Genomic DNA, 48,494 nt, shown 5'->3' with positions numbered 1-48,494 from the left:
CTGCCTCCCGACGGTGGCGTGCCGCCCCCGGGTCTGGGCCCGTGGCCGGGGCGGGCGCCGGCGGCGGGGCGGCGCCGGGCGTCGGGGCGCACGGGCCGGGCGGGGCCGGGCACGCGGCGGCGCGGCGGTTGCCTTTCTCCAGAAGTGTCTGACACTTCCGTCACCTGCCGGGGGTCGGGGAGGGCGGTGTGGGCGGGGTGGAGGGCGCGGTCGCGGAGCCGGCCGCCGACGGGGAGGCCGGGGACGGCTGCGCCGGTGAGAGCGGGGAGAGCGGGGCCGGGGCGCCCGGGGACGACGGCGCCGCGGGGTCGGGATAGGGGCTGAGCACCTCGGGCGGGCGCGGCGCGGCGGTGTTCACCGCGGGCTGCTCCGGGGCGGCCGAGGGAACGCCCTTGACGGTGCCGTCGGGGTTGAGGAACGCGGGGTCGCCGCCGGGGACCATGCCGAGTTCCCGGGCGCGGCGCTGGAGGGCGTCCGGGGCCGCGTAGGCGTCCACGTCCCGCTGGAGGGCCTGCTCCTCGTCGGTCAGGTTCTTGGTCTGGCGTTGAAGGTCGTCGAGCCTGAACGCGCCCTCGCTGAGCGCGGAGTTCAGCACGAGGAGCCCGATGAGCCCGCCGCCGAGCAGCAGGACGACGAGCAGCACGAAAGGCGTGCGGGCGGCGGCGCCACCGCCGGAGGGGATGAGGCGGGCGAGCCGGGCGGCCCGCCCCTTGAGTTCGGGTTTCCCGCTCACGCGGCCTCCCGCCGTGCGGTGGCGGCCGTATGCCCCCGTGTGCGGGGCCGACGGGCGCGGGGCGGCCGGTCCGGGGCCGCGGACCGCCGGGACCGGCGCGGGGCGGGGCACCGGGGCGGGCGCTTCCCGCCCGTCGGCGCATCCGGGCGTCCCGCGGCTGCTCTGTTCACTCGCCCACCCCTTTCGTCAGGCCCGCTCGGCTTCCGTCAGGCTCACTCGGCGTCCTCACGGATGCGCTCGGCACCCCGCAGACGCGCCGGGGCCGCGCGGCGGTTCTCGGCGACCTCCTCCTCGCTGGGAAGTTCGGCACCGCGCGTGAGGAGCTTGAGCCGGGGCTGGTGGTGTTCGGGGACGATCGGGAGGCCGGGGGGCGCGGTGGTCGCGGCGCCTGCCGCGAACACCTGCTTGACGAGGCGGTCTTCGAGCGAGTGGTAGGACAGCACGGCGATCCGGCCGCCGACGGCGAGGGCCTTAACGGCCGCGGGGATCGCCCTCTCCAGGACGGCGAGTTCGCCGTTGACCTCGATGCGCAGCGCCTGGAAGGTGCGCTTGGCGGGGTTGCCGCCGGTCCGCTTGACGGCCTGCGGCAGCGCGTCCCGGATCAGCTCCACTAGCCGTGCGCTGGTGGTGAACGGCTCCTTCTCGCGCTCGCGCACGATCGCGGCCACGATCCGCTTGGCCTGCTTCTCCTCGCCGTACGCCCGCAGGATCCGTACGAGTTCGCCCGCCGGGTAGGTGTTGAGGACCTCGGCGGCGCTGACTCCCGCCGTCTGGTCCATGCGCATGTCGAGGGGGGCGTCCTGCGCGTACGCGAAACCGCGCTCCGCCTCGTCGAGTTGCATGGAGGAGACGCCGAGGTCGAAGAGCACGCCCTGGACGCGTGGGATGCCCAGCCGGCCGAGCACGGCGGGGAGTTCGTCGTAGACGGCGTGCACCAGGGTGGCGCGTTCCCCGAAGGGGGCGAGCCGTTCACCGGACAGGCGCAGCGCCTCCTTGTCGCGGTCGAGTGCCACGAGCCGGGCCTCGGGGAAGCGCGTCAGCAGCGCCTCGCTGTGCCCGCCGAGCCCGAGGGTGCAGTCGACGACGACGGCTCCCGGCTCGGCGAGGGCCGGGGCCAGCATGTCCAGACACTGCCGGAGCATGACGGGCACGTGTCGACTCTTGCTCAAGGGGGCCTCTCAGATCCGGCGCGCCGGTCCGCACGGACGGCCGGCCGCCCTCCTCCAGACGGCGCTGGGGACGCCCCCCGTGAAGAAGTGGCCTGCCGGCGCCGGAAGCGTCAGCCGACCGGGAGCGGGAGAAGGCCAAGCCATACGTACGCGCCGCGCACGCGGGGAGAAGCCGGCGCGCGGCCGGCGTCTCCTGGGTGAACAGTCCGTGGGGAGAGCGTCTCGCCTCCCACTTCGCGTCACTTTAGTCCACCGTGTCTTGCGGTCAATCAACCGGCCTGCGCGTCGCCCGTCCGGGCCGCCACGACGGGCGAGGCGCCGGTGTTCACCCGTCCGGCGGGCGGCGTCACCTTCTGTGTGGAATACGTCACAACAAGCTGCGCTGTCGTTCTTTGTCCACTCTCACAGCAGGCCTGGATCAGCTGTGACCAGTAACGTCATGGGTATGACGACTTCCGCATCCGTACCCACCGGTCCCGAAGGCGCCATAGCCGGCACCGTCACCGATCGCCTCGTGGAGGCCAACCAGCGCTATGCCGCCGCGTTCACGGATCCCGGGATGGACGCCCATCCCGTGCTCCAGGTCGCGGTCGTGGCCTGCATGGACGCCCGTCTCGACCTGCATGCCGCGCTGGGCCTCGAACTGGGTGACTGTCACACCATCCGCAACGCGGGCGGCGTCGTCACCGACGACGTGATCCGCTCCCTCACCATCAGCCAGCGGGCGCTCGGCACCCGCAGCGTCGTGCTGATCCACCACACCGGCTGCGGTCTCGAGTCCCTGACCGAGGAGTTCCGGCACGAGCTGGAGATGGAGGTCGGCCAGCGGCCCGCCTGGGCGGTGGAGGCCTTCCGCGACGTCGACCAGGATGTCCGTCAGTCGATGCAGCGGGTGCGCACCTCGCCGTTCCTGCTCCACACCGACGACGTACGGGGCTTCGTCTTCGACGTCAAAACGGGTCTGCTGCGGGAGGTGGACCCGGCGTAGCGGCGCGTTCCGGCTGCCACTGCCGCCCCGTCACCACGTCGGCGCAAACATCTATTCGGGCGAAATCCCCGGCTCCGGTGGGCCGAAAAGGCCGTAAGGCCGACATATCGAGGCCACTTATCCACAGCCGAGTGACACGAACCGGTAACGGCAACAAGAATGCGGGATGAGACGTCGCGCGGAACTTTTCCCGCGCGGTGTCCGTGTTCGGGGTGGGCCGGTCCGCATCGCAGAGCGTCGGCCCGGAGAAAGTACGGGCCGAGGAGGGCCGGGTGACGACCTATGACGATCGAGCGAGCCTTACTGATCTGACCGCCACTGTGGAGCGCGTCCGCAGTTCGGTGGAAGGAGTGATCGAGGGCAAGCCCGAGGTCGTACGGCTTTCACTGACCGTGCTGCTCGCCGAGGGGCATCTTCTGATCGAGGATGTCCCCGGCGTCGGCAAGACGATGCTCGCGAAGGCACTGGCGCGCTCCATCGACTGTTCGGTGCGGCGCATCCAGTTCACCCCCGACCTGCTGCCCTCGGACATCACGGGCGTGTCCATCTGGGACCAGCAGCGTCGGGACTTCGAGTTCAAGCCGGGCGCGATCTTCGCCCAGATCGTGATCGGCGACGAGATCAACCGCGCCTCCCCGAAGACCCAGTCGGCGCTGCTGGAGTCGATGGAGGAGCGCCAGGTCACCACCGACGGCCAGACCTACGAGCTGCCCAGTCCGTTCATGGTGGTCGCCACGCAGAACCCGGTGGAGATGGAGGGCACCTATCCACTGCCCGAGGCCCAGCGGGACCGCTTCATGGCCCGTGTCTCCATCGGCTACCCGAGCGCGGAGGCCGAGCTGCAGATGCTCGACATCCACGGCGGCGTCAACCCGCTGGACGACCTCCAGCCGGTGGCGCACGCGCACGACATCGTGAAGCTGATCGAGGCCGTCCGGGGCGTCCATGTGGCGGAGTCGGTCCGGCGCTACGCGGTGGACCTGGTCGCCGCCACGCGTATCCACCCCGACCTCAGACTCGGCGCCTCGCCGCGCGCCACCCTGCATCTGCTGCGCGCGGCGAAGGCGTCCGCCGCCCTGTCCGGCCGGGAGTACGCCCTGCCGGACGACGTACAGGCCCTCGCCGTGGCGGTCCTGGCCCACCGTCTGCTGCCCACCGCACAGGCCCAGCTCAACCGCCGCACGGCGGAGCAGGTCGTCCAGGAGATCCTGCAGAGCACCCCGGTGCCCGCGGCACCGGGGCAGTCCGGTCTCTCCCTGGGACGGGGCTACGGCCAGCAGCCGCCCCGGAGGCTGTGATGACCCAAGGGGGGACGGCACCCGGCGGCCGGCCCGACCAGGGGGGACCGCTCACCGCGCTCGCCGGGCTGACCACGCGCGGGCGCTCCTTCCTCGCCGCCGGGATCGCGGCCGCGATCTGCGCCTACGTCCTCGGACAGGGCGCTCTGCTCCGGGTCGGACTGCTGCTGGCGGCGCTGCCCCTGGTCTGCGCGGCGGTGCTCTACCGCACGCGCTACCGGGTCGCGGGCAATCGCCGGCTGTCCCCCGGGCGCGTTCCGGCCGGCTCCGAGGCCCGTGTCCATCTGCGGATGGACAACGTCTCACGGCTGCCCACCGGGCTGCTGATGCTCCAGGACCGGGTGCCCTACGTCCTCGGGCCGCGCCCTCGCTTCGTCCTGGACCGGGTGGAGCCGGGGGGCCGACGCGAGGTGTCCTACCGTGTCCGCTCGGATCTGCGCGGACGTTATCCGCTGGGCCCCCTCCAGCTGCGCCTGACCGATCCCTTCGGCCTGTGCGAGCTGACCCGTTCCTTCTCGACCTACGACACCCTGACGGTCATCCCGCGCGTGGAGCCGCTGCCGCCCGTGCGGCTGACCGGCGAGGCGATGGGCTACGGCGACGGGCGGAACCGTTCACTGGCGCTGGCCGGCGAGGACGACGTGATCCCGCGCGGCTACCGCCACGGCGACGACCTGCGCCGGGTGCACTGGCGCTCCACCGCGCGCTACGGCGAGCTGATGGTGCGCCGGGAGGAACAGCCGCGGCGGGCCAGATGCACGGTGCTGCTCGACACCCGGGGCATCGCCTTCCACGGCGCCGGACCGGACTCGGCCTTCGAGTGGGCGGTCTCGGGCGCCGCGTCCACGCTGGTGCACCTGCTCGAACGGGGCTTCTCCGTCAGACTGTTGACGGACACGGGTGACTCGGTGCCCGGCGAGGGAGCGGGCGGGTTCGCGGGCGCGAGCCAGGAGTCCGCCGACGCGGCCGGGCTGATGATGGACACGCTCGCCGTGATCGACCATTCGGACGGCACCGGCCTGTCCCCCGCGTACGACATGCTGCGCGGCGGGAACGAGGGACTGCTGATCGCCTTCTTCGGCGACCTGGACGAGGAGCAGGCCACGGTGGCCGCCAAGATGAGCAGACGCAGCGACGGCGCGCTCGCCTTCCTGCTGGACAGCGACACCTGGGGCCGCGAGCAGAACGATGTGCCGGGCCCCCAGGACCGCACGGGGGAACGGCTGCGGATGCTGCGCGAGGCGGGCTGGACGGCGCTGACAGTGCCCCGTGGCGTGTCCGTCGCGGAGCTGTGGCGCGAGGCGGACCGGCAGCGTACGGGCGTGGGCGTCGTGAGCGGTGCGGAGGGACGGCCATGAGCGGGCGGGCCCGGCTGGCATTGTGTGCCGCGGCGGCGACGCTGGCGGCGTCGTGCGCGCTGCTGCCCCTGGTGTCCCCGATGACCTGGATCTTCCAGGCGGCGTTGCTGGTGGCGGTACAGACCGGGGTGGGGGCGCTGGCCCGGCGGGTGCCGCTGGCTCGCTCGCTGACCATCGCCTGTCAGCTGGTCGTCGGTCTGCTGCTGCTCACCCTGATGTTCGCGCACCGTCAGGCCGTCGCCGGGTGCCTCCCCGGACCCGAGGCCGTCCGCCACTTCGGGGAGCTGCTGCGGTCGGGCGCGGAGGACGTGGGGCAGTATGCGATCCCCGCGCCGCTGACTCCCGGCATCCGGCTGATGGTCGTCGGCGGGGTGCTGCTCATCGGGCTCCTGGTGGACGTGCTCGCGGTAACGTTCCGCGCGGCGGCCCCGGCCGGACTGCCGCTGCTCGCGCTGTACTCGGTGGCCGCCGGGCTCTCCGACGGCGCCACCGACTGGCTGTGGTTCCTCGTCGCCGCGAGCGGCTATCTGATGCTGCTGCTGGCCGAGGGCCGTGACCGGCTCTCCCAGTGGGGGCGGGTTTTCGCCGGCGCCGCGCGCGGCCGGGAACGGGACTCGGGGGGCGCGGTCGCCCCGGTCCGCACCGGACGGCGCATCGGCGCGGTGGCGCTGGGGGTCGCCCTGGTGGTGCCGCTGGCCCTGCCCTCGCTCAGGGGCGGTCTGCTGGACAGCACCGGCACCGGCGTCGGCGCGGGCTTCGGCAACGGCGACACGATCTCCGCGGTCAACCCTCTGGTCTCGCTGCGCGACAGCCTGAACGTGGACCAGGACCGCCAGGTCATCGCCTATCGCACCAACACGGACGACACCCAGGACATGTATCTGCGGATCGTCGCCCTCGACGACTTCGACGGCACGACCTGGCGGCCTGCCCAGCGGCGCATCACCGCCGTGCCGGACTCGCTCCCCACACCAGCCGGCCTCGCGGGCAGTGTGCGGCGGACCGAGATCGAGACACGGATCTCGGCGGCGGACTGGTACGCACAGAACTGGCTGCCGATGCCCTACCCCGCGACCAGCGTGAAGATCAGGGGCAGCTGGCGCTACGAGCCGGTGGGCCGCACGCTCGTCGGCGACCACGGACAGAACACACGCGGCATCCAGTACGACGTCAAGAGTCTGATCGTGCAGCCGACCGCGGAGCAGCTGGCCACGGCCCCGGAGCCGTCGGAGCCGCTGAAGCGCGAGTTCACGAAGGTGCCGGCATCGCTGCCGGCGGTCGTGGCGCAGACGGCCCGCAGGGTGACCGCGGGGTCGTCCAACCACTATGAGCAGGCGGTCAAGCTCCAGGACTACTTCGCGGTCGACGGCGGGTTCACCTACAGCACCGCGGTGCAGGTCGGCACCGGGTCGAAGGCCATCGCGCGGTTCCTGAGGGACAAACAGGGCTTCTGCGTGCACTTCTCGTTCGCGATGGCGGCGATGGCCCGGACCCTGGGGATTCCGGCCCGGGTCGCGGTGGGCTTCACGCCGGGCTCCCCGCTGGCGGACGGTTCCATGTCGGTGGGGCTGCGGGACGCGCACGCGTGGCCCGAGCTGTACTTCGAGGGCGTCGGCTGGACGCGTTTCGAGCCGACCCCCAACCGGGGCACGACCCCCTCGTACACCCAGTCGGACGCGCCCAGCGGGCACAACCCGCTGCCGCCACAGGCGTCGCTGTCGTCGACGGCGGCGCCGTCCACCGGTCCGTCGGCGAGCGAGCGCTGCTCGGCGACCATGCGCAAGCTGGAGGCGTGCCCGAGCCAGTCCTCGGGGGCCCTGGCGGTCACCGGCGACAGCGGGCCGCCGTGGTACCAGGTCGTGGCATGGACGCTGCTGGGGCTGGCCCTGGTCGCGGTGCCGCTGACGCCGATGCTGTGGCGGCTGCGGAGCCGCTCGGTGCGGCTGGCCTCCGCCCGGCACGCACCGACGGCCCTGCGGGCGGCCCGGTCCCGGGGCCGCGATCCCGGGACCGGCGAGCAGTACGCCGGTGACATCGAGGTGACCGTGCTGGCGGGCGAGGCGCCCCCGGGCCGGGCGGTCGAGGTGGCCGTGGGCCACACCCTGGCCGTATGGCGCGAGCTCACGGACACGGCGTGGGACTACGGCATCGTGCCGGACGAGGCCCTGACCCCGCGGGGGGCCGCCGAGCGGATCGTGGGGCTCGGCCGCCTGGACGGGCCCGCCGCCGCTGCGGTGCACCGTGTGGCCGGTGCCGTGGAGCAGGTGCTCTTCGCTCCGGAGCCGCGCCCCGAGGCCGGGCTCGTCGACGATGTGCGCAAGGTGCGGACGGCACTGCGGTCCCAGGTCAGCCTGCGGACCCGGGTACGTGCGGTCGTGGCGCCGCGTTCCGCCCTGCGTGTCGTCTGGGCCGTCGGCGACCGCCGGGCGGACCTCAAGGCCCGCTGGGCCGCTCGCTGGTCCACCCTGCTCCGCCGCCCGTCCGGCCAGCAGAGCGGCTGAGGCGGGAGCGGGGCCCCCAGGGGTTCCCCGGGGCGGGACGTCCCGCTTCGGGGGACCCCTGGGGAAAACGCCGGCGAACCCCGGGGAAGCGGCTGAGGCGGTGCACGGTCCGAGGCCCGGCGTCCGTCCGCCTCCATGAAGGCCGCCTCCCGCGGTCACGGAGCGCCCTGGTCGGGACGGCGGAGCCGCGACGGCGGGGTGCGGTGACGTGCCTGTTCCGGCATGCGGAAGGGGGCGGCCACCTCGTCGGTGGTCGCCCCCTTCCGGAAGTCCTCGGCCCGCCCGGAGGGCTAGTGGCCCTGTTCGTCCCGCCGTCGCTGCCAGCGCTGTTCGATGCGGTCCATCATGGAGCGTCGCTGCCTGACCTGCCTGCGGGCGCCCGGCGCCCCCTGCTCGCCCGGCTTGGGAACCTTGCGCCAGCCGGTCACGACGAGCACCGCACAGCCCAGCATGACGAGGAAGCCCACCACGCTGATCCAGATCTGCTTCGCGACCATTCCGGCCATGAGGAGCGCGATACCCACCAGGAAGCCCGCTGCCGCCTGATAGACCCGTCGCCGGGTGTATGTACGCAGCCCGCTTCCCTCAAGCGCTGTCGCGAACTTGGGATCTTCGGCGTACAGCGCTCGCTCCATCTGCTCGAGCATTCGCTGCTCGTGCTCCGAGAGCGGCACGGAGTCCTCCTCATCGTGCAGTCGCCGGGGCGACCGGGGGTCCCCTTCAGGATAGGCAGGGAATCGCCCCCTTGAAACCCGCCCCTCTACGCCAATTGGCCAACCGGAACCCGCCATGGCCGTCCTGGCTCACTGAGGCTTCCATTCCCCAGCGGCCGACCCGTCATGCCGGGTGGTCTCCCTCGATCATACGGCGCGCACGGCCCGATCGGAGGTCCTGTGGCGTACTCCATCCGCCGTCTCGACGCTGATCAACGGCGCGTCCCGGCAGCGGACTCAGACCTCGGACGCACCCCGGGTCTCGCCGAGGACGTGGAGCTGCGTGGCCACGGAGTGGAAGGCGGGGACCTCGGCCGCCGCGGCCTCCAGCTTGAGCAGTGCGTCGAGAGCCCCCGGCTCGGTGTCCACCAGCACTCCGGGCACCAGGTCCCCGAAGACCCGGACGCCGTGCACGGCGGCGACGCGGAGGCCCGCGTCCTGGACGAGCGCGGTGAGCTGGTCCGCGGTGAAGCGGTGGGGCACGGGGTCGCTCTCGCCCCAACGGCCGTCCGGATCCTGGAGCGCCTGCCTGGCCTCCTTGAAGTGACCGGCGAGGGCCCGGGCCAGGACGGCACCGCCGAGCCCCGCGGCAAGCAGGCTGAGGACGCCCTCGGGGCGTAGCGCGGCGACCACGTTGCGTACACCCTCGGCAGGGTCGTCCACGTACTCCAGGACGCCGTGGCACAGCACCGCGTCGTAGCCCCCCGGCTCCACCACGTCGAAGAGGCCGTGGGCGTCGCCCTGGACGCCCCGCACCCGGTCGGCGACCCCGGCCTCGGCGGCCCGGCGTTCCAGCGCGAACAGGGCGTTCGGGCTGGGGTCGACGACGGTGACCCGGTGGCCGAGACGGGCGACGGGCACCGCGAAGTTGCCGCTGCCGCCACCGGTGTCGAGGACGTCCAGCACGTCCCGCCCCGTGGCCTTGACGCGGCGGTCGAGGGCGTCCTTGAGGACCTCCCAGACCACGGCGGTACGGAGAGAAGCGCGGGGGCGCATCGGGTCCGACACGGCAGTTGACTCCTCGGCGCGGCACCGCCTGCTTGTACGGCGGAGCGATCGGACGGCCTTCCGGACCCGGTACCAGGGCGAAAGGCTTCAGCGCCCCCACCCTATTGCCTCCGGCACCCTGCCCGGAGCCCCGACCCACACCACCGCACACCGGCCCCGCGGGCTCAGCCCGCGTCCGGCATCTCTCTGTCCTTCGTCCCCCGCACCCCTATTCCCCTGACCCCCCGGTCCCCCGTCCCCCGCTCGCCGACGCCTCGCGCCCCGCTGCCCCGCTCAGCGGTGTCCCGCTCGCCGACCCCACGTGGTTGTGGCAGAACCGGCTGGAGCACCAACATCCGCTCGACCAGGCGCAGGAACATCGCCACGTCCCGCATCAGATCGTCGGCGTCGCGGGGGCGGGCCGCGCCCGGGATGCCGGCCTCGGCGCGGGCACGGCGGGCGGCGCCCGAGGCGAACAGCGCGCTCCACTCGGTCAGTTCGGGCGCGATCTCGGGGAGCACCTCCCAGGCGCTTCTGATCCTGGCGCGGCGCCGGGCGGTGGGCTCCGGCCGACCGCGCGCGGCGAGCACGGCGGCCGCCGTGCGCAGGGCCGCCAGATGGGCCGTCGCATAGCGCTCGTTGGGGGTCTCCAGTCGGGCCGCCTCGTCGAGTCCGGCGCGGGCCTGGGCGAGCAGGTCCAGTGCGGCGGGCGGGGCCGTGACCCGGCGCAGCACGGGGTGCACGTCGCCCGCCGGGCCGGTCAGTGAGGGTGCAGGGCCGGTGGCGCGGCGCCGGGGTGCGGCACCTGCGGGATAGCTGGCCATGACGAACCTCCTGTCGTCTGCGTGACGGCACTGTGGCCGTATGTGCCCATCGTGGGGTACGGCACTGACAATCCGGCCTGACCTGCGGTTTTGCTTCGTCCGTAGGTTCGGGGTAGATTTTGAACTGACCAGTCAGTTCAAAAACGGTCCCACGACTGGGCGACTCGCCCAGGGGAACGAGGGGGGACATGGACATGCAGGAGGAAGCGGCCGGTGCCGGCCTGGAGGCCACGGGCCTCGGCCTGAAGGGGCCGCGCGGCGAGGTGTTCCGGGGTGTCCATGTGACGGCCCGGCCCGGCTCGCTCATCGCCGTCGAAGGGCCGTCGGGCTCGGGCCGGACTTGTCTGCTGTTGACGCTCACCGGGCGGATGAGGCCCAGCGAGGGGCGTGCCACGATCGGCGGGCACCGGCTGCCCAAGGAGATGTCCGCGGTGCGTCGGATCAGCGCGGTGGCGAACGTGTCCGGCGTCACCGACCTGGAGCCCGCGCTGACCGTGGGCGAGCACCTGCGCGAACGAGCCCTGTTGGAGAGCCGGTTCGGGGACTCCCTGCGCGCGCTGCTGCGGCCGCGCGACGAGCGCACCGCGTCGGTGAGGCGGCGCGTCGACACCGCTCTCGCCGCGGCCGGGCTCGACCAGGACGCGCTGCCCAAGGGGCCCCGCACCGCCGTACGCGATCTGGAGCGTCTGGAGGCCCTGCGGCTGTCCCTGGCCCTGGCCCTGATGGGCCGGCCGCGTCTGCTGGCCGTGGACGACGCCGACCACAAGCTCTCCGCCGCCGAACGGGCCGAGGCATGGGACCTGTTGAGGTCCGTCGCACGGGCCGGGACCACGGTTCTCGCGGTGTGCACCGAGGCCCCCCAGGACGCGCTGGTGGTGTCCACGGCCCCGGGTGACCGCGCGGCACAGGACGGGGACGTGACCCCGCCGGCCGCCGAAGGCGGCGCGCAGGACGCACCCCAGGAGGCCACCACCCCCGACGAGCCGTCCGAGGACGGCGCAGAAGACGACAAGGAGACGGCGGATGCGCTCGCCGAAACTGGCCGCGCTTGAGCTGAGGCGGTTCGGCAGGGGAAGGCTGCCGCGCGCGGCGCTGGTCGCGCTGCTGCTGCTGCCGCTGCTGTACGGCGCCCTGTACCTGTGGTCGTTCTGGGACCCGTACGGGCGCCTGGACCGCATCCCCGTGGCGCTCGTCGACGACGACAAGGGGGCGACGGCGGACGGCCGGAGGATCACCGCGGGCGACGACCTCGTCAAGGGGCTGCGCAAGAGCGAGACCTTCGAGTGGCACGAGGTGAGCGCGGCCGAGGCCAGGAGAGGCGTCGAGAACGGCACCTACTACCTGTCGCTGACGATGCCCTCCGACTTCAGTGCGCGGATCGCCTCCAGCTCCGGGAAGTCCCCGGAGACCGGCGCCCTCCAGGTACACACCAACGACGCGAACAACTACATCGTCGGGCAGATCTCCAAGACGGTGTTCAACGAGGTGCGCGCGGCGGCCTCCACGAAGACGTCGCGGTCGTTCCTGGACCGGATTTTCATCTCCTTCTCCGACATCCACGGCAAGACCGTGCAGGCCGCCGAGGGGGCCGACCGGCTCACGGGCGGGATCGGCAAGGCCAAGCAGGGCTCCAAGGACCTCGCCGACGGTCTCAGGGAGGCCGAGAACGGCAGCGGGAAGCTGTCGGGCGGCCTGACGAAGCTCACCCGGGGCGCGGGTGATCTGCAGAACGGGGCGCAGCAGGTCGCCGACGGCACCCAGGCGCTGGCCGACCGGGTGGACGGCACGGCCGACCAGGTGCGGCCCTTCCTGAAGAAGAACGGCCGGCAGATCGCCGACACCGCCACCCTGGTGGCCGACTCGGCAGATGTGATCAGCGACCACCTCGACACCTTCGTCACCACGGCCCCGCTCGCGGAGAGCGGCACCCGCAAGGCGTCCGAGGCGCTGAACGAGGTCTACGACCGGCGCTGTGTCAGCCAGTTGCTGCCCGACCCCGCGTGCGACGACCTGAAGAAGGCGAAGGACGCGGCGGCGCAGGCAGCGAAGCTCGCCCACGACGTCAACGCCGTGGTGCAGGACTACCACGGGGACATGACCGCCCTGAAGTCGGACCTGAAGACGCTCCGGCAGCAGGCCCGAGCCCTCGCCGAGGCGGCACCGCACCTGTCCGAGGACCTCGACGACGCGGTCGCCAAGGTGGACGCGCTCAACAACGGCGCCGCCCGGGTCGCCCAGGGGGCCAGGACCCTGCACAGCGGACTCGGCACCGCGCAGACGGGCGCCGCCGACCTGAACGACGGCATCGGCAGGCTGGAGGCGGGCGCGGTCGACCTCAACGGAGGCATGTACAAGCTCGCCGACGGCTCCGGCAAGCTCGCGGGCGGCCTGCACGACGGGGCGTCGAAGATCCCCGCGTACGACAAACAGGACCGCGACCGGCGTACCGAGGTGATGGCCGACCCGGTGCAGCTGGCCTCCAGGGATCTGCACCACGCGCCGAACTACGGGACCGGTTTCGCCCCCTACTTCATTCCGCTGTCCCTGTGGGTGGGCGCCATGGTGGCGTACATGCTGATCCCGCCGCTGAACCGGCGCGCGCTCGCGGCGGGCGCCTCGGCCTGGCGGATCGCGCTGGCGGGCTGGCTGCCGGCGGCCGCCGTGGGCGTGCTGCAGACCTCCGCCCTGATGGCCGTGCTGCACTGGGCGATCGGCCTGGAGATGGCGCGGGCGGCCGGCACGATCGGGTTCCTGTTCCTGGTGGCGGTGTGTTTCGCGGCGATCGTGCAGTGGCTGAACGCGCAGTTCGGGGCGGCGGGCCGGATCCTCGTCCTCGCACTGCTGATGCTCCAGCTGACGTCCGCGGGCGGCACCTATCCCGTGGAGACCAGTCCCGGCTTCTTCAACGCGATCCACCCCTTCCTGCCGATGAGTTACGTCATCGAGGCCCTGCGCCGGCTCATCACCGGCGGCGGTCTCGGGCCCGTGTGGCAGGCGTGCGCCGTGCTGGCGGCGTTCACCGCGGGCGCCCTCGCGCTCACCGCCCTGTCCGCCCGCCGCAAGCAGGTGTGGACCCTCGACCGGCTGCATCCGGAGCTGAGCCTGTGACGGCCACAGCCGGACCTGCGCCCTCCGAGGGATCTTTTCCTGTGAGAATCAGGGCCATGGAACGCAGCAGTGCCGCCGCGCCAGGCGGCTCGGGCCGACGTGCGGCAACCCGGCAGAAGCTCTACGAGGCGGCGGTCACCCTCATCGCGGAACAGGGTTTCTCCGCGACGACCGTCGACGAGATCGCCGAACGGGCGGGGGTCGCGAAGGGCACGGTCTACTACAACTTCGCCAGCAAGTCCGTCCTCTTCGAGGAGCTGCTGCGACACGGCGTGGGTCTGCTCACCGCCTCCCTGAGGGAGGCGGCCGAGCAGACCGCCCTGGCCGGTGGCACCAAGGTCGACGCCCTGGACGCCATGATCCGCGCGGGACTCGGCTTCATCGCCCGCTACCCGGCCTTCACCCAGCTGTATGTGGCCGAGCTGTGGCGCACCAACCGGGCCTGGCAGTCCACGCTCATGGTGGTGCGCCAGCAGGTCGTCGCAGCCATCGAGGACGTGCTGCGCGAGGGGGTGGCCAACGGCGAGCTCAGCGACGAGATCGATGTCCCGCTGACGGCGGCCGCGCTGGTCGGCATGGTCCTGGTGGCGGCTCTCGACTGGCAGTCGTTCCAGCCGGAGCGCTCCCTGGACGACGTCCACGCGGCGCTGTCGAGACTGATCCAGGGACGCGTGAGCGGGAACAGGTAGCGCGCCCGGCACACGAAAGCCCTGAACCCCGCAGTCCCGGGAACCCGCAAGCGCGAAAGCGCCGGTCCGAGATGGCCGCGTCCCTGCAAGGGCCGCCTCGAACCGGCGCTTCGTCGTTCCCCCGTGCTCCCTCGTCGGACCCCGTTCGGTCGTTCCCCCGGGTCCCCCCGTCCTCGCTTCCGCCGAGCGGGGTCGGCGGAAGGAGCGGGCAAGGGCGCGGGAGCCGTTCCGCCGCCCCGTGTCGGCGGTCCCGGACCGCACCCTCTTCCCGTGTCTCCACTGTCTCGTTCGCGCAGACGGAGCCTCATCCGCGCGCGTACTCATCTCACCGACTGAGTACGCATACTCAGGCCTGAGCGCTCATCCCCATGCTCTGGATGTTCCGAAAGGGCCGGTCTCGCCCGAAGGCGCTGATCACGGGCCCGTCGCGGGGCTGTCGGCGGTGGCGGATAAAGTCACCGGCATGGCACGGATTGCGGTGATCGGCGCCGGGATGGGCGCGATGGCGGCCGCCGCCCGGCTGGCCGTCGCGGGCCACCGGGTGGTGGTGTACGAACGCACGGAGACGTACGGCGGCGCGGTGCGCCGTCTCACGCGGGACGGCTTCTCCTTCGACACCGGCCCGGGCCTGCTCCCGCTCCCGGCGGTCTACCGCGACCTGTTCGTCAAGACCGGCAAAGAGCCGCTGGAGAGCCTGGTCGAGCTGGTCCAGGTGGACCCCTCCGCGCGGCACGTCTTCGCGGACGGCACGGAGGTCGCGTTGCCGAACGCATCCCGCGCGGGTGCCGTGTCGGCGCTCGACGCGGCACTCGGCGGGGGGGCGGGCGAGCGCTGGGGCGACTTCCTGGTGCGGGCCCGCGAGGCCTGGGACCGCACCCGCAGGCCGCTCCTGGAGGAGCCGCTGTGGCCCAACTGGGCGGTGCTGGCCGGGCGCGAGCCGTACCCGTCGGTGCCGCACCGCAGACTGCTGCGCACCCGGCAGGCCGGCACGCTCGCCGAGGTCGGCGCCTTCGAACTGCGCGACGAGCGGCTGAGGGCCCTGCTGGAGAGTCACGCCCTGGCGTACGGCCTGGATCCCCGGACGGCACCGGCGAGCGCGGCGGTGCTGCCGTACATGGAGCACGCCTTCGGCACCTGGTACGTGCGCGGCGGGATGCGGGAGCTGGCCCGCGCCGTGTACGAGCGGTGCGTGGCGCGGAGGGTGGAGTTCGTCTTCGGCGCCGAGGTCACCGGGATCGTCGAGAAGGACGGCCGGGCGGCGGGCGTGGAGCTGGCCGGAGACACCTCCCGAGCGCCCGGATCGGGGGGCGGATCGGTGGTGGAGGCGGACCATGTGGTCGCCGGGGTCGCGCCCGCCGTGCTGGACCGCCTGGTGCCGGAGACGGTGTCCGTGCGGGGGGCCGGCGAGGTCGCGGCACAGCGGGGGATGCCGGCCCGGCTGACGGTGCTGCTGGCGCTGCGCGGCGGACGGCCGGAGGGCTCGGCGCACCGGACGGTGGTCCACCCGGCCGGCCGCGAGGCCGAGTTGGACCGCCTGTTCGGGGCGGACGCCGGACTGCCGGCCGCCCCGACGGTGACCGTGCTGCGCCCGGACGACCCCGCGCTGGTGCCCGACGCGGAGCACGAGGCGGTCACCCTGTCGGTCACGGCGCCGGCGGGCCTGAGCCCGTCCGCGTCCGCTGTGGACCGGATCGTCGAGACCGCCGAGCGCGCGATACCGGGTCTGCGTGACCGGGTGCTGTGGCGGGAGGTGCGCGCCCCGGGCGACATCGCCGAGGAGACCGGTGTGCCCGGCGGCGCGGTCCCGGCACCGGCCCTCGCGGCGGCCGGCGGACGGCTGCTGCAACCGGCCAACAGCACGCGTCTGCCGGGCCTGTTCACGGTCGGCGGCTGGTCCCACCCCGGGGGTGGGCTTCCGCACGCCGGGATGTCGGGGGCCCTGGTCGCCGGGCTGATCGTGGAGGGACCGGACTTCCGGGGCTCGCAGTGAGGCACCGTAAGTCCGGTCGTACGCGAGGGCCCGGTGCTCGGCACCGGGCCCTCGGACAGACGTGAGGCGTTCGCTCAGAAACGGTACTGCTCGTCGTAACCGTGGCCCTGCGCGGTGCCGTTCGGTGCGGCGCTGTTCCCCTGGTACGGGTACGGCTGCTCCTGCGGGAGCTCACCGCCGTACGCGTCCTCGTTGCTGCGCTGCTGGGGCACCCAGACGCCGTTGGCGGGGGTCTCGCCGTACGTACCGCCCGGGTACTGCTCCTGGCCGTACGTCTGCTGTCCGTACTGCTCCTGGCCGCCGTACGCGGGGTCGTAGCCGCCGCCGTAGGTCTGGGAGCCGGCGTAGGGGTCGGAGTAGCCGCCGTACTGCTGCTGGGCGCCCTCGTAGCCGTAACCCTGCTGGTCGTAGCCGTAGCCGTCGTAGGCGTAGGCCTGCTGCTGGTCCTGGGGCTGGCCCGCGTTCGCATAGGACGGGTCCGTGGCGGCCGCGTACGCCGCGCCGGTGTAGACGCCGTACGAACCGGTCTCCTCGGGGAGCGGCTGCGGCTCGTACACGGCGGTCGCCTCGGCGGTGCTCTCCGCGGGCTGGGCGCGGGCGAAGACGTTGTCGTCGTCGTAGACGGCGTCGTCCTGCGCGGGCATCGCCGCGGTCAGCTGCTCGTCGTCGGGGCCGTCGGCCTCCGGCATCTGATCCTGCCGAGCCGCCTCGCCCCGGCGGCGCTTGCTGCCGCCGCCCTCACGCGGACGGTTGCCGACCGCCCAGCCGGCCGCGAAGCCGCGCCGGAACGACAGCGTGACATAGGTCTGTCCGACCGCGAACGCCGCGGCGCCCACTGCGATGACCAGAACCGAGGCGCTCAGCACGCCGAGCACGACTCCGAGGAAGCCGACGAACGCCAGCAGCCGCCAGCGCAGGCGAGCCTTGTACTGCAGCAGCACCTCGCCGAGAAGCCACAGCGCGACGATGCCGAACGCGATGTAGAGGACCGCCCAGCCCATGTACGCCCCTCTCCCAGTGGCCGCTACGCAGTCTGTCGTAGGTCGGTGCGACCGGTCTAGGCCCGCTGTGGAGGGTGCAGGCCCAGATTTTCGTAGATTTCCAGCGTCGCCGTGGAGTTGTTGAGTGTAATGAAGTGCAGTCCGGGGACTCCCTCGGCCAGCAGCCTCGCGCAGAACTCCGTGGCGAACTCGATGCCAATCGAGCGTACAGCCGCCGCATCGTCTTTGGCTGCGAGGATCCGCTCTTTCAGGGCTTCGGGGAGGGCGGCGTTGCTGAGCTGTGGCAGCCGCTCCAGCATCCGCACGCTGGTGACCGGCATGACCTCGGGGATGACCGGGGTCGCACAGTCCGCCGCGGCGACCCGGTCCCGCAGCCGCAGATACGACTCCGGCTGGAAGAACATCTGGGTGATCGCGTAGTCGGCGCCGGCCCGGCACTTGTCGACGAAGTGCGAGACGTCCGATTCCCAGTCACTGGACCGCGGGTGCATCTCGGGGAAGGCGGCGACCCCCACACAGAAGTCGCCCGCCTCCTTGATGAGCCGGACCAGTTCGGCCGCGTAGGTCAGGCCCTTGGGGTGCGGGACCCACTCGGCCATCGGGTCGCCGGGCGGATCGCCGCGGACGGCGAGCATGTTGCGGATCCCGGCGTCCGCGTACTGGCCGACGATGTTGCGCAGCTCCGCGACGGAGTGGTTGACCGCGGTGAGGTGGGCGACCGGGGTCAGCGTCGTGTCCGCGACGATCTGCTCGGTCTCCTTCACCGTGCCCGCGCGGGTGGAACCGCCCGCGCCGTAGGTCACGGAGACGAAGTCCGGGGCCACCGCCTCGACCCTGCGCAGCGCGCTCCACAGGTTCCGCTCACCCTTGGGGGTCTTCGGCGCCGAGAACTCGAACGAGTACGTCGTCTTGCCGGTGGCGAGGATGTCACGCACCGTTCGCGCGCGATCAGTCCTCGTGGATGCGGTTCCGAGGGCCATAGTCGCAGGTTAGCCAGGGGGAGGCGGTCCCCCAACCGGACGACGTGGATTTGCCGGAATTGTCGCACTGTTGTCCACCAGTCGGACACCGGCGCACGATCGGGCCGACGAGCCGGGCGTCCTACGCCGTGCGCAGCCGCTTCGCGAACTCTGCCGCCGCCGCGCCGGGGTCGTCCGCCTCCGTGATCGCGCGGACGACGACCACCCTGCGGGCGCCGGCCTCCAGCACCTGGTCCAGATTGCCGAGGTCGATGCCTCCAATGGCGAACCAGGGCCGGTCGGTGCCCAGCGCGGCGGTGTGCCGGACCAGGTCGAGGCCGGGGGCGGGGCGGCCGGGCTTGGTGGGGGTGGGCCAGCAGGGGCCCGTGCAGAAGTAGTCCACTCCGTCCTGCGCGGCGGCGGACTCGGCCTCCGCCACGGAGTGTGTCGAGCGGCCTATGAGGACGTCGTCGCCGAGGACGGCGCGGGCCGCGGGGACGGGAAGGTCGCCCTGCCCGAGGTGCAGGACGTCCGAGGCGGCGGCGTGGGCGACGTCCGCGCGGTCGTTCACCGCCAGCAGTCTGCCGTGGCGGGCGCAGGCGTCGGCGAAGACCGCCAGGTGCTCCAGTTCCTCGGCCGCCTCCATGCCCTTGTCGCGCAGCTGCACGATGTCGACGCCGCCGGTCAGGACCGCGTCGAGAAACTCGGCGAGGTCGCCCTGGCGGGTGCGGGCGTCCGTGCACAGATAGACGCGGGCGTCGGCGAGCCGCGCGGTGCGGGCGGTGTCGGGCACGGTGGGTTCCCCCCGGGGGGTCGGTGGCGTACGGGCCGCGGCGGGCGCGGACGGCCGGAGGCCGGGGCCCCTGGACCCGCGGCCCGTACGCCGGACGGTTGGTCTCGCTCGGATCAGACGGCGAGCGCCTGCGCGCGGCGCTTCACCTCCGTGCCGCGATTCTCCATGAGGGCCTGTGCGGGGGTGCCGGGGAGGGTCGGGTCGGAGGTGAACAGCCACTCGATCATCTCTTCGACCGTGAAGCCGTCGTCCCGCAGGAGGGTCAGGGTCCCGGACAGGCCCTTGACCACCTTGTCCCCGTCGATGAAGGCGTCGGGGACGTGCAGTGCGCGGTTCTCGCCACGGCGTACGGCGATGAGCTGGCCCTCCTTGACCAGCTGCCGCACGCGGGTCACCTCGACGCCGAGTGCCTCGGCGATGTCGGGGAGGGTGAGCCAGCCGGGGACGAGAGCATCAATCTTTGCGTCAATCTCGGTCACGGGATCAAGCGTGCCATCCCGGACTGACAGTCGGAAGCGGGGCGCCTCCGGTGGAGTGCCGGTTGCCTCCGGCGGTGGACACGAAGGACCCCGGCCGTCCCGCGAACGGGGGGCTGCGCGAGGGCCCGGACGCAGCGCCCGGGATCTGCCCCCTACGCCGTGGCCTCCTTCAGCGGGCGCGACGGGTCCGCCAGCAGTTCCGGGTCCATCGGGGTGCCCGACTCGATCAGACGGCGGCCCTGCGCCAGGTCCCGGGGGCGGCCCACCGCCAGCAGGCCCACCAGGCTGCCCGCGCGCAGCCAGCACACCGCCCAGGCGGCGCCCTGCGGGTTCCCGCGCCAGACGGTCGTGTCGGCCGCGGCGTGGTGGCCCACGTACTGGACGAAACGGCCGAACTGCTCCGACCAGAAGTACGGCACGGGGTCGTACGCCATCGGCGTCTCCCCGATGATGTTCGCGGCGACCGTGCGCGGGCCCTGGAGGGCGTTGTCCCAGTGGTGGACCAGCAGGCGCTGCTCGTACCGGCCCGACGGGAAGGACGCGCAGTCCCCGACCGCGTAGACGTCCGGCACGGAGGTGCGCAGGTGCTCGTCGGCCAGCACCTCCCCGTGCACGCCCAGCTCGATGCCCGAGCCCGCGAGCCACGCCGTGGCCGGGCGCGCCCCGATGCCCACGACCACCGCGTCCGCGGGCACCCGGGACCCGTCGTCGAGCACCACGGCCCCGGGCTCGATGCGGTCCACGCGCGCGTGGGTGCGCAGTTCGGCCCCGCTGTCCGCGTACCAGGCCGCCATCGGTGCGGCCACCTCCGCGGGCAGCGCCCCCGCGAGCGGCCGGTCCGCGGCCTCCACCACGGTCACGGCGCAGCCCGCCTCGCGCGCCGCGGTGGCGAACTCGGCACCGATCCAGCCCGCGCCCACCACCACGATGTCGTGCTGCTCGGCGAGGACCGGCCGCAGCCGCTCGGCGTCGTCCAGCGTGCGCAGCAGATGCACCCCGGGGACGCCTTCCGCGCCCGGCAGCTGGATCGGTTCCGCTCCGGTGGCGAGAACGAGCACGTCGTAGGGGACCGATCCCTCCACGGTGTCCAGCTCATGATCGCCGGGGCGCAGGCCGACCACCTCGCAGCCCAGCCGCAGCTCGATGCCGAGGGCCTCGAAGTCGACGTCGAAGGCGGAGCCCTCGGCCTTGCCGAGCAGCACGGCCTTGGACAGCGGCGGCCTGTCGTACGGCTGGTGCGGCTCCGCCCCGATCAGCGTCACCCGGCCGGTGAACCCCTGTTCGCGCAGCGCGACCGCGGTCTGCACCCCGGCCATGCCCGCACCCACGACGACGACGCGCCGTGCCGAATCGCCCCGCTCCTGCGTCTGCTCGCTCACCTGATCACCCTAGCCAACTGACAATGTGTCAGTCAGCGGGCATGCTGAGTGACCTGCTGCACAGCACTCGTCCCGCTGCCTGCCGCGACCCCGCCCGAACCGTGCCTGCCGGGAAACCGGGGCGGTCCCCTTGCGCCTACCCGCCGTGGCGCACCACAACCTCGGTCCCCGGGAGGCTCCCTTACCGGCACGGACGGCCACGGATTAGGGTGGCCCCCGTAACAAGCACTCGCGGGAGCCCGGACGCACCGGGCTGAGAGGGAGGCTGGCCGGCCTCCGACCGTACGAACCTGATCCGGATCATGCCGGCGAAGGGAGGGGGCTGAATGCCCATGTCGCCCATACGTGCCTCGGACGTCCTCGTCGTCGGGGGCGGGATCATCGGACTCGTCACGGCCTGGCGCGCCGCACAGCACGGGCTCGCCACGACCGTGGTCGATCCCGCACCGGGTGGCGGCGCCGCCCAGGTGGCCGCGGGAATGCTGGCCGCCGTCACCGAACTGCACTACGGCGAGCAGACGCTGCTCGCGCTCAATCTGGAGTCCGCGCGGCGCTACCCGGACTTCGCCGCCGAGCTGACCGAGGCCACCGGCCAGGACCTCGGGTACCGCCGGTGCGGCACGCTCGCCGTCGCGCTGGACGCCGACGACCGCGCCCATCTGCGGGACCTGCACGCCCTGCAGCAGCGCTCCGGCCTCGCGTCGGAATGGCTGAACGGCCGTGAGTGCCGACGCCTGGAGCCGATGCTCGCGCCCGGGGTGCGCGGCGGGCTCAAGGTCGACGGCGACCACCAGATCGACCCGCGGCGGCTGGTCGCGGCGCTGGTCACGGCCTGCGAACGGGCCGGGGTCGGCTTTCACCGGGGGTGGGCCGAACGGCTGACGGTGCTGCGGGGGCGGGCCGCCGGCGTCAGGACCGCCGACGGCACCGAGCTCGCCGCGGAACAGGTCGTGCTCGCCGCGGGCAGTCTCAGCGGGCAGCTCGCGGGGGTGCCCGACGAGGTGCTGCCGCCCGTGCGCCCCGTGAAGGGGCAGGTGCTGCGGCTGACCGTGCCGAAGCGGTACGCCCCGTTCCTGAGCCGTACCGTGCGCGCCGTCGTCCGCGGCGGCCACCTCTACCTGGTGCCGCGCGAGAACGGCGAGCTGGTGGTCGGCGCGACCAGCGAGGAGCTGGGCTGGGACACCACGGTCACCGCGGGCGGGGTCTACGAGCTGCTGCGCGACGCGCACGAGCTGGTCCCCGGGATCACCGAGCTGCCGCTCACCGAGACCCGGGCCGGACTGCGCCCGGGCTCCCCGGACAACGCGCCGCTGCTCGGCCCGACCGAGCTGGACGGCCTGCTGCTCGCCACCGGCCATTACCGCAACGGCGTCCTGCTCACCCCGGTGACCGGCGATGTCATGGCCCATGTCCTGACCACGGGCGACCTCCCGGACGAGGCCCGCCCCTTCACCCCCCGGCGGTTCGCCGCCACCGCGCTCACGGAGCAGCCCGCATGAACATCTCGGTCAACGGAGAGTCCCGACAGTTCGCTCCCGGCATCGCACTGGACGCCGTCGTACGGGCCCTCACCGCGGCCCCCTCGGGAGTGGCCGCCGCCCTCAACGAAACCGTCGTCCCGCGCACGCAGTGGCCGTCGACCGCCCTCCACGAGGGTGATCGCGTCGAGGTCCTCACCGCCGTCCAAGGAGGCTGATCCCATGGCCGACGACCCCTTCGTCCTCGGTGGCACGACGTTCTCGTCCCGGCTGATCATGGGGACCGGCGGCGCGCCGAGCCTCGATGTCATGGAACGGGCGCTGGTAGCGTCCGGCACGGAGCTGACGACGGTCGCGATGCGCCGCGTCGACGCCTCGGTGCACGGCTCGGTGCTGTCCGTGCTCGACCGGCTCGGGATCCGGGTGCTGCCCAACACGGCGGGCTGCTTCACCGCGGGCGAGGCGGTGCTCACCGCCCGCCTCGCGCGCGAGGCGCTCGGCACGGATCTGGTGAAGCTGGAGGTCATCGCCGACGAGCGGACCCTGCTGCCCGACCCCATCGAGCTGCTGGACGCGGCCGAGACCCTGGTCGACGACGGTTTCACCGTGCTGCCGTACACGAACGACGACCCGGTCCTCGCCCGGAAGCTGGAGGAGGTCGGCTGCGCCGCGATCATGCCCCTCGGCTCGCCGATCGGCTCCGGGCTCGGCATCCGCAATCCGCACAACTTCCAGCTGATCATCGAGCACGCACGCGTGCCGGTGATCCTGGACGCGGGGGCGGGCACGGCCTCGGACGTGGCCCTGGCCATGGAACTGGGGTGCGCGGGAGTGATGCTCGCCTCGGCGGTCACCCGGGCGCAGGAACCGGTCCTGATGGCGGAGGCCATGCGGCACGCCGTGGAGGCGGGCCGGCTGGCCCGGCGGGCGGGGCGCATTCCCCGCCGGCACTTCGCGGAGGCGTCGTCCCCGACGGAGGGCATGGCGCGCCTGGACCCGGAGCGGCCCGCGTTCTGAGACCCGCCCCGGCCGTCCGCCGCGGGGGCCGGGCCGCGTGCGGTCCGCGTCACAGCTCCGCTGCAGTCATGCCCCGAGCAGCGGGAGCGGAGGGGACCGACAGTGGTCCCTCGTAGACTCACCTGCGTGGATACGACCCTTCAGGACCCTCTCGTCGGGCAGGTGCTCGACGGCCGCTATCGCGTCGACGCACGGATCGCGATCGGCGGGATGGCCACGGTCTACCGGGCCCTGGACACCCGCCTCGACCGTGTCCTCGCGCTCAAGGTGATGCACCCGGCGCTGGCCGCCGACGCGAGCTTCGTGGAGCGCTTCATCCGTGAGGCCAAGTCGGTCGCGCGCCTGGCCCACCCCAATGTGGTGCAGGTCTTCGACCAGGGCGCCGACGGGTCCTACGTCTACCTCGCCATGGAGTACATCGCGGGCTGCACCCTGCGGGACGTGCTGCGCGAGCGGGGGGCGCTCCAGCCGCGCGCCGCCCTGGACATCCTGGAGCCGGTGCTGGCCGCGCTCGGCGCCGCGCACCGCGCCGGTTTCGTGCACCGGGACATGAAGCCGGAGAACGTCCTGATAGGCGACGACGGCCGGGTCAAGGTGGCCGACTTCGGTCTCGTCCGGGCCGTCGACACCGTCACGAACACCACGGGCGCCGTCCTCGGCACCGTCTCCTATCTCGCCCCGGAGCAGATAGAACACGGCACGGCCGACCCCCGGGTCGATGTGTACGCGTGCGGGGTGGTCCTGTACGAGATGCTGACCGGCGCCAAGCCGCACGGCGGGGACTCCCCCGCCCAGGTGCTCTACCAGCACCTGAACGAGGATGTGCCGCCGCCGTCGGCCGCCGTGCCGGGGCTGGCGATCGAGCTCGACGAACTGGTCACGACGGCGACCGCCCGCAACCCCGAGCTGCGTCCGGACGATGCGGTGGCGCTGCTCGGGCAGGTGCTCGACGCGCGCAGCGAACTCACCGCGGAACAGCTGGACGCGGTACCGCCGGGCGCCCTCGCCGCGGAGCACGACAACGCCGGGGACCGTACGAGCGTGATCCCGCGTCTGCTGCCGGTCCGCCCCGTGGACGGCGAGGACCCCGCCCACGACACGGCCGTGTTCAACCGGACGAGCGTGCTGCAGACCCCGCCCGCCGAGCCCGCCGGGCGCCCTCGCAGGGTGCTGGCGCTGGTCCTCGCCGCGCTGGTGGTGTTCGGCGCCGGCGCCGGCGTCTGGTACATCAACTCCGGCCAGTTCACCAAGGTGCCGCCGCTGCTGGCGAAGACCGAGGCCGAGGCGCGGACCCGGCTGCAGCGGGCCGGGCTCGAGGTCGGGCAGGTCAGGCACGCCTACAGCGACACGGTGAGGCAGGGCACGGTGCTCAGCACCGATCCGGCGGCGGGCGAGCGGATCCGCTCCCACGACTCGGTGACACTGACCCTCTCGGACGGCCCCGAGACGGTGCAGGTGCCGGACGTGAAGGGCGACCCTCTGGCCAGGGCTCAGGAGCGGCTGAAGAAGGCCGGCCTGGTCCCGGGCATGGTCACCCAGGCGTTCAGCGACGACGTGTCCAAGGGCTCCGTGATCGGCACGGACCCGGGGGCGGGCACCAAGCGCCACGGCGGTTCGGCGATCGCGCTCACCGTCAGCAAGGGCAGCCCGGTGGAGGTCCCCGAGGTCGCCGGCTCCGACCTCGACGATGCCACGGCCCAGTTGCAGGACGAGGGCCTGAAGGTGAGGATCGCGGACACGCAGGTCACCTCCGAGTTCGACGCCGGAAAGGTCGCCCGGCAGTCCCCGGAGCCGGGCAAGCAGGTCGCCGAGGGCGACACGGTCACACTGACGATCTCCAAGGGCCGCGAGCAGGTCGAGGTGCCGGACGTGGTCGGCGACAACGTCGACGACGCGCGCAAGACCCTGGAGGCGGCGGGCTTCCAGGTCGAGGAGGACCGCGGTCTGCTGGGCCTGTTCGGCGACACGGTCAAGCACCAGTCGGTGAAGGGCGGGCAGAAAGCGCCCAAGGGGTCCACGATCACCCTGAAGATCCGCTGAGACGCCCGGGCCGCCCGGCCGCCCGGGCGGCCCGGGCCGCGTGACACCCTGGGAGCGTGAGCACTCCGCAGTCCCCCGGCGCCCTCGGCGCGTCCGCCGCCCTCCGCAATCCCGTCGGCAGTCATGTCCCCGTGGCGGGAGGTCTGCATTCCGTCGGGCTGGCCTATGCGCGGGACATCGGGGCCGAGACCGTGCAGGTCTTCGTCGCCAACCCGCGGGGCTGGGCGACCCCGGCCGGAAATCCGCGGCAGGACGAGGCGTTCCGGGCCGCGTGCGCCGCCGGGTCGATACCGGTGTACGTGCACGCGCCGTATCTGATCAACTTCGGTTCGCACACCGAGGCGACCGTCGAGAGGTCGGTTGAATCCTTGCGGCACTCGCTGCGCCGGGGCCGTGAGATCGGGGCGCTGGGCGTCGTCGTGCACACCGGGAGCGCCACCGGCGGGCGGGAGCGGGCGGTCGCCCTGCGGCAGGTGCGCGAGCGGGTGCTGCCCCTGCTGGACGAGCTGACGCACGACGACGACCCGTACCTCCTGCTGGAGTCGACCGCGGGCCAGGGTGCCTCGCTGTGCTCGCGCACCTGGGACTTCGGGGCGTACTTCGAGGCGCTGGACGCGCATCCCCGGCTCGGGGTGTGCCTCGACACCTGCCATGTCTTCGCGGCCGGGCACGATCTGACGGGGCCGAGCGGTATGCATCAGACGCTGGATCTGCTGGTGGACACCGTCGGCGAGGGGCGGCTGAAGCTGGTCCACGCCAACGACTCCATGGAGGGGGTCGGCGCCCACCGGGACCGGCACGCGAACATCGGCTCCGGCCATATCGGCGAGGACCCGTTCCGCGCCCTGATGACCCATCCGGCCACCGCGGGCGTCCCCCTGATCATCGAGACACCGGGCGGCAAGGAAGGCCACGCGGCGGACGTGGAGCGCCTGAAGAAGCTGCGGGAGGGCTGACCTCCCCGAACCCGGTCCCGCACGGTCGTCGCGGCGGGCTCAGAGCTCGGGGCCGTCCCCGGGTTCCTCCTGGTAGGAGTAGCGCTGTTCCCGCCAGGGGTCGCCGAGGTTGTGGTACCCGCGCTCCTCCCAGAAGCCGCGCCGGTCGGCGGTCATGTACTCGATGCCGCGGACCCACTTGGGGCCCTTCCAGGCGTACAGGTGGGGGACGATCAGCCGCAACGGAAAGCCGTGCTCGGCGGTGAGCAGTTCACCGTCCTTGTGGGTGGCGAAGATCGTGCGGTCCGAGGCGAAGTCGGCGAGCCGGAGGTTCGCGCTGTACCCGTACTCCGCCCAGACCATCACATGGGTGACGGCGGAGGCGGGCGGGGCGATCTTGAGGACGGTGAGGGCCGGGATGCCGCCCCATTCGGCGCCGAGCATGCTGAACTTGGTGACGCAGTGCAGATCCGCCGCCACGGTCGCGTACGGCAGGGCCGTGAACTCCTCGTGGTTCCAGGAGTGCTTCTCGCCGTCCGCGGTGGCACCGAAGACCCGGAAGTCCCAGCGCTCGGGACGGAACTTGGGTACCGGGCCGTAATGGGTCACCGGCCAGCCCCGCTGCAGTCGCTGTCCCGGTGGAAGCTCGGACCGTACCGCTTCTCCTGACACGCGCTCCACCGGATGACCCATGACTCCATCCTGACAGACCGCAGAGGGTGCATCCGACCAGCCGGACATCATTTCCGACAATTCGGACAACTCGCACTAAGCGTGAACTTACTGGACGCCCCTGTGTGCCGGTGCAATCATGCGGCGCAACCCGCCAGTCCCCCGCTTGGAAGGAGCCCGGGCGATGCAGGGCGATCCCGAGGTCATCGAATTTCTCAACGAACAGCTCACCGCCGAGCTGACGGCGATCAACCAGTACTTCCTGCACGCGAAGATGCAGGAGAACTTCGGCTGGTACAAGCTCGCCAAGTACACGCGGCGCGAGTCGTTCGACGAGATGAAGCACGCGGAGGTGCTCACCGACCGCATTCTCTTCCTGGAGGGGCTACCGAACTACCAGCGGCTGTTCCATGTACGGGTGGGACAGTCCGTACGCGAGATGTTCGAGGCGGACCGGCAGATCGAGGTGGAGGCGATCGACCGGCTCAAGCGCGGGATCAAGATCATGCGGGAGAAGGGCGACATCACGTCCGCGAACATCTTCGAGTCGATCCTGGCGGACGAGGAGCACCACATCGACTATCTGGACACCCAGCTGGAGCTGGTGGACAAGCTCGGGGAGGCGCTGTACATCGCGCAGCTCATCGAGCAGCCGGACAGCTAGGCGGCGTCCCGCAGGCTCTCCGCACCGTCCACAGCGGTGAGGACCGGCTGCCCCCGGGCTGCGAGTTCACGGCGGGGGCACGCGCCCCGGCCCAGCAGCGCCTGGATCCGTCGTACGCACGATCCGCAGTCCGTGCCCGCCTTGCAGGCCGACGCGATCTGCCGGGGAGTGCAGGCACCGTTCGCCGCGTGGTCCTTGACCTGCTGCTCGGTGATGCCGAAGCAACTGCAGACGTACACGCGGTTCACCTCCCGACGGGGTCGCTGGGCCTGCCACCCCGATCGCTCGGTGAGGCAAACCTAACCTTACCTGTCGCCCCTGGCCCGTAAAAGCGGGTCGGGGCGCGGATCGCATGTGATCCGCGCCCCACTCACCACGCCGGCAACAGTCCGCGGACTACTGGTCCCGGTACATCTCCGCGACGAGGAACGCCAGGTCCAGGGACTGGCTGCGGTTCAGCCGCGGGTCGCACGCCGTCTCGTAGCGCTGGTGCAGATCGTCGACGAAGATCTCGTCGCCGCCGCCCACGCACTCGGTGACGTCGTCACCGGTCAGCTCGACATGGATGCCGCCCGGGTGCGTGCCCAGCTCCTTGTGGACCTCGAAGAAGCCCTTGACCTCGTCGAGCACGTCGTCGAAGCGGCGGGTCTTGTGGCCGGAGGCCGCCTCGAAGGTGTTGCCGTGCATCGGGTCGGTCACCCAGGCCACCACCGCGCCGGACGCCGTGACCTTCTCCACCAGCTCGGGCAGCCGGTCGCGGATCTTGTCCGCGCCCATGCGCACGATGAAGGTCAGCCGGCCCGGCTCACGGTCGGGGTCGAGGCGGTCGATGTACTGCAGCGCCTCCTCGGCCGTGGTCGTCGGACCCAGCTTGATGCCGATCGGGTTGCGGATCCGGGACGCGAACTCGATGTGCGCGCCGTCCAGCTGACGGGTGCGCTCACCGATCCACACCATGTGCCCGGAGACGTCGTACAGCTGCCCGGTGCGCGAGTCGGTCCGGGTCAACGCCGACTCGTAGTCGAGCAGCAGCCCCTCGTGCGAGGAGTAGAACTCGACGGTCTTGAACTCCTCCGGGTCGGTCCCGCAGGCACGCATGAAGTTCAGCGCGTTGTCGATCTCGCGCGCGAGCTGCTCGTAGCGCTGCCCGGACGGCGACGACCGCACGAAGTCCTGGTTCCAGGCGTGCACCTGGCGCAGGTCGGCGTAGCCGCCCGTGGTGAAGGCGCGCACGAGGTTCAGCGTCGAGGCGGACGTGTGGTACATCCGCTTCAGGCGCTCCGGGTCGGGGATCCGGGACTCCTCGGTGAACGCGAAGCCGTTGACGGAGTCGCCGCGGTAGACGGGCAGGGTCACCCCGTCGCGGGTCTCGGTCGGCTTGGAGCGCGGCTTGGAGTACTGGCCGGCGATCCGGCCGACCTTCACGACCGGGACCGAGGCGGCGTACGTGAGCACGGCGCCCATCTGGAGCAGCGTCTTGAGCTTGTTGCGGATGTGATCGGCGGACACCGCGTCGAAGGCCTCCGCGCAGTCGCCGCCCTGCAAGAGGAACGCCTCGCCCTTGGCGACGGCTCCCATCCGGGCGCGCAGCTGGTCGCACTCGCCCGCGAAGACGAGTGGCGGATACGACTCGAGGTCCGCGATCACCTTGCGCAGAGCCTCGGGGTCGGGGTACTCGGGCTGCTGCGCCGCGGGCAGGTCTCGCCAGGTGTTGCCAGGGCTGGCGCTGGTCTTAGCGTTCACGGTCACGCCCTCAACATTACGGGGTCGCATGGGGCCTCCCTCCGCACGCCCAGAAAGTGAGACACCCGCTACACGCTGTGGACGTGGGGTACAGTGCGTCGCATGTTCGCGCACGTGACCCAGAGCTGGTGGTGGACCGCTTCTCCGGCGGCCCACTGACGCGCGTACCCACGACTTCGCGAAGGCCGCCCGAGGGGCGGCCTTCCGTGTTTCCGGCACCGGGCCGTTCCCTCTCACCGCACCGATCACCGAGAAGGAACCGGACCATGCAGCTGACCGATCTGCTGACCGATCCCCGCCCGTTCGCCCTGCTCCGCCGCCGCACCCCGGGGCACGATCACGACACCGTGGAGGTGCTGATCGGCCCGGTCGAGGAGTACGCGCGCCTCGCCGACCTCCCCGGCGAGGCACTGGCCCTGATCCCGTACCGCCAGATCCGCGAGCGCGGCTTCGACGTCCGCGACGACGGCACCCCTCTGCTGGCCCTGACGCCCGAGGAGTCCCGCGCCCTCCCCCTGGAACGGGCCCTGGAGCAGTTGCCACGGCACGACGTCCGGGTCGAGGACGGCGGCTTCGACGTCCCCGACGAGGAGTACGCCGCGATCGTCGGGCGGGTGCTGCGCGAGGAGATCGGGCGGGGCGAGGGCGCCAACTTCGTGATCCGCCGGACGTACGAGGGCCGCGTCCCGGGGTTCCGCCGGGCCGACGCGCTCGCGCTGTTCCGACGACTGCTGGTCGGCGAGCGCGGCGCGTACTGGACCTTCGTGGTGCACACCGGCGACCGCACCCTGGTCGGGGCCAGTCCCGAGGTGCATGTGCGGATGTCGGGCGGGCCGGGTGAGGACGACGCGCTCCCGGGTGACGGCGGGGGACGGACGGGAGGGACCGTCGTGATGAACCCCATCAGCGGCACCTACCGCTATCCGGTCGGCGGACCGACCCCCGAGGACCTGCTCGGCTTCCTCGCCGACGGCAAGGAGATCGAGGAGCTGTCGATGGTGGTCGACGAGGAGCTGAAGATGATGTGCACGGTCGGCGACCGGGGCGGGATGGTCGTCGGGCCGCGGCTGAAGGAGATGGCGCATCTCGCGCACACCGAGTACGAGCTGCGCGGGCGGACGTCCCTGGACGTGCGCGAGGTGCTGCGCGAGACGATGTTCGCGGCCACCGTCACCGGCTCCCCCGTGCAGAACGCCTGCCGGGTCATCGAGCGGCACGAGGCCGGCGGACGCGGCTACTACGCGGGGGCGCTGGCGCTCATCGGCCGGGACGCGGGCGGCGCGCAGACGCTGGACTCCCCCATCCTCATCCGCACCGCCGACATCGACGCGGACGGACGGCTGCGGGTGCCGGTCGGCGCCACCCTGGTGCGCGGCTCGGATCCCGCGAGCGAGGTCGCGGAGACGCACGCCAAGGCGGCCGGGGTGCTGGCGGCACTGGGGGTGGGGCCATCCCGGCCGGCCGAGGAGCGGGCGCGGCCCCGGTTGGCCGACGACCCCCGGGTGCGGGCGGCGCTGGACGGGCGGCGGGCGCTGCTCTCGCCGTTCTGGCTGCGGATGCAGACACCGTCCGCCGAACTGACCGGGCACGCCCTGGTCGTCGACGGCGAGGACACCTTCACCGCGATGCTCACGCATCTTCTGCGGTCGTCGGGCCTGGAGGTGACCGTGCGGCGCTACGACGAGCCGGGGCTGCGGGAGGCGGTGCTCGTGCACGAGGGCCCGGTGGTGCTCGGGCCGGGCCCGGGCGACCCGTCGGACCTGACCGACCCCAAGATGCGGTTGCTGCGGCATCTGACGGCGGAGGTCGTCCGGACGCACGGGCACGGGGTGCTGGGTGTCTGCCTGGGTCATGAGCTGCTCGCGGCCGAACTGGGCCTGGAGATCGTCCGCAAGGAGGTGCCGTACCAGGGCGCGCAGACGGAGATCGACCTGTTCGGGCGGCGGGAGACCGTCGGCTTCTACAACAGCTTCGTGGCGCGCTGCGACGACGAGGCGGCCACGGAGCTGGCGGCGCACGGGGTCGAGGTCAGCCGCGGGGGGAGCGGGGAGGTGCACGCACTGCGCGGGCCCGGTTTCGCCGGGGTGCAGTTCCACCCGGAGTCGGTGCTGACGCTGCACGGCATCGGCATCGTCCGGGAGCTGGCCGGCCGGCTGTGCGGCGCCGGCACGCTGTCCGAGGGGCGACCGGTCCGGTAGAGCCGGGTGGAGGAGGGGACGTCGGGCTGGGGGTGCCCGTGCGGACGGCACCCCCATGAGGTGAGGGTCCGGGCCGGTGCGGGCCCGTCAGCCGAAGAACACGCCGACCTCTTCGTACAGCTTGAGGTCGACCGTCTTCAGCTTGGCCGTGGCCTCGGAGAGCGGGACGCGCACGATGTCGGTGGCGCGCAGGGCGACCATCTTGCCGAAGTCGCCGTCGCGGACGGCCTCGATGGCGTGCAGGCCGAAGCGGGTGGCGAGCCAGCGGTCGAAGGCGCTGGGCGTGCCGCCGCGCTGGACATGGCCGAGCACGGTCGTGCGGGCCTCCTTGCCCGTGCGCTTCTCGATCTCCTTCGCGAGCCACTCGCCGACGCCCGACAGACGCACATGCCCGAACGAGTCCAGCGACTGGTCCTTCAGCACCATGTCGCCGTCCTTGGGCATCGCACCCTCGGCCACCACCACGATCGGGGCGTACGAGGCCTTGAACCGCGACGTCACCCACGCGCACACCTGGTCGACGGCGAAGCGCTGCTCCGGGATGAGGATCGCGTTCGCGCCGCCGGCCAGTCCCGAGTGGATCGCGATCCAGCCGGCGTGGCGGCCCATCACCTCCACCACCAGGACCCGCATGTGCGACTCCGCCGTCGTGTGCAGGCGGTCGATCGCCTCGGTCGCGATGTTGACGGCGGTGTCGAAGCCGAAGGTGTAGTCCGTGGCGGACAGGTCGTTGTCGATGGTCTTGGGGACGCCGACGACCTGGACGCCGAACTCGTCGGCCAGGCGTGCCGCGACTCCGAGGGTGTCCTCGCCGCCGATCGCGACAAGCGCGTCGACCTCGTCCTTGGCGAGGTTGTCCTTGATACGGCGGATGCCGTTCTCCTGCTTGAGCGGATTGGTGCGCGAGGAGCCGAGGATCGTGCCGCCGCGGGGCAGGATGCCACGCACGGCGGGGATGTCGAGCCGCACGGTGTCGCCTTCGAGGGGACCGCGCCAGCCGTCCCGGTAGCCGACGAAGTCGTAGCCGTACTCCTGGACGCCCTTGCGCACGATGCCCCGGATGACGGCGTTGAGCCCGGGGCAGTCGCCGCCTCCGGTCAGTACTCCGACCCGCATGGAAATGTCCCTTCGCCGCGGTTGCCTGATGCGGGTCACGCTAATGGTGACCCACGTCACTCCGGCATGCCTCGAAAGGTCAATTCCGGTGAATGTACGGGAAGTTGATCACTCTGGATGATTCGGACTTCACTCGAAAGTGGGCAGCGGAGGCACGTGTGAGCGATTCACTCCCCCTCGCACGCCTGGCCACACCCGTCGGTCCCCTTCAGCCCCGTCAGTCCTCGTCGAGTCCTCGCTCGATCGCGTATCGCACCAGCTCCACCCTGTTGTGCAGTTGGAGCTTGCCGAGGGTGTTCTGCACATGGTTCTGCACGGTGCGGTGCGAGATGACCAGGCGTTCGGCGATCTGCTTGTAGCTCAGGCCCTTGGCCACCAGCCGCAGCACCTCGGTCTCACGGTCGGTCAGCCGCGGCGCCTCGGGTTTCCCGGCGCCCGCGGCGAGGGCCGGTTCGGCGGCGAGGCGGCGGTACTCGCCGAGGACCAGGCCCGCGAGGCCCGGGGTGAACACCGGGTCCCCGGCCGCCGTACGGCGCACCGCGTCGAGCAGCTCCTGTGTGGACGCGGACTTCAGCAGATATCCCGTGGCGCCCGACTTCACCGCCTCCAGCACATCCGCGTGCTCCCCGCTCGCCGACAGCACCAGGACCCGCAACGCCGGGTCGGCGCCCACGAGTTCCTTGCACACCTGGACGCCCGGCTTCGCGGGCAGGTTGAGGTCCAGGACGAGGACGTCGGGGGCGGCGGCCAGGGCGCGGCGCACCGCCTGCTCACCGTCGCCCGCGGTGGCGACCACGTCGAAGCCGGACTCGCCCAGGTCCCGGGCGACGGCGTCCCGCCACATGGGGTGGTCGTCCACCACCATGACCCTGATCGGTTCCTGCCGTGTCTCCCCGGTGCCGGCGGTGTCGGCGGTCATCGCGTCCCAGCCCTCCCCTGTGAGGCCCCCCGGGCCCCCGCGTCCTTCGGTATCTTCAGTTCCACTTCCGTGCCCTGGCCCGGGACCGAGATCAGCTCGGCCGTGCCGCCGAGGTCGCGCAGCCGGCCGCGGATCGACTGGGCCACCCCGAGCCGCCCCTCCCCCTCGGCCTGGGCGAGGCGTCCCTCCGGGATGCCGGGCCCGTCGTCGCGCACGGTCACCGCGATGCCGTCCGGCTCGTCCTCGACCAGGATCCAGGCGCGCGCCTCCTGCCCCGCGTGCCTGCGGACATTGTCCAGGGCGGCACCGACAGCGGCGGCGATCTCGCGCGCGGCGGCCGGGGCGAGCGGCACCGGGGCGCCCGGCTCGGAGAGCGTCACCCGGGCGCCGGCGTACGGGGCGAGCAGCAGACGCAGGTCGACCGGGCCGTCCTCGGTGTCCGGCTCGTCGACCACGCGGACGACCGCGCCGAGCGCCGCGTCCTCCGACACCCGCGAGAGGGGCACGAGGCCGCCGGTGACCAGGGTGCGCAGCGCCACCTCCTGCTCGCCCGCGAGCCGGCCCAGCTCCGCGGCCTCGCCGCCGAGGGCGGCGCCGCGCCGCTGCACCATGGCGAGCACCTGGAGCACTCCGTCGTGGATGTCCCGGGCCAGCCGCTCCCGCTCACGGGTCGCCGCCTCGATCTCCAGGGCGCGGGCGAGGGTGCGCTCGGAGGCACGGGCGACCTCGACGACGTAGCCGATCGCGATGGAGGCGACCCATACGAGCACCACGTTGTGGACGGTGTCGCGGGCGGGGGCGCCGCGTTCCACCAGGTTGGCCGCGGCGACCAGGGTGGAGGCGAGGGCCGCCCAGCGCCAGCCGCCCTTGACGGCGTACGCGAGCACGGAACCGGCGGTCCATATCGACGGCAGGGTCGGGCCGCCCGCGACGACCCGCTGATGCGTGTCGGCCAGGGGTGTGAGGAGGATGCCGGTGAGCGCGATGGCGAGGTCGACGGCGAGGAACCGTTTGGTGCAGCTCGCCGCGTTCGCCACCCTGGGCAGCGTGGCCAGCGTCCAGACGCTGAGGACGACGTAGTACGCGATCGCCAGCCAGGGCCGCGCGAATCTGCCGTAGGCCGTGGCGAACAGTCCGATCGCGTACAGCATCGTGAGCACCCGGTACGCCGTGAGCGCACGCCACAGAGGCTGCTCGACCGACATCCTGACGACCCGCTCGCGCTCGGCCATGCCCCTCCCCCTTGTGGGCCGTTCGCCCCGCGGGAGACGTCCTGCTCCCGCCCCCTCCCCGCCGGGCGTACCGGCTCCTACGCGCCCGCCTGTTCCTTTCCGGGTGTCTTCTCCGTGCCCGTCGCCGCCTGCGCGGCGTCCTTCTGCGCGTCCTTCTGGCCGTCCTTGTGCGCCTGGGCGGCGTCCTTCTGGGCCTGCTTCTCCGCCTTCGCCGCCTCCGCGATCTGCCGCTTGGCGGCGGTCGCGTACATGTCGACGTACTCCTGGCCGGAGAGCTTCATGATCTCGTACATGACCTCGTCGGTCACCGCGCGCAGCACGAAACGGTCCTGTTCCATGCCCTGGTAGCGGCTGAAGTCGAGCGGCCTGCCGATCCGGATGCCCGGACGCATCAGCTTGGGGACGACCTTCCCCGGAGGCTGGATCTTCTCGGTGTCGATCATGGCGACGGGGATGACGGGAGCCCCGGTGGCGAGCGCCACCCGGGCCAGTCCGCCGGGTTTGCCCCGGTAGAGCCGGCCGTCGGGCGAACGGGTGCCCTCCGGATAGATGCCGAACAACTCGCCGCGCTCCAGCACCTCGATGCCGCTCTTGATGGCCGCCTCGCCCGCCCCGCGTGCTCCGGAGCGGTCGACGGGGAGCTGGCCCACACCCTTGAAGAAGGCGGCGGTCAGCCGTCCCTTCACTCCGGGCGTGGTGAAGTACTCGGCCTTCGCGATGAACGTGACCTTGCGGTCCAGGACCGCGGGCAGGAAGAACGAGTCCGAGAAGGACAGATGGTTGCTCGCCAGTATGGCGGGGCCCTCGGCGGGGACATTCTCGAGGCCTTCCACCCAGGGCCTGAAGGCAAGCTTCAGCGGCCCCCCGATGGACACCTTCATCGCGCCGTACAACAACCGAGTGCCTCCTGTGTCTGTCGAACAGACCTTAACCCGGTCCGCCGTCAAAGAGCCCGACGACCCTGGTCGGTGTCAGTGCGGTCGCGTACGGTGAAGTACCTGCAATCGACGTGCCCAGCCCCTTTTCATGAACAGGAGACCGACGTGCCGGTCCTCCCCGGAGCCGAGCCGTACCGCCACGAGGGCGGGGAGATCGGCGTCCTCCTCTGCCACGGCTTCACCGGTTCCCCGCAGTCGCTGCGCCCCTGGGCGGAGTATCTCGCCGAGCGCGGCCTGACCGTGTCGCTGCCGCTGCTGCCCGGGCACGGCACGCGCTGGGAGGACATGCAGCTCACCGGCTGGCACGACTGGTACGCGGAGGTGGATCGCGCGCTGCGTGCCCTGAGCGAGAGCTGTACGCAGGTGTTCGTGGCCGGGCTCTCCATGGGCGGCGCCCTGGCCCTGCGGCTCGCCGCCCGGCACGGGGAGACGGTCAGCGGCATCGTGGTCGTCAACCCGGCGAACAAGGTGCACGGCCTGTCCGCGTACGCCCTCCCGGTGGCCCGCCATCTCGTCCGGACGACGAAGGGCATCGCCAGCGACATCGCCAAGGAGGGCAGCACCGAGCTGGGGTACGACCGGGTGCCGCTGCACGCCGCGCACTCCCTGCGGAACTTCTTCCGGGTGGTCGACGGCGAGCTGCCACAGGTCATCCAGCCGCTGCTGCTTCTGCACAGCCCCCAGGACCATGTGGTTCCGCCCGCCGACTCGGCGCGGATCCTCAGCCGGGTCTCCTCCACGGACGTACAGGAGATCTTGCTGGAACAGAGCTACCACGTGGCGACGTTGGACCACGATGCGGACCGGATCTTCGAGGAGAGCCTCGCGTTCATCGGCCGGCTCGCGCCCAGTCTCGGCAAGGAAGGGACGGCCGCAGGTGGCTGAGCACGACTCCGACCGCGAGGACCGCGAGCCGGAAGAGAAGGGTGCGCCCCTCGACGAGGAGGCCGCCTGGGCGGCGATCGTCGCGGGATACGGCGAGGAGCCGCCGGACCCGCCGGGCGCCAGACCGTTCCGGTCGATCGAGGACCTGGCGCTGCCCGACCCGGAGCCGGCCGGCGGCAAGGGCGACGAGACGAAGATCGAGCCGCCCAAGCCGCTGGGCAGCTCGATCTCCTTCGCACCCGGCGTCGGTCCGCGCGACCACACCGCGCCGGAGCCCTCGGAGGACGACTTCGACGAGGGCGACGACGGGCATTTCGTGCCCCCGGAGCCGCCGCCGCTCCCGACGGCCGACACCACGGCGAAGTTCGCCTGGCTCGGGATGGTCGGCGGCCCGGTCCTGCTGCTGCTGGCGGTGGTGTTCGGCTGGGACATGACGTGGTGGCTCACCACGCTCGGCGTCGGCGGTTTCCTGGGCGGCTGCGCGACGCTCGTGGTGCGGATGAAGACGGACGACGAGGACGGCGACGATCCGGGCCGGGGCGCGGTGGTCTGACCGGCCCCGGCGGTGCTGCGGCTACGCCGACGCGGGCACTCTGAAGGCGGCCAGGACCGGAAGGTGGTCCGTGGCCGCCCTGAGGTCGCTCTCCGTCACCCCCGGATGGCCGCCGAGGGGGACGCCGCAGCCGAGGACCTCGACGCCGCTCGTGGCGAAGATCGCGTCGATGCGCTGGTAGGGATCGGACGGTGTCCAGGTGTGCTCGGCACCCCAGGGGGCGGTGGCCCAGCCGTCCTGGAGTTCGCCGGCCAGGCGCGCGAAGGTGGGGCCGTCCGGCCGTTCGTTGAGATCACCGCCGACGATCGCGTGCGGGGTGCCGAGGCGGGCGAGCCGGTCGAGCAGCATGCCGCCCTGCGCGTACCGCTCGTCCTTCTGCAGGCTCAGATGGCAGCTGACGACGCCGAGCCGGGCTCCGCCGAACCGTACGACCGCCGTCGCGAGGCCCCGCCGGTGCAGTCCGGGGGTGAGCGGCAGCAGCACGTCCTCGGTGCGCTCGACCGTGGCGCGCAGCGAGCACAGCAGTGCCGGTCCGGCGGCGGTGGCGCCGCCCGAGAGGATCATGAGGTTCGAGGCCGACGCCAGCCGGGCGAGCTTCTTGCGCCAGCGGAAGAAACGGGGCGCCTCCTGGACGAGCACCAGGTCGGGCGCACAGGCGCTGATCACCCGGGCGAGCGCGTCGGTGTCGTCGCGCATCGAGCGGATGTTGTAGCCGAGGACGCGGATGACGGCCGAACCGTCGGGCTCGGTGCAGGAGTTGGGCAGCGTGAGGGTCGTCGCCATGCCGATCAAGATACGCCGGGGTGCGGATCGGCGGTGCGGGGCGTCGCGTGCGGGACGACGGCGGTGCGGCGGCGGGTGAGGGGCGGAAGCGGACCGCGCGCGGGGAAGCCCCTGCGCGCGGTCCGCTTCCGCCCCTGCTCGTCTCACATGATCGGGTCGGGCTCCCGGGCCAGGTCCGCGGCGCCGACCAGGCCCGCCTTGTTGCCGAGCTGCGCGGCGATCACATCGGCGACCGGGCGCCAGTTGCCGCCGACCAGCCAGCGCTTGTACGACTTGCGGATCGGGTCGAGGACCAGCTCGCCCTCGTCCGAGAGGCCGCCGCCGACGATGAACGCGGAGGGATCGAACAGCGAGGCCAGGTCGGCGAGGCCGGCACCGGCCCAGCGGGCCAGCTCGCGGTAGGAGTCGACGGCCACCGGGTCGCCCTGGCGGGCGGCCATGGAGATGTGCTTGCCCTCGATGCCCTCGGGGGTGCCGTCACCGAGCGAGAGCAGCACCTCGGCGTGCTCGGGGGTGGCGTTGGCGCGCTGCTTGGCGTACCGCACCAGGGCGCGGCCGGAGGCGTACTGCTCCCAGCAGCCCTGCGAGCCGCAGCCGCACAGCAGGCCGTCCGGGACCATCCGGATGTGGCCGAACTCGGCGGCCACGCCGAAGTGGCCGCGGCGGAGCTTGTTGCCGATGATGATGCCGCCGCCGAGGCCGGTGCCGAGCGTGATGCAGATGACGTTGCGGTGGCCCTTGCCCGCGCCGAACTTGTACTCGCCCCACGCGGCCGCGTTCGCGTCGTTCTCGACGACCACCGGGAGGCCCACGCGGGCCTCGACCTTCTCCTTCAGCGGCTCCTGGCGCCAGTCGATGTTCGGCGCGAAGTAGACCGTGGACCTCTGGCGGTTGACGTAGCCTGCGGCTCCGATTCCCACGCCGACGATCTCGTGCCCGGCACGGGCGCCCTCGACGGCAGCGGCAATGGCGTCCACGATCGCCTCGGGCGTGCCCGGAGTCGGCACCTTGTGGGTCGAGAGGATGTTGCCTTCCTCGTCGACCACACCGGCCGCGATCTTCGTGCCGCCGATGTCGACGCCGATGGTGAGTCCCATGAATCCCTCAGTTTCGGTCGAGCCCCGCTACGGCCAACCGTACCCGAGGGGGCTGAGGGCCGTCGGACGGCGGCCCCCGCCTCCCTAGTCCAGGTCGATGTGCTCTCCGGGACCCTGCTCCCCGCCCCTGCGACGGGCGTCGGCGTCGTCGGAGGTACGGCTCGTCCAGCGCCGCTCCTGGCCCTCGACGGCGGAGCGGTAGGCCGCGAGCAGCTCCGAACCGGCCGCGGCGAGATGGTCGAAGACATCCGGATTGCGCTCTATCACCGGTTCCACGGCGGTCTTGGCCTGTTGCACCACCTGCTGGATCATCTGCTGGGCCGCGCCCGAGGCGGCGGCACCGAACAGTGGCGTCGGCAGCTCGGACAGCTTGTCCGTGACGGCGTCGACGAGCCTGCGCAGCTCCTCGGCGGCCGAGCCGGGCGGCGGTCCGTAGCGGTCACGGCGGCGGGACCTCTCCGCGGCGAGGTCCTCGGCGCACGCCTTGGCCCAGGCGTCGGCGTCGGCTTCGCCCGAAGAGGGGGTGCCCCAGCCGTCGGCTGCCTTCTCCTGAGCGGCGTCGGACGGGGGGCGCTCTTCGCTCATGGCGGACTCCTGACTGGCGGTTCGTACCTCCGACGGTACCCGAACGGCGGTACGCGGTTCACCGGGTACGGGGGCCGATTCCGGGGGCCGGTTCCGGGCGCCGCACAGTCCCGGTCAGACCCGTCGCGGCCACAGCTCCGGGTCGGGTGCGAAACGGATGCGCAGCTCGCCCTCCCGCAGCGCGGCCCCGGAGACGGTGCAGCGGCGCAGGGCCGACGGCAGCGGGACGATCCGGCGGAACGATCCCGCGGTCACGACCAGTTCGTCCCCGCGCCGGACGAGGTCCAGTTCGTCGCGTATGGCGCCGGGCAGCGGAATGTGCCAGACCAGTACGCCGTCCTCGGCGCGCCGGTCCGTCACGGGCCACTCGACGGAGGCGGGCGCCGGATTGACGGCCGGGACGGCGAGCGCGGTGAGATCGTCGGCGCCGCGCGGGTCCCGGCCGAGGTGGGGGACGACGTGGACGTCGTAGGCGCCCCGCCACTCCTCCACGGCCTTGCGCTGCTGGGCCACGAGTCCGGCGAGCCACGGGTCGGGGGCGTCGTCGGGCAGGACCCGGTTCGCGACCAGAGCCTCGGCGCGCAGACCGTGCAGGGCGAGACCGGTGGCGGCGGTCCGGACGGCGTCGACGCCGGCCGGGCCCGGCTCGGCGACCAGCCAGGCGCTCGTGGCCCGGTCGGCGACGACGGCCTCGACGGCGGCCAGTTCGACGTTCCAGCGGGCGGCGGTCTCGTACAGCCACTCGGCGGGCATCGGCACGCCCGCGAGGCGGCCGAGGACGGGACGCAGGGCGCGGGCGGCCTGTCGCTCCGGCGGCAGCAGCCGGCGCAGATAGCGGCGCAGCTCCCCGGGCAGGGCGAGCAGGGCGAGCGCCTGCGGGGCGGGGGGCAGATCGACGACGAGGAGGTCGTAGGCGTCGGAGAGGGCGGCGTCGCGCAGGGCGCGCAGAAGGGCCAGTTCCCCGGCGCCGGGGAGGGGGGTGACCTCCTCGGGGTCCAGCCGGGCGGCGCCGAGCAGGTCGAGCGCGCCGGCCGCGCGGTCCTGGAAGGCGACGAGGTCCTCCCGGAAGCGGGCGTCGGCGTCCGGGCGCCAGGCCATGAGCCCGGGCGCGGCCTCGGCTGGGGCGGTGCCGGTGGGGACCCCGAGGACGGCACCGAGGGTGTCGGTGCGATCGGCGGTGAGGACGAGGGTGCGGGTGCCCCGGCGGGCTGCTTCCAGCGCGGTGGCCGCGGCGACGGTGGTGCGGCCCGAGCCGCCGGGGCCGGTGATCAGGATGGTGCGCATGGGGGTGAACGCTACCGGTGCCCGGCCCCCGCGCTGAGCAGGTCATCGGCGAGCCCGGGCGGCGGGCACCGTCCGGCGGCCGCCGCCCCTGAGCTGCGGGGGCGGCCCCTTCCGCGCGACCTGGGACCGGGCCGCCCGGATCCGGCCGGCCCGGCTCCGCTACTTCTCGCCCTCGCCCGACTCCACCCGCTTCTTCAGGCCCGCCAGGGCGCGGTCAATGATGACCTTCTCCGCCTTGCGCTTGATCATGCCGAGCATCGGGATCTTGACGTCGACCGTCAGCTGGTACGTCACCTCCGTGCCGCCCGAGGCCGCCGGCTTGAGCAGGTACGAGCCGTCCAGGGAGCGCAGCATCTGGGACTTGACCAGGGTCCAGGAGACCTCGTAGCCGCCCGTCCAGGTGTACGCCAGCGTCTGGTCGTCCTTGATCGCGCCCGCGTCCATGACCAGGTGCACCTGTTCGGCACGGCCCTGCGCGTCCGCCGCGAGCACCTCGGCCTCCTTCACCTCGCCCGTCCAGTCCGGATAGCGCGCGAAGTCGGCGATCACCCGCATGACATCGGCCGGAGCCGCCTCGATCGTGATGCTCGAGCTGGTGTGTTCCGCCATCGCCGTGGCTCCTCCAGATGCGGTCCGGTGAGGGAGGGGGTGCGCGGGGGTGCGCCCGTGCGCACGTGTGTGCAGCGTGAAGGCTACCGCGCACGCGCCGTGCCGCTACCACCCCACCTGCGGTTCGGCCACCGGCCGCGCGCACCGGACCGTGCAAGGGGTCCCGCGGGTCACCACTCCAGCACCCAGGGCCTCCCGCGCCCCGCGAAATGCCCCACGTTCACGCACTCGGTCGCGCCGATCCGCATCCGGCTCACCAGCGGCTGATGGACGTGGCCGAAGAGGGAGTACCGCGGGCGTGTGCGGCGGATCGCCTCCAGCAGGGCCCGGCTGCCCCGCTCGAAGCGGCGCGCCACCGTGTCGTAGACCAGCTCGGGCACCTCCGGCGGGATGTGGGTGCACAGCACGTCCACGTCCCCCACCGCCTCGATCTTCGCCGCGTACTCCTCGTCGCTGAGCTCGTACGGCGTCCGCATGGGGGTGCGCAGGCCCCCGCCGACGAAGCCGAAGGTCCAGCCGCCGATCTCCACCCGCTGGCCGTCGAGCACGGTGATGCCCGGACCGGCGTACTCGGACCACAGAGTCGGCATGTCGACATTTCCGTAGGTGGCGTAGGTCGGGGACGGGAACGCGGCGAACAGTTCGGCGTACTGTCTGCGTACCGCCTTCTCGATCAGCGCGGCGCGCTCCTCGCCCACGCCGGCCCACAGCCGGGCGCCGAAGGCGCGCGCCTCCTCGAAGCGGCGGGCGGTGCGCAGCTCGACGATCCGGTCGGCGTTCTCCTTGCCGAAGAGGTCCGGGAAGATGCCGCGCGAGTGGTCGGCATAGTCCAGGAAGAGGACCAGATCGCCCAGACAGACGAGGGCGTCGGCCCCGTCGCCCGCTCTGGCCAGGTCACGCACGTTGCCGTGCACGTCGCTGACCACGTGGACGCGCATCCTCGGCCTGCCCTCCGGTGTGGGTGTCATGACGATCAAGCGTAGGGGTGTGGGACATATGTGAACAGTGGCGGTCGGACCAGCGATTACTGGCCAGTCAGGAAAGCGGTGGACTACTGTGCGTCAAGGAACGCCAAGACGTGTGACGCACGGAACATCTCGCCGGGACCCCCTGTCCCGGAGGCCATACCGACGGGTAACGTCCGGGCAGTCCAGTCGTGCTCAGGGTTTCAACCAACGACTGTCGTAGGAACCCTGCGTACCTGACCGAGCCTTGGACCGCACCGTCGCAGCACACCCAGAGTCGTGGCGTCGGCGCCCAATGAGGAGCAGCAGTCTTGCGCGAGTTCAGCCTTCCGGCTTTGTACGAGGTCCCTGCGGACGGCAATCTGACCGACATCGTCCGCAGAAACGCCGCGCAGCATCCGGACGTCGCCGTCATGGGCCGCAAGGTGGCCGGGGTCTGGCAGGACGTCACCGCCGCCACCTTCCTCACCGAGGTGCGCAGCGCGGCGAAGGGACTCATCGCCTCCGGTGTGCAGCCGGGCGACCGGGTCGGTCTCATGTCCCGCACCCGCTATGAGTGGACCCTGCTGGACTTCGCGATCTGGAGCGCCGGGGCGGTCACCGTGCCGGTGTACGAGACCAGCTCGCCGGAGCAGGTGGAGTGGATCCTCGGCGACTCGGGCGCGACCGCCTGTCTCGTGGAGCTGGACGCGCACGCCACTGCCGTCGAGTCGGTGCGCGACCGGCTGCCGGCGCTCAAGCACGTCTGGCAGATCGAGGCCGGGGGCGTCGAGGAACTGGGCCGGGCCGGCCAGGACGTCAGCGACGCCACGGTCGAGGAGCGCAGCTCGCTCGCCAAGGCCGACGACACGGCGACCATCGTCTACACCAGCGGGACCACCGGGCGCCCCAAGGGCTGTGTGCTCACGCACCGCAACTTCTTCGCCGAGTGCGGCAACATCGTCGAGCGGCTGCGTCCGCTCTTCCGCACGGGCGAGTGCTCCGTCCTCCTCTTCCTGCCGCTCGCGCACGTCTTCGGTCGTCTGGTGCAGATCGCGCCCATGATGGCGCCCATCAAGCTCGGCTGCGTCCCGGACATCAAGAACCTCACCGACGAACTCGCGGCGTTCCGGCCGACGTTGATCCTCGGTGTGCCGCGCGTCTTCGAGAAGGTCTACAACTCGGCGCGGGCCAAGGCGCGGGCCGAGGGCAAGGGCAAGATCTTCGACAAGGCGGTGGACGCGGCGATCGCGTACAGCCGTGCGCTGGACACCCCCTCCGGCCCGTCGCTCGGTCTGAAGATCAAGCACAAGACGTTCGACAAGCTCGTCTACAGCAAGCTGCGCGCGGTGCTGGGCGGTCGTGGCGAGTACGCCATCTCCGGCGGCGCCCCGCTCGGCGAGCGCCTCGGCCACTTCTTCCGCGGCATCGGCTTCACGGTCCTGGAGGGCTACGGCCTGACCGAGACCACCGCGGCCACCGCCTTCAACCCCTGGGACCGGCAGAAGATCGGCACGGTCGGCCAGCCGCTGCCGGGTTCCGTGATCCGTATCGCGGACGACGGCGAGGTGCTGCTGCACGGCGAGCACGTGTTCCCCGAGTACTGGAACAACGAGGCCGCGACCGCGGAGGCGCTGGCCGACGGCTGGTTCCACACCGGTGACATCGGCACCCTCGACGAGGACGGCTATCTGATGATCACCGGCCGCAAGAAGGAGATCATCGTCACCGCGGGCGGCAAGAACGTCGCCCCGGCCGTGATCGAGGACCGCATCCGGGCGCACGCGCTGGTCGCGGAGTGCATGGTGGTGGGTGACGGGCGGCCGTTCGTGGGCGCGCTGATCACCCTCGACGAGGAGTTCCTGACGCGCTGGGCTTCCGAGCACGGCAAGCCGGCGGGTTCCACCGCGGCGTCGCTGCGTGACGACCCGGATCTGATCGCGGCGATCCAGGACGCGGTCGACGACGGCAACGCCGCGGTGTCGAAGGCGGAATCGGTGCGGAAGTTCCGCATTCTCCCCTCCCAGTTCGACGAGGACTCGGGCCACCTGACGCCGTCCCTGAAGCTCCGGCGCTCCGTGGTGGCCAAGGACTTCGCGGAGGAGATCGAGGCCATCTACCGGAAGTAGCCGGCCTCGGCTGTCAGATCATGACGCGGTGTCCTCGGCGAGGACCCGCGTCATGGTGCGTTCGGCGAGCGCGGTGATGGTGAGGAACGGGTTGACGCCGAGGGAGCCCGGCACCAGGGAGCCGTCGGTGACGTACAGCTTCGAGTAGCCCTTGACCCGGCCGCAGTCGTCGGTGGCCCGGCCGAGGACGCAGCCGCCGAGCGGGTGGTACGTGAAGTCGTCGGCGAAAGCCTTGCTGGGGGTGCCGAACAGGTCGTACCGGTAGATGGTCGCGTTGGCGGCGTTGATCCGGTCGAACAGTTTCTTCGCCATGCTCACGGAGACGGCGCTCTGGGCAGCGGTCCAGCCGAGCTTCGCCGAGTCCGTCGCCGCGTCGTAGGAGAACGACGCGCGCTCCGGGTTCTTGGTGATCGCGAGGTAGAGGCTGATCCAGTGCTCCAGTCCCATGGGCAGGGGGGCGATCTCGGCGAAGACGGGGTTGTCGGTGTTGGCCCAGTCGTCGATGCCCATGACGGGGATGGTCGATTCGTCGGCGCCGACCGTGTCCCAGATGTGGTTGGCGCGGCCGAGCATCACATTGCCGTTGGTGCCCCAGCCGGTGCCGACGCTCGCGTCGAGCGCGGGCAGGGTGCCCGTCTCGCGGGCGCGCACCAGCAGTTCGGTGGTGCCGAGGCTGCCCGCGCCCAGGAAGAGGTACGTGCACGCGTAACTCTTGGTCTCGACGACCGCGCCGGTGAGGTCGATCCGGTCGGCGGTCAGCAGATACGTGCCGTCGGCGGCCCGGCGGATCTCCCTGACCCGCTCCAGGGTGTTGATGGTCACGTTGCCGGTGCCGAGCGCGGCGGCCAGATAGGTCTTGTCGAGGCTGCGCTTGCCCTGGTTGTTGCCGTAGATGACCTCGCCGGCCAGCGCGGACCTGGTCGCCGTGCCGGCCGCCTCGCGCTGCATGTAGTCGAAGTCGTAGACGTTGGGCACGAAGGCGGTCTTCAGACCGGTGTTGGCGGCGGCCTTCCGTGAGGTGCGGGCGAACCGGTACCAGGCCGTGGACTCGAACCAGGCCGGGTCGACGGTGTTGACGCCGAGCATGGAGCGGGCGCGCGGGAAGTACGTGGCGTACATCTCGCCGGCGTCGACGGTGGGGAACTGCTCGCTGAAGTAGGACGGCTGGGGGGTCGGGGCCATGCCTCCGTTGACCAGGGAGCCGCCGCCGACGCCCCGGCCCACGTAGACGGACATGTGGTCGAAGTGCACACGGTCGAGGACGCCGGGGTAGCTGCTGATGTTCCGGTTGACGACGTCCAGCCACAGGAAGGTGGCCAGCGGCGCCTCGGTGCGTGTGCGGAACCACATCGATCGCTGGTCGGGGGCGCTGGTGGAGCAGAAGACCTTGCCGTCGGATCCGGTGGTGTTCCACAGCCGGCCCATCTCCAGGACGAGGGTGCGGATGCCCGCCTGGCCGAGGCGCAGGGCGGCCACGGCACCGCCGTAGCCGGAGCCGATGACGATCGCGGGGGCGTTGTCGACGGCGTCGGGCTCCGCCGCGTGGGCGGACTGGAGGCCGACGCGGGTGAGGCCGGCGGTGGCGGCCGTCTGGAGGGCGATCATGCCCAGTATGTGACGTCTAGTCAGTTGACGATGCGTCAGTTTCTCTGTCATGGGCGCAGCATCCGCGGACTATTCGGTTCCGGCTAGCCCCTGGGGCCCGTCACAGCAACGCTTCGAGCCTCTCCGCCAAGAGGTCCCAGCGCCATTTCTCCTCCACCCACTGCCGCCCCCGCTCCCCCATGCGGCGACGCAGCTCCGGGTCGCCCAGGAGGGTGATGATCCGGTCCGCGGCGTCCTCCTCGGAGCCGCCCCGCACCACCCAGCCGGTCTCGCCGTCGAGCACCGCGTCCGGGGCGCCGCCCGAGTCCCCCGCGACCACGGGGAGGCCCGTGGCGGACGCCTCCAGGTACACGATGCCGAGGCCCTCGACGTCCAGGCCGCCCCGCCGGGTGCGGCACGGCATCGCGAAGACGTCGCCCGCGCCGTAGTACGCGGGCAGCTCGGACCAGGGGACGGCGCCGGTGAAGTGGACGGCGTCGGCGACCCCGGTCTCGTGCGCGAGTCTGCGCAGATCCCTCTCGTAGGGCCCGCCCCCGACGATCAGCAGGACCGTCTCCGGCTCCTTGGCCAGGATCCGCGGCATCGCCTGGATCAGCGTGTCCTGGCCCTTGCGCCGGACCAGCCGGGACACGCAGACCACCACCGGGCGGTCCGTGAACCCGAGGCGCTCGCGGGCCTCGTCGCCGCCCGAGCCCGGATGGAACGTCTTCTCGTCCACCCCCGGGGGCAGTTGCACCATGCGCCCGGCCGCCTGCGGGGTCAGGACGGAGGCGATCCGCGAGCGGGTGTACTCACCGAGGTAGGTGATCGTGTCCGTCGACTCCCCGATCCGGCGCAACAGGTCGCGTGCCGCGGGAAGCTGGGCCCAGCCCGCCTCATGACCGTGGGTGGTGGCCACCAGGCGCCGCGCCCCGGCCCGGCGCAGCGCGGGCGCCATCAGGCCGAGCGGGGCCGCCGCGCCGAACCACACCGACGTACAACCGTGCTCCCGCAGCAGTCCCACGGCCCGCCGGGTCGCGCCCGGCGTCGGCAGCAGCATCGTCGTCCGGTCCCGTACGACGGTGAAGGGCTGCTCGGCGTCGAAGGCGGCGCTCGCCTCGGCGCCCTCGCGGCCGCGCTTCCAGGTGGAGGCGTAGACGACCAGGCGCTCCGGGTCCAGACGCAGCGCCATGTTGTGCAGGAACGCCTGGATGCCGCCCGGGCGGGGCGGGAAGTCGTTGGTCACGATCAGGGTCTTGTGCATCGCCGTCGACAGTACCGAACCCGAGGTGCGACCGTCCTCACACCTCCGCACGGCCGCGCTTCATGGCCCTCGCACAGTCCCGCACGGAATCATGGCCCCGCAGGGTGACGACGACGCGGGACGCGCCGGAACAGGGGTCGGGTGGAGATGGCGGGCACACGGAGGTTCCCGGTCTGGCTGCTCGCCTTCTGGGGCCTGACCAGGGTGGCCCTGCTGCTCTTCGTCCTCAGGGTGTTCGTCTTCCCCGGTCCGGACGTCACCACCGACGTCTCGGTCATCTACCACGGGTGGTACGACACCCTGCGCACCGGGACGTTCCCGCGTCACGACGTCACCTGGCAGTACCCGCCCGCCGCCGCGCTCGCGATCCTCTCCCCCGCGCTGCTGCCCTTCCTGGACTACACGCGGGCCTTCTTCGTCCTCGCCCTCCTCGCCGACCTGGTGGCCCTCTGCCTGCTCTGGTACGCGGGCACCCGCCCCGGCAGGACACTGCGCGGCGCCTGGCTGTGGACGGCCGGCGTCGCCCTGCTCGGCCCGACCGTCTACGCCCGCTACGACGTGATGGTGACCGCGGTGGCGGTCGCGGCGCTGCTCGCGGGGGCGGGCCGGCCGCGTGTGATGGGCGCACTCACGGCCCTCGGCGCCCTGCTGAAGGTGTGGCCGGCGCTGCTGCTGGTGGGGGCCGCGAGCCGCCGGGCCTGGGTCTCGGCCGCGGCGACGGCCGGCGCCCTGGCGCTGCTGTTCGGTCTGACGGCGCCCGGCGCCTTCTCCTTCCTGACCGCCCAGCGCGACCGCGGCACCGAGGTGGAGTCGATGGGCTCACTGGTCTTCCACATCGCCCGGCACTTCGGCTGGC

Annotated in this window: 45 protein-coding genes and 1 riboswitch (1 of these 46 only partly in view); of the genes, 20 read left to right on the top strand and 25 right to left on the bottom strand. The window is 72.3% G+C overall.

Annotation, left to right across the window (positions count from 1 at the left end; genetic code table 11):
* Positions 1-160: 160 nt before the first annotated feature.
* Together AB0L95_RS29460 and rsmH are read right to left on the bottom strand one after the other, a co-directional pair.
* Positions 161-733, bottom strand: coding sequence for a hypothetical protein (locus AB0L95_RS29460; protein ID WP_365166548.1), 573 nt, complete (start codon positions 731-733; stop codon positions 161-163).
* Between the two features lie 212 nt (positions 734-945).
* Complete coding sequence (rsmH, locus tag AB0L95_RS29455; protein ID WP_365166545.1) at positions 946-1,902, bottom strand: 16S rRNA (cytosine(1402)-N(4))-methyltransferase RsmH; 957 nt, start codon at positions 1,900-1,902, stop codon at positions 946-948.
* Positions 1,903-2,347: 445 nt separating this feature from the next.
* Here rsmH and AB0L95_RS29450 point away from each other — a divergent pair, with 445 nt between their 5' ends.
* The 4 genes from AB0L95_RS29450 to AB0L95_RS29435 all read left to right on the top strand — a co-directional run bounded on the left by AB0L95_RS29450 (position 2,348) and on the right by AB0L95_RS29435 (position 8,047).
* The gene (locus AB0L95_RS29450) at positions 2,348-2,890 is read left to right on the top strand and encodes a carbonic anhydrase (protein ID WP_365166542.1); all 543 of its coding nucleotides are present in this window, start codon (positions 2,348-2,350) and stop codon (positions 2,888-2,890) included.
* Between the two features lie 272 nt (positions 2,891-3,162).
* On the top strand, positions 3,163-4,188 hold the full coding sequence (locus AB0L95_RS29445) for a MoxR family ATPase (protein WP_365166540.1): 1,026 nt from the start codon (positions 3,163-3,165) through the stop codon (positions 4,186-4,188).
* Positions 4,188-5,546: a DUF58 domain-containing protein gene (locus tag AB0L95_RS29440; protein WP_365166538.1), complete on the top strand. Its 1,359-nt coding sequence runs from the start codon at positions 4,188-4,190 to the stop codon at positions 5,544-5,546. Before AB0L95_RS29445 ends, AB0L95_RS29440 begins: the two co-directional genes overlap by 1 nt.
* Positions 5,543-8,047, top strand: coding sequence for a DUF3488 and transglutaminase-like domain-containing protein (locus tag AB0L95_RS29435; RefSeq protein ID WP_365166536.1), 2,505 nt, complete (start codon positions 5,543-5,545; stop codon positions 8,045-8,047). Before AB0L95_RS29440 ends, AB0L95_RS29435 begins: the two co-directional genes overlap by 4 nt.
* Positions 8,048-8,337: 290 nt before the next feature.
* Here the strand turns inward: AB0L95_RS29435 and AB0L95_RS29430 are convergent, their stop codons facing one another.
* From AB0L95_RS29430 to AB0L95_RS29420, 3 genes are all read right to left on the bottom strand, one after another.
* Positions 8,338-8,721 (bottom strand): DUF3040 domain-containing protein, encoded by a 384-nt coding sequence (locus tag AB0L95_RS29430; RefSeq protein WP_311690846.1) that lies wholly within the window; start codon positions 8,719-8,721, stop codon positions 8,338-8,340.
* A 276-nt stretch (positions 8,722-8,997) separates the two neighbouring features.
* Positions 8,998-9,768 (bottom strand): methyltransferase, encoded by a 771-nt coding sequence (locus tag AB0L95_RS29425; RefSeq protein ID WP_365166534.1) that lies wholly within the window; start codon positions 9,766-9,768, stop codon positions 8,998-9,000.
* Positions 9,769-9,932: 164 nt separating this feature from the next.
* A complete protein-coding gene (locus AB0L95_RS29420; RefSeq protein ID WP_365166532.1) occupies positions 9,933-10,571 on the bottom strand; it encodes an SAV_6107 family HEPN domain-containing protein in 639 nt (212 codons plus the stop codon).
* A gap of 188 nt (positions 10,572-10,759) precedes the next feature.
* Between AB0L95_RS29420 and AB0L95_RS29415 the strand changes: the two genes are divergently transcribed.
* From AB0L95_RS29415 to AB0L95_RS29400, 4 genes are all read left to right on the top strand, one after another.
* Positions 10,760-11,623 carry an ATP-binding cassette domain-containing protein gene (locus AB0L95_RS29415; protein ID WP_365166530.1) on the top strand — a complete coding sequence of 288 codons (864 nt, stop codon included), beginning with the start codon at positions 10,760-10,762 and terminating at the stop codon, positions 11,621-11,623.
* Positions 11,595-13,679: a YhgE/Pip domain-containing protein gene (locus AB0L95_RS29410; protein ID WP_365166528.1), complete on the top strand. Its 2,085-nt coding sequence runs from the start codon at positions 11,595-11,597 to the stop codon at positions 13,677-13,679. The genes AB0L95_RS29415 and AB0L95_RS29410 overlap by 29 nt, the downstream gene beginning before the upstream one ends.
* A gap of 56 nt (positions 13,680-13,735) precedes the next feature.
* Positions 13,736-14,368, top strand: a complete 633-nt coding sequence (locus AB0L95_RS29405) for a TetR/AcrR family transcriptional regulator (protein ID WP_365166526.1) — start codon at positions 13,736-13,738, stop codon at positions 14,366-14,368.
* A gap of 463 nt (positions 14,369-14,831) precedes the next feature.
* Positions 14,832-16,358, top strand: coding sequence for an NAD(P)/FAD-dependent oxidoreductase (locus AB0L95_RS29400; protein ID WP_365166523.1), 1,527 nt, complete (start codon positions 14,832-14,834; stop codon positions 16,356-16,358).
* Positions 16,359-16,432: 74 nt separating this feature from the next.
* Here the strand turns inward: AB0L95_RS29400 and AB0L95_RS29395 are convergent, their stop codons facing one another.
* From AB0L95_RS29395 to AB0L95_RS29375, 5 genes are all read right to left on the bottom strand, one after another.
* Positions 16,433-17,359 (bottom strand): hypothetical protein, encoded by a 927-nt coding sequence (locus AB0L95_RS29395; RefSeq protein ID WP_365166520.1) that lies wholly within the window; start codon positions 17,357-17,359, stop codon positions 16,433-16,435.
* A 56-nt stretch (positions 17,360-17,415) separates the two neighbouring features.
* Complete coding sequence (gene metF, locus AB0L95_RS29390) at positions 17,416-18,339, bottom strand: methylenetetrahydrofolate reductase [NAD(P)H] (RefSeq protein ID WP_365166518.1); 924 nt, start codon at positions 18,337-18,339, stop codon at positions 17,416-17,418.
* 121 nt (positions 18,340-18,460) lie between these two features.
* Positions 18,461-19,111 carry a thiamine phosphate synthase gene (gene thiE / locus AB0L95_RS29385; protein ID WP_365166516.1) on the bottom strand — a complete coding sequence of 217 codons (651 nt, stop codon included), beginning with the start codon at positions 19,109-19,111 and terminating at the stop codon, positions 18,461-18,463.
* A gap of 113 nt (positions 19,112-19,224) precedes the next feature.
* The gene (locus AB0L95_RS29380) at positions 19,225-19,590 is read right to left on the bottom strand and encodes an Rv2175c family DNA-binding protein (protein WP_365166514.1); all 366 of its coding nucleotides are present in this window, start codon (positions 19,588-19,590) and stop codon (positions 19,225-19,227) included.
* Positions 19,591-19,742: 152 nt separating this feature from the next.
* Positions 19,743-20,969, bottom strand: coding sequence for an FAD-dependent oxidoreductase (locus tag AB0L95_RS29375; RefSeq protein ID WP_365166512.1), 1,227 nt, complete (start codon positions 20,967-20,969; stop codon positions 19,743-19,745).
* A 221-nt stretch (positions 20,970-21,190) separates the two neighbouring features.
* A riboswitch (TPP riboswitch) is annotated at positions 21,191-21,303 on the top strand.
* Here AB0L95_RS29375 and thiO point away from each other — a divergent pair.
* From thiO to AB0L95_RS29350, 5 genes are all read left to right on the top strand, one after another.
* Entirely contained in the window at positions 21,302-22,468 is a 1,167-nt protein-coding gene (thiO, locus tag AB0L95_RS29370; protein WP_365166510.1) for a glycine oxidase ThiO, read from the top strand. It overlaps the preceding riboswitch by 2 nt.
* On the top strand, positions 22,465-22,665 hold the full coding sequence (thiS, locus tag AB0L95_RS29365; protein ID WP_365166508.1) for a sulfur carrier protein ThiS: 201 nt from the start codon (positions 22,465-22,467) through the stop codon (positions 22,663-22,665). The genes thiO and thiS overlap by 4 nt, the downstream gene beginning before the upstream one ends.
* A 4-nt stretch (positions 22,666-22,669) precedes the next feature.
* On the top strand, positions 22,670-23,464 hold the full coding sequence (locus AB0L95_RS29360; protein ID WP_365166505.1) for a thiazole synthase: 795 nt from the start codon (positions 22,670-22,672) through the stop codon (positions 23,462-23,464).
* Between the two features lie 126 nt (positions 23,465-23,590).
* The gene (gene pknB, locus AB0L95_RS29355) at positions 23,591-25,504 is read left to right on the top strand and encodes a Stk1 family PASTA domain-containing Ser/Thr kinase (protein ID WP_365166503.1); all 1,914 of its coding nucleotides are present in this window, start codon (positions 23,591-23,593) and stop codon (positions 25,502-25,504) included.
* Between the two features lie 56 nt (positions 25,505-25,560).
* Positions 25,561-26,460: a deoxyribonuclease IV gene (locus tag AB0L95_RS29350; RefSeq protein WP_365166501.1), complete on the top strand. Its 900-nt coding sequence runs from the start codon at positions 25,561-25,563 to the stop codon at positions 26,458-26,460.
* A 39-nt stretch (positions 26,461-26,499) separates the two neighbouring features.
* Here the strand turns inward: AB0L95_RS29350 and AB0L95_RS29345 are convergent, their stop codons facing one another.
* Positions 26,500-27,132: a sulfite oxidase-like oxidoreductase gene (locus AB0L95_RS29345; RefSeq protein WP_365166499.1), complete on the bottom strand. Its 633-nt coding sequence runs from the start codon at positions 27,130-27,132 to the stop codon at positions 26,500-26,502.
* Between the two features lie 163 nt (positions 27,133-27,295).
* Here AB0L95_RS29345 and bfr point away from each other — a divergent pair, with 163 nt between their 5' ends.
* Positions 27,296-27,775 carry a bacterioferritin gene (bfr, locus tag AB0L95_RS29340; protein ID WP_365166497.1) on the top strand — a complete coding sequence of 160 codons (480 nt, stop codon included), beginning with the start codon at positions 27,296-27,298 and terminating at the stop codon, positions 27,773-27,775.
* On the opposite strand, the gene AB0L95_RS29335 is transcribed toward bfr, so the two are convergent.
* Together AB0L95_RS29335 and AB0L95_RS29330 are read right to left on the bottom strand one after the other, a co-directional pair.
* Positions 27,772-28,023 carry a (2Fe-2S)-binding protein gene (locus AB0L95_RS29335; protein ID WP_365166494.1) on the bottom strand — a complete coding sequence of 84 codons (252 nt, stop codon included), beginning with the start codon at positions 28,021-28,023 and terminating at the stop codon, positions 27,772-27,774. The genes bfr and AB0L95_RS29335 overlap by 4 nt on opposite strands.
* Before the next feature lie 148 nt (positions 28,024-28,171).
* Positions 28,172-29,524, bottom strand: a complete 1,353-nt coding sequence (locus AB0L95_RS29330) for a class II 3-deoxy-7-phosphoheptulonate synthase (protein WP_365166491.1) — start codon at positions 29,522-29,524, stop codon at positions 28,172-28,174.
* 96 nt (positions 29,525-29,620) lie between these two features.
* On the opposite strand from AB0L95_RS29330, the gene AB0L95_RS29325 reads away from it, so the two are divergent.
* Both AB0L95_RS29325 and AB0L95_RS29320 read left to right on the top strand, forming a co-directional pair.
* Complete coding sequence (locus AB0L95_RS29325) at positions 29,621-29,677, top strand: trp operon leader peptide (protein WP_365166561.1); 57 nt, start codon at positions 29,621-29,623, stop codon at positions 29,675-29,677.
* Positions 29,678-29,784: 107 nt separating this feature from the next.
* Positions 29,785-31,716 (top strand): anthranilate synthase family protein, encoded by a 1,932-nt coding sequence (locus tag AB0L95_RS29320; RefSeq protein WP_365166489.1) that lies wholly within the window; start codon positions 29,785-29,787, stop codon positions 31,714-31,716.
* An 87-nt stretch (positions 31,717-31,803) separates the two neighbouring features.
* Here the strand turns inward: AB0L95_RS29320 and AB0L95_RS29315 are convergent, their stop codons facing one another.
* The 4 genes from AB0L95_RS29315 to AB0L95_RS29300 all read right to left on the bottom strand — a co-directional run bounded on the left by AB0L95_RS29315 (position 31,804) and on the right by AB0L95_RS29300 (position 35,864).
* Positions 31,804-32,832 (bottom strand): 6-phosphofructokinase, encoded by a 1,029-nt coding sequence (locus tag AB0L95_RS29315; RefSeq protein ID WP_365166486.1) that lies wholly within the window; start codon positions 32,830-32,832, stop codon positions 31,804-31,806.
* 217 nt (positions 32,833-33,049) lie between these two features.
* A complete protein-coding gene (locus AB0L95_RS29310) occupies positions 33,050-33,751 on the bottom strand; it encodes a response regulator transcription factor (protein WP_365166484.1) in 702 nt (233 codons plus the stop codon).
* A complete protein-coding gene (locus tag AB0L95_RS29305; protein ID WP_365166482.1) occupies positions 33,748-34,983 on the bottom strand; it encodes a DUF5931 domain-containing protein in 1,236 nt (411 codons plus the stop codon). The genes AB0L95_RS29310 and AB0L95_RS29305 overlap by 4 nt, the downstream gene beginning before the upstream one ends.
* A 77-nt stretch (positions 34,984-35,060) precedes the next feature.
* The gene (locus AB0L95_RS29300; protein WP_365166558.1) at positions 35,061-35,864 is read right to left on the bottom strand and encodes a lysophospholipid acyltransferase family protein; all 804 of its coding nucleotides are present in this window, start codon (positions 35,862-35,864) and stop codon (positions 35,061-35,063) included.
* Positions 35,865-36,026: 162 nt separating this feature from the next.
* Between AB0L95_RS29300 and AB0L95_RS29295 the strand changes: the two genes are divergently transcribed.
* Together AB0L95_RS29295 and AB0L95_RS29290 are read left to right on the top strand one after the other, a co-directional pair.
* Positions 36,027-36,806: an alpha/beta fold hydrolase gene (locus tag AB0L95_RS29295; RefSeq protein WP_365166479.1), complete on the top strand. Its 780-nt coding sequence runs from the start codon at positions 36,027-36,029 to the stop codon at positions 36,804-36,806.
* Positions 36,799-37,359: a hypothetical protein gene (locus AB0L95_RS29290; RefSeq protein WP_365166477.1), complete on the top strand. Its 561-nt coding sequence runs from the start codon at positions 36,799-36,801 to the stop codon at positions 37,357-37,359. Before AB0L95_RS29295 ends, AB0L95_RS29290 begins: the two co-directional genes overlap by 8 nt.
* A 21-nt stretch (positions 37,360-37,380) precedes the next feature.
* Here AB0L95_RS29290 and AB0L95_RS29285 read toward each other — a convergent pair whose 3' ends face one another.
* The 6 genes from AB0L95_RS29285 to AB0L95_RS29260 form a co-directional block, all read right to left on the bottom strand.
* A complete protein-coding gene (locus AB0L95_RS29285) occupies positions 37,381-38,142 on the bottom strand; it encodes an endonuclease/exonuclease/phosphatase family protein (RefSeq protein ID WP_365166475.1) in 762 nt (253 codons plus the stop codon).
* 143 nt (positions 38,143-38,285) lie between these two features.
* Positions 38,286-39,239: an ROK family glucokinase gene (locus AB0L95_RS29280; protein ID WP_311690788.1), complete on the bottom strand. Its 954-nt coding sequence runs from the start codon at positions 39,237-39,239 to the stop codon at positions 38,286-38,288.
* Between the two features lie 84 nt (positions 39,240-39,323).
* A complete protein-coding gene (locus AB0L95_RS29275) occupies positions 39,324-39,824 on the bottom strand; it encodes a DUF5304 domain-containing protein (RefSeq protein WP_365166471.1) in 501 nt (166 codons plus the stop codon).
* A gap of 114 nt (positions 39,825-39,938) precedes the next feature.
* Positions 39,939-41,108 carry an ArsA-related P-loop ATPase gene (locus AB0L95_RS29270; protein WP_365166469.1) on the bottom strand — a complete coding sequence of 390 codons (1,170 nt, stop codon included), beginning with the start codon at positions 41,106-41,108 and terminating at the stop codon, positions 39,939-39,941.
* A 159-nt stretch (positions 41,109-41,267) separates the two neighbouring features.
* A complete protein-coding gene (locus AB0L95_RS29265; RefSeq protein ID WP_365166467.1) occupies positions 41,268-41,717 on the bottom strand; it encodes an SRPBCC family protein in 450 nt (149 codons plus the stop codon).
* A 170-nt stretch (positions 41,718-41,887) separates the two neighbouring features.
* Positions 41,888-42,685 (bottom strand): metallophosphoesterase, encoded by a 798-nt coding sequence (locus tag AB0L95_RS29260; protein ID WP_365166464.1) that lies wholly within the window; start codon positions 42,683-42,685, stop codon positions 41,888-41,890.
* Between the two features lie 308 nt (positions 42,686-42,993).
* Between AB0L95_RS29260 and AB0L95_RS29255 the strand changes: the two genes are divergently transcribed.
* Complete coding sequence (locus AB0L95_RS29255) at positions 42,994-44,790, top strand: AMP-dependent synthetase/ligase (protein WP_365166462.1); 1,797 nt, start codon at positions 42,994-42,996, stop codon at positions 44,788-44,790.
* 18 nt (positions 44,791-44,808) lie between these two features.
* Here AB0L95_RS29255 and AB0L95_RS29250 read toward each other — a convergent pair whose 3' ends face one another.
* Both AB0L95_RS29250 and AB0L95_RS29245 read right to left on the bottom strand, forming a co-directional pair.
* Entirely contained in the window at positions 44,809-46,395 is a 1,587-nt protein-coding gene (locus AB0L95_RS29250; RefSeq protein ID WP_365166459.1) for a GMC oxidoreductase, read from the bottom strand.
* A gap of 100 nt (positions 46,396-46,495) precedes the next feature.
* Positions 46,496-47,638 carry a glycosyltransferase family 4 protein gene (locus AB0L95_RS29245; RefSeq protein ID WP_365166457.1) on the bottom strand — a complete coding sequence of 381 codons (1,143 nt, stop codon included), beginning with the start codon at positions 47,636-47,638 and terminating at the stop codon, positions 46,496-46,498.
* A 141-nt stretch (positions 47,639-47,779) separates the two neighbouring features.
* On the opposite strand from AB0L95_RS29245, the gene AB0L95_RS29240 reads away from it, so the two are divergent.
* On the top strand, positions 47,780-48,494 hold the 5' portion of the coding sequence (locus tag AB0L95_RS29240; RefSeq protein WP_365166455.1) for a glycosyltransferase 87 family protein. Its footprint extends 518 nt past the window's final position; only the first 715 of its 1,233 coding nucleotides appear in the window; it begins with the start codon at positions 47,780-47,782; its stop codon lies off the right edge, out of view.

Source organism: Streptomyces sp. NPDC052036 (assembly GCF_040680495.1).
Classification (GTDB): domain Bacteria; phylum Actinomycetota; class Actinomycetes; order Streptomycetales; family Streptomycetaceae; genus Streptomyces.
This window is presented reverse-complemented; position numbering and strand designations above follow the sequence as displayed.

What these genes read in the sequence shown, in the direction of transcription:
- AB0L95_RS29450 (WP_365166542.1), top strand. Translation starts at nt 2,348, where the DNA reads ATGACGACTTCCGCATCCGTACCCACCGGTCCCGAAGGCGCCATAGCC.
- AB0L95_RS29440 (WP_365166538.1), top strand. Translation starts at nt 4,188, where the DNA reads ATGACCCAAGGGGGGACGGCACCCGGCGGCCGGCCCGACCAGGGGGGA.
- AB0L95_RS29435 (WP_365166536.1), top strand. Translation starts at nt 5,543, where the DNA reads ATGAGCGGGCGGGCCCGGCTGGCATTGTGTGCCGCGGCGGCGACGCTG.
- AB0L95_RS29420 (WP_365166532.1), bottom strand. Translation starts at nt 10,571, where the DNA reads ATGGCCAGCTATCCCGCAGGTGCCGCACCCCGGCGCCGCGCCACCGGC.
- AB0L95_RS29415 (WP_365166530.1), top strand. Translation starts at nt 10,760, where the DNA reads ATGGACATGCAGGAGGAAGCGGCCGGTGCCGGCCTGGAGGCCACGGGC.
- AB0L95_RS29410 (WP_365166528.1), top strand. Translation starts at nt 11,595, where the DNA reads ATGCGCTCGCCGAAACTGGCCGCGCTTGAGCTGAGGCGGTTCGGCAGG.
- AB0L95_RS29405 (WP_365166526.1), top strand. Translation starts at nt 13,736, where the DNA reads ATGGAACGCAGCAGTGCCGCCGCGCCAGGCGGCTCGGGCCGACGTGCG.
- AB0L95_RS29400 (WP_365166523.1), top strand. Translation starts at nt 14,832, where the DNA reads ATGGCACGGATTGCGGTGATCGGCGCCGGGATGGGCGCGATGGCGGCC.
- AB0L95_RS29395 (WP_365166520.1), bottom strand. Translation starts at nt 17,359, where the DNA reads ATGGGCTGGGCGGTCCTCTACATCGCGTTCGGCATCGTCGCGCTGTGG.
- metF (WP_365166518.1), bottom strand. Translation starts at nt 18,339, where the DNA reads ATGGCCCTCGGAACCGCATCCACGAGGACTGATCGCGCGCGAACGGTG.
- thiO (WP_365166510.1), top strand. Translation starts at nt 21,302, where the DNA reads ATGTCGCCCATACGTGCCTCGGACGTCCTCGTCGTCGGGGGCGGGATC.
- thiS (WP_365166508.1), top strand. Translation starts at nt 22,465, where the DNA reads ATGAACATCTCGGTCAACGGAGAGTCCCGACAGTTCGCTCCCGGCATC.
- AB0L95_RS29360 (WP_365166505.1), top strand. Translation starts at nt 22,670, where the DNA reads ATGGCCGACGACCCCTTCGTCCTCGGTGGCACGACGTTCTCGTCCCGG.
- AB0L95_RS29345 (WP_365166499.1), bottom strand. Translation starts at nt 27,132, where the DNA reads ATGGGTCATCCGGTGGAGCGCGTGTCAGGAGAAGCGGTACGGTCCGAG.
- bfr (WP_365166497.1), top strand. Translation starts at nt 27,296, where the DNA reads ATGCAGGGCGATCCCGAGGTCATCGAATTTCTCAACGAACAGCTCACC.
- AB0L95_RS29320 (WP_365166489.1), top strand. Translation starts at nt 29,785, where the DNA reads ATGCAGCTGACCGATCTGCTGACCGATCCCCGCCCGTTCGCCCTGCTC.
- AB0L95_RS29315 (WP_365166486.1), bottom strand. Translation starts at nt 32,832, where the DNA reads ATGCGGGTCGGAGTACTGACCGGAGGCGGCGACTGCCCCGGGCTCAAC.
- AB0L95_RS29310 (WP_365166484.1), bottom strand. Translation starts at nt 33,751, where the DNA reads ATGACCGCCGACACCGCCGGCACCGGGGAGACACGGCAGGAACCGATC.
- AB0L95_RS29305 (WP_365166482.1), bottom strand. Translation starts at nt 34,983, where the DNA reads ATGGCCGAGCGCGAGCGGGTCGTCAGGATGTCGGTCGAGCAGCCTCTG.
- AB0L95_RS29300 (WP_365166558.1), bottom strand. Translation starts at nt 35,864, where the DNA reads ATGAAGGTGTCCATCGGGGGGCCGCTGAAGCTTGCCTTCAGGCCCTGG.
- AB0L95_RS29285 (WP_365166475.1), bottom strand. Translation starts at nt 38,142, where the DNA reads ATGGCGACGACCCTCACGCTGCCCAACTCCTGCACCGAGCCCGACGGT.
- AB0L95_RS29280 (WP_311690788.1), bottom strand. Translation starts at nt 39,239, where the DNA reads ATGGGACTCACCATCGGCGTCGACATCGGCGGCACGAAGATCGCGGCC.
- AB0L95_RS29275 (WP_365166471.1), bottom strand. Translation starts at nt 39,824, where the DNA reads ATGAGCGAAGAGCGCCCCCCGTCCGACGCCGCTCAGGAGAAGGCAGCC.
- AB0L95_RS29270 (WP_365166469.1), bottom strand. Translation starts at nt 41,108, where the DNA reads ATGCGCACCATCCTGATCACCGGCCCCGGCGGCTCGGGCCGCACCACC.
- AB0L95_RS29265 (WP_365166467.1), bottom strand. Translation starts at nt 41,717, where the DNA reads ATGGCGGAACACACCAGCTCGAGCATCACGATCGAGGCGGCTCCGGCC.
- AB0L95_RS29260 (WP_365166464.1), bottom strand. Translation starts at nt 42,685, where the DNA reads ATGACACCCACACCGGAGGGCAGGCCGAGGATGCGCGTCCACGTGGTC.
- AB0L95_RS29250 (WP_365166459.1), bottom strand. Translation starts at nt 46,395, where the DNA reads ATGATCGCCCTCCAGACGGCCGCCACCGCCGGCCTCACCCGCGTCGGC.
- AB0L95_RS29245 (WP_365166457.1), bottom strand. Translation starts at nt 47,638, where the DNA reads ATGCACAAGACCCTGATCGTGACCAACGACTTCCCGCCCCGCCCGGGC.